Below are 52,859 nucleotides of genomic sequence, written 5' to 3' on the forward strand. Positions count from 1 at the left end.
AAAGAAGAATTAGAAAATAAAGTTGGTAGTAGAATTAAATTGGTGGCACAAACTGGGCGTAAGAAACAGACTGAACGTCATGGTGTGTTAGCAGAGTTATACCCATCAGTGTTTATTGTACAGCTTGATCAAGATGAAAATGCTTTTGAGCGCGTATCATATAGTTATACAGATATTTTAACGCATTCAGTAGAAGTATTGTTTCATGATAATGAAGAAGAATTAATAGGATAGTAAAGATATAGAGCCTAGTAGTCCTAAGGCTTTTTATTTTTTTTATAGGGAGGGCCAAGTATGAAAAAAATATTATTTGTTTGTTTAGGCAACATTTGTCGTTCCCCTATGGCAGAAGTTGTTTTTAAGGAAAAAGTAAACCAGCAAGGATTATCTGATAAAATCAGCGTTTCATCTCGTGCAACAGGTAGCTGGAATGAGGGAGATGTCCCTCATAAAGGAACGCAAGATAAATTAAAAGAAGTTGGTCTAACTTGTGATGGGTTATATGCAGAAAAAATATCTTCAGAAGATTTTTATGACTATGATTATATTATTGGGATGGATGAAAATAATATCCGTGATTTAGAAGGTCTATCTCCAGATATTAATTCCCTTCATAAAATTCATTTGTTATTATCAGAGGAAGTTGGAATGAAAAAAGAAAATATTCCTGACCCGTATTACACAGGTGATTTTGATTTAACGTATGACTTGGTTAATAAAGGAACCACGAAATGGCTAGATAAAATTAAAGAAGAATTAAAATAACACTAACCCCGTATCGATTTTAGTCAATACGGGGTTAGTATTTTTAGTCTAATTCACTTGATGAAGAAATAATATTGCTAACAATACCATATTCTTTTGCTTCGTCGACTGACATCCAAAAGTTTCTATCAGTATCTTCAGCAACTTTTTCATAAGTTTGTCCAGTAGCCTCAGCGATTAAACGGTTAATTCTTTCACGCATTTTTACAATTTCACGTGCTTCGATTTGAATTTCTGTACTCTGACCTTGAACGCCACCGGCTGGTTGATGAATCATAAAGCGAGTGTTGGGTAGAGAGTAACGATTTTCTTTTTTTGCAGCTAAGAAAATCGTAATTCCAGCACTAGCAACCCATCCAGTTCCTACAATTTTGACATCAGGTTTTACAAATTTAATCATATCGTGAATGGTATCTCCAGCTTCAACATGTCCTCCTTGACTATTGATATATATAGTAATAGGATCATCGTTTAAAGCTGAAAGTAGTAATAATTGGCTACTCACTTCTTTAGCAAGTTCTTGATTAATTCCCCCATAAATTAAAATGGTACGAGTGTCAATCATTTTTTGAGTAAGCATGGTATTTGTATCCATCAGTGTTTTATCTGTCATTTGATTAATCTCCTTTCAAGTCGCTCATTAGTTATAGTGTAGCACAATTCCTTCATTTATCACAAAATTAGCGTCTTGTTTTACGCCCTAGACCAACTGCATTCTGCATTTTTCTAAGTGTTTTATTTGCCACTTTTGAAGCAGATTCTGCGCCTTCATCTAGTATGACTTGGAGTTCTTCTGATTTTAATAACTCTTTGTAACGTGTTTGAATTGGTTCTAAGGTATCTACCACAACTTCTGCTAAGTCATTTTTGAAGTCAGCATAGCCAGAATCGGCGTATTTTTCAACTAGTTCTTCAATTGTGAAATCTGATAGTGATGAATAGATGACTAATAAATTAGACACACCAGGTTTATTTTCAACATCATATTCAATTTTTCCACTAGAATCAGTCACGGCAGAACGAATTTTTTTACGAATCACATTAGGTTCGTCAAGCATTGAAACAAATCCTTTACTGTTATTATCAGATTTACTCATTTTTTTAGAAGGATCTTGTAAACTCATAACACGACCACCAGCATTTTTATCTGGAATTTTCACTTCTGGTAAGACAAGTAGTGGCTGATTTTGGTTTTGGGCATAACGAGAGTTAAATCGCTCAACAAAATCTCTTGTTAGTTCTAAATGTTGTTTTTGATCTTCTCCTACGGGTACCAAATCGGCATTATACAAAATAATGTCTGCAACCATCAATGGAGGATAAGTTAGTAAACCAGCACTCACAGAAGTAGAACCAACTTTTTGTGATTTGTCTTTAAATTGTGTCATACGTTCTAATTCTCCAAGAGATGTGTTACATTGCACAATCCAAGCAGCTTCGGCATGTGCAGGAACTTCAGATTGAATAAAAACAGTTGATTTCTTTGGATCAATACCCACTGCAAGGTATAAAGAGGCTAGTTGTAATATTTGTTGTCTGAGCTTTAAGCGATCTTGTGGAACAGTAATGGCATGTTCATCAACGATGCAAAAGAAACAATGGTAATTGTCTTGTAATTGAACAAACTGTTTCATTGCACCAATATAGTTTCCAATAGTAGGAATACCACTTGGTTGAATGCCTGAAAAAATAGTTTTCATAAAATAGTCATGCCTCCATAATAATTTTTTGTCATAATAGTATTATACTAGAAAGTGATTATAAATAGGAATAAAAATGTATTTTTTATTTTTTAGAGAGATGTGTTATAAAAAGTTAGAAATGTATGTGAAAGTTAACGTAAAAAGACAAAAAAACATGTTTTTTTATACATCGGATATTATAAAAAAGTATTAAGAATGACTACATAATGCCAAAAAAACCTAGTAATCATAGGTTTTTTGTAGTACAATTTACACATACTATATTTTAGTTAATAAAATTATTCTACTTATACTTGTGAAAGGAAGTGACATATATGCTAAAATTATACACTTCACCCAGCTGTACATCTTGTCGAAAAGCACGTGCTTGGTTGCAAGAAAATCAAATTGAATTCGTTGAACGCAATATTTTTTCAGAACCATTGACACAAGATGAACTAAAGGAGATCCTACGAATGACAGAAGATGGTACAGAAGAAATCATCTCTACTCGTTCAAAAGTATTTCAAAAGTTAGATGTTGATTTAGACGAGCTATCACTTCCAGAGTTATTAGAGTTAGTGCAACAAAATCCTGGATTATTACGCCGACCAATCATGATTGATGAAAAAAGACTTCAAGTCGGTTTTAACGAAGATGAAATTCGTCGTTTTTTACCTAGAGAGGTTAGAGCTATTGAGCTAAAACAAGCGCAATTAATGGCAGGAATTTAACTTATAATATATACTACAATCAAATAGAGTCACTTGTTATAAGAAGATGGATTTGAATCAGTGTTCAAATGTATCTTTTTTTTCTTAAAATCTATTAATTTTCGTGGGAAAAACGGACGAAATAAAGGTGATTTTCTTTACTTTTTGATAATATGATATACAATGGAACTATATAAATACTTAGGAAAAGGGGTGTAGCCATATGGAAATGGAACGAATTAATGAAAATACTATTCGAGTATCAATTGGAAATGACGATCTTGCCGAAAGAGGTATTACTTTTTTGGATTTACTAGGTAATCAAAAACAAATTGAATCTTTTTTTTATAGTATATTAGAAGAAGTGGATGTTGATGATCAATTCCAAGGGACAGAGGCCGTAACGTTCCAAGTGCTACCCAACCATGATGGACTTGAATTATTCATTAGCAAAAATGCATCGATTGATGAGTCTGCTGAATTTAGTGGCTTTGATAATACAGAGGCAGAAGGTTTTGTAGATTATTTGAGAAATCAAATGACGTCATCAGATGTTAATCAAGAAATAGATGAATCATCAGACATAGGTGAGTTTAATTATTTAGATGATAGTATCTTTGGAGCAACGTATGATACAGTATTTAAAGCAGATGATTTTGAAAGTATCGTTGAGTTGGCAAATAATGTCCAACTGTTAAATACATTATCTTCACTGTATTTCTTTAATAATCAATATTATTTACAGCTTACATTTTTATTAGAAGATAGTTCTAAAGGTCAAGCCCAAAATGATGTGTCTAAAATCTATGAGTATATGGGATTAACTAATATTACAAAAGATGTATTAGATGAATATGGCGAATTAATTATCGATCGAAATGCTTTAAGCATTTTGAAACATTATTTTAAGTAAGAGAATGTTTTCGAACATTCTTTTTTTATGAAATAAACTTAAATTAGGAGGTGTAAGAATGATTAAACGTCGTGAATTACTTTTGTATAGTGTGTTTGGTACAACGGCTACCTTTATTTATTTTTTTATACGTTTTATGTCTAAAGAGTGGACAGATAATGTTTTGATGACGGTTATATTGGCACAAAGTGTTGCGATTGTTTTTTCATTCTTTGCCAATAAATTTTTTGTATTTAAGAATACAGGATTAGGTTTTTTTCAGTCATTAAAACAGTTTATTGAATTTATTGCGGGGCGTTTATTTGTGATTGTTTTAGATTTAGGGATAGCTTATTTTTTTGTAGAAAAGTATAGTAAAGTGATGATTTCACTGTTTCATCTACAGAAAATTAATTATCAAAATCTCATACTAACACATCCACTAATAGGACCTTATATGGGAAACGCATACCTGCTAAATGAATTTATTTTTACCGTACTATCACAGGTTCTAGCAACTATTATAAATTATGTTGTTTCTAAGAGAATTGTATTTAATGCAAAAAAGAGTTATGAAGGAGAGTTGGTCTCTTCTTCATAACTCTTTTTTTAGTAAGTCGAATTTTTATTTACGACGATAGTCTCTTCGGGTACAGATTTTATAATCCATGTTCCACTACCAATAATTGTGTTTTTACCAATCGTTGTATTTCCTCCAAGAACTGTTGCACCCGCGTAAATAGTCACGCCATCAGAAATATTTGGGTGACGTTTTCCGTGTTTTAATAATGTGCCATCTTCAGCCAATTCAAAATTTTTCACTCCTAATGTGACATTTTGATATAGTTTGACATGTTTGCCAATAATAGTTGTCTCACCAATCACAATACCTGTTCCATGATCGATAAAAAAGTAGGGGCCGATTTTAGCACCAGGATGAATATCAATTCCTGTTAGACTATGCATCTCTTCTGTTAACATTCGTGGGATAATGGGTACCGTTAAGTTATAAAACTCATGAGCTAGTCTATAGATACTTATGGCTTTAAATCCCGGATAAGTTAAGATGATTTCATCTTTACTTTTTGCAGCAGGATCATAATCAAACGCAGCCTGAATATCAGTATCGATTATTTTAGCAATATCCTCTATTTTATCCATCAATTGATGTGACAAGTTATTGATTGTCGATGTATCTGCAATCGTAAACGTTAAACATGAATGAATGGACTCTTGAAATAGTTGTTTGGTCATCTCGCGATTGGGATCACCAAAAAATGTTGGGAAGAGTAGTGAGAAAAAGTCGGTTGACATTTTCTCGACTGCCTGTTTCATCCCAATGTAATTTTTGCTCATTGAAATCTTCCTATTCTGTAAACATTGGTGTAGATAAATAGCGTTCACCAGTGTCTGGTAACAATACTACAATACGTTTATATTTATTTTCAGGTCGTTTAGCTAGTTCTATTGCGGCAAACGTTGTAGCCCCGGATGAGATACCTGCTAGTATGCCTTCTTTTTTAGCTAAAAGTCGACCAGTTTCAAACGCATCTTCATTGGATACGGTGATAATCTCATCATAAACAGATGTATCTAAAATTGAAGGGACAAAACCTGCTCCAATTCCTTGGATTTTATGACTACCTGGAGTGCCTTTTGATAAAACTGGTGAATCAGTTGGTTCTACAGCAATGATTTTCACGTTTGGATTTTTTTCTTTAAGAAATGTTCCCACACCTGTAATAGTTCCTCCAGTTCCTACTCCGGCCACAAATATATCAACATTTCCGTCTGTGTCATTCCAAATTTCTGGACCTGTTGTTTGATAGTGGATTTCTGGATTCGCCGGATTTGAAAACTGAGATGGAATAAAGCTATTACCTATTTCAGAAGCTAATTCTTCAGCTTTTGCAATAGCACCTTTCATTCCTTTTGCTCCTTCAGTTAAAACGAGTTCAGCACCATAAGCTTTCATGAGTTGACGACGCTCAATAGACATCGTTTCAGGCATAACAATGATGAGTTTGTATCCTCTTGCTGCGGCCATCATTGATAGACCGATGCCAGTATTTCCAGAAGTTGGTTCAATAATGGTAGTGTCTTTTGTCAGTGAGCCATTTTTTTCAGCAGTATCAAGCATTGCTTTAGCGATTCTATCTTTGACTGAGCCAGCTGGATTAAATGATTCTACTTTAGCTAAAATTGTTGCGTTCATGTTTAATTTGTTCTCAATTGAAGATAGTTCTACTAGTGGTGTATGTCCGATAAGTTGATCAATCGATTGATAAATAGTTGTCATAGATGTTTGCTCCTTTTTAAAAACGTATTTTCAAATCTTTTATTTACATAAAGTATAACGTGTTTAACAAAGTAATCAAAATATAAAGATTTAGATTCAATGTAAATAATTTTTTCTGATATCTATCGGATAGCTGATTTTTGTTCATATTCGTTCATAAAATGTTAGAATAATTTATTTGTTATTAAGTTGTAGTTTATTTTATTTAATTAATATAAGAGATAACAAGATAAAGAAAAGAGTGGATCGTAATGAACAAAATACAGTCTAAATACTGGATGTTAGCTTTAAGTAGTGTGTTCTTAGTTGGGTGTACAGGAGAAAAAAATGATAAAACAACTCAAACAACAGCTGAGGAAAAACAAGTTATTGTGACAAATAGTGAAAATAAAAAAACAAGTGCATCAGATGATGACTCGATTGAATTTGACAACCATGAGTATACATATGATGTGGTAACAGGAGCGACTCAAACAACATTTGGCTCTAGTCCTAAAGCTATTTATACTAAAGAAGAAAAAATGCAAAAAATGTTTTGGTCCAATCAACCTCCTCTAGGGTTATTGGAAGGGTATTATTATAAAAACGAAGGACTTTTTACAGGGAATAATTATGGGGTAGTTGAAGTGGTGACTCATCCAGAAACTACTGATATTTTGAATGTTGAATTTACTGAATTTGCGAGTGAAAGTTATTATGAGCCAAAATATGCTGGAGCCAATAAAAAGTTATCTGATTATGCTTTCTTTCAAGCAGATAATACTAGAACAGATGAAACCTTAGTAACAGTTGTTAACGGTATTACGTATGTTGAAAAGCAAATGCGAGATGAAAACCGGGTAACAGGTGATTTTTTAACTGTAAAGGGATCGTCAACATCAGCAAGGCAAGGATTTATGCCACTAGCTGAGCAGATGAAGGATTGGATTCGTGAACCATATGAAAATAAATATTTTGGCTATGCTAAAGAGTTACCAAATGGATTAATTGCAAGATTACAAGTCGTTACAACAAAAGATAAAATTTCTGATGTGAGGTATGATGAATATTTTGCCGATCAGCCTGAAAAAATGACAGATGATGCATTGAAAAAATATTATCGCCAATCCAAGTATTATTCACTGGATTATAATAATGAAACAAATAATGAGTTTGTTAAATTTTCTGATAAATTAGCTAAAGAAATAGAAGAGATGCAAACATTAGATATTGACACTAAAGAGTTACAAAAATACCCATCATTTTCTACCTATGAAGAGTTAAAATCTAATCTAAATTTATCAAAAAAATGGTAAAATAAACTAAAAAAGGATGATTTAATGATTTTGCTCGCAACAATTCACGATCCTTATGGTAAATTAGTTCAATCTTTAAAGGCTAATAAACAGATGTTGAATAATATTTTTTCTGATATCTATCTATGTGTTAGTCATGAAACAGATATTAGTTTGATAGAAGAGATACAACAGAGTTTTCTACATGTTTCTATTATCCCCAAAAATGGTGCGGCAGATGCAAGACGAAAGGTTATATTTTATGGGTTAACAACAAAAGAAGTAAACACTAGTTTTTTATACTGTGATTTTGATCGTGTGTTGACATGGTTAGCCACTAATCCAAGCGAATTAAGGGAGTTGGTAGATGATCGTAGTTCCTATGATTACACTATTCTTGGTAGAACAGATGAAGCTTTTACGTCTCATCCTATTAGTTGGCAAGAAACAGAAAAAATAACAAATGATGTAGCTTCTAAATTTTTTTGTTTGGAAAATCTTGATGTTACCGCAGGAGCAGCCATCATGTCAAAAAATGCAGCGACTTTAATAGCAATGAATTCCAATCATTCTCACACGGATTGTGAATGGCCTAAAATTATTACAGACAAAGGTGGGAGTTTATCTCATAAAAAAGTTAACGGTTTATGTTTTAAAAGAGTCAATGAGGTTAATGAAAGTCATGGGGATGATTATATGAACAGGTTGAAATTAGCTTTGAATATTTTAGCTGTATTTAATTAATCATATATGAATAATTAAAAAATACCCTTTCGACTTTTATGTCATCGAAAGGGTATTTTTTATTTAAAATGTGAAATCAGGTGTGTGATTACCTGTATAAGGTTCATGTTCGACAAATACCGTGACGTCATTACCATCTTTATCTTTTCCTGTGCGTTTATAGGTAAATTTTTCGTCGTTTAATTCAGTAATTTCTAGAGCAGCGCCATATTTATTTTCGCCAATAGACACGTGAGCACGTAATTTATTATTATCGATGACTTTAAAGTACCCAAAGTCACCTCTTGATTCTCCAGAGTCAATATCGAAGAATTCATACTTGTTGTTCTTATCATCAAATTTAGCTAAACTAATGAACATTTTGTTTTCTTCTGTTAAATCATTTCCATCCTCATCAGAAACTTTTGTTCCATTCCATAAGGTGTTGCTTAAAATAGTATCCCCAGGCGTTTTTGTTTCAATGGTTCCTGTTTCAGTTGTTAGTTCTTCACGTCCTTTGGTAAATGATAATTCTTTATCATAAGGGATGTGTTGCACAAAGACTTCAATTTCATTTCCTTCCTTGTCTTTTCCCATACGCTTGTAGGTAAATAGCTCATCACTTACCTCAGTTAATTCAACAACAGCTTGATAGTTTTTTGTTGAAGAAATTAAAATACGCTTGCCACCATCGTTAGTCACAAAGAATGTTCCTTCATCACCGCGAGTTTCACCGGTTTCTTTATCAAAGAACTCATAATATCCTGTTTTATCATCATACTTCGCTAACCCAATGAATTCTGCATTTTCTTCTGTCAAATCATTGCCTTTAGCATCTTTTACAACAGTTCCTTGCCAATTAGTAGAAGATAAAATGGACATGTATTCTGCACCGACTGAATCATCTTGTACGACCTCAGATGTTGATGACTCTATTGTACTAGATTTAGCAGTAGAATCCCCACTAGAATTAGACGTTTGATTTGCTGTGGAGCATCCTGTTAGGATAGCACCAGTTAATGCTGTGGTAAATAATAAAGTGTATACTTTTCTTTTCATGTTTGTTTCCTCCTTGTTTTATCTGATAACTTTAGTATACAGAGCGAAAATTAACGGCAAATAAACTCATGGTGAACGATTATAAAATAAAAATGAACAACTATGAACGACTAAGAGAAATAGTTTATAAAAATGTGCGAGTACGCTAAACTGTAGAAAAGGAGGGTGGCAAAAGTGACGATAAAGAAACGATTTATTTATTCTTATGTGAGTGCTATTACAATTACTATTGCTTCTGTTTTTGTGATTGTGTCTTTGACATTTTATGTGGCATTGGGCAAAGTTCCAAGTGTTACTGAAATCTATAAAATGATTACAACACAACGTTCATTAACGGTAGACGAAAAAAACAGTTATTTAGGTTTGTATAATATTGTTCAAGAAAATCCCGATCAACTAAAGTTACCATTAAGTGATGATGTAACAAAACTACTTAAAACAATAGAAGAAAAAAATCTCTATGTTGTGATTAGAAAAGAACAAGATTTTCCGTATTATTCTAACGGGTTAGTTGAAAAATCTTTAAAAGTGCATGCACCAAGTTATGAACTCAACAATTTTGAACCCATCGGCACGTTGGATAATGCAGGTAATATGTATCATTATATAAAGTCTGATTTTTTATATGATGATGGAAAATTTGGAAGTATTATTGTGTTAAAACGCGAGAGCAATTTATTAGAATTTTTTACCAAATGGGGGATTTGGCTTATATTAATCATTATATTATTAGCTGTTTTACTGGCATCATTGATTGTTCAGCGATTAAAAAAAACCATTATTCAGCCCATTGAACACTTAGAAAAAGCCACTTACTCAGTAAAAGATTATGATAATGTGTTAGAAGAAATCACTCAATTTCCTGAAAGAGATATTGTAAAAGAAGTGGAACGACTACAAATTAGTTTTAAAAATATGTGGTTAGAGCTAGCAGAGGCAGAAAAACTTAGTAAGCAGTATGAGGAAAACAGAAAAGAATTAATCACGAATATTTCACATGATTTAAAAACGCCCATTACGTCTATTATGGGTTACGTAGAGGGAATGATGGATGGGGTAGCAAATACAGACGATAAAAAACGGTTATACCTCGAAACGATTTATAAAAAGTCAAAAAGTTTGAACGAATTAATTGAAGAATTATTTTTATACTCTAAGTTTGATATGGATGCAGTGGCTTTTCATTTTGATAGGACTGACCTCACTGATTTTATGCAAGAGTTGATGAACGAGTATTTAGTTGATGATAGCATTCATTGGCTCATTAATTTACCTAATCATCCTGTCTATGCAGAAGTTGATACCATTCAGTTTCATCGAGCCATTACAAATGTTTTACAAAATAGCTTAAAATTTTTAGATAATCAAAAAGATCGACCAACCATAAAAGTGTCTCTCAAGTCTATAAATGGCTTTCTTGTCATCACTGTTGAGGACAATGGGATTGGCATGACTTCTGAACAGATTAATAAAGCATTTCTTAGATTTTATAGAGGAGATAGGTCACGGACACCTTCTATAAAAGGTTCAGGTCTAGGATTAAGCATTGCGGACTATATCATTAAACAACATCATGGAGATATCTTTGTGACAAGCGAAAAAGGACAATGGACCAAGATAGACATTAGACTACCAAAGACAAAAGGAGTGACAAGTGATGAGTCGAGTTTTGATTATTGAAGATGATGAAAGTATTGCAAATTTACAAAAAGATTATTTAGAAATTAATGATTATGAGGTTCATGTTGAAAATGATGGGAAATCTGGTCTCAAAGAAGCATTGGAGAAAGAGTATGATTTAATTATTTTAGATATTATGTTGCCTACTATGGATGGTTTTGAAATTTGTAAAAAAATTCGTTTAACCAAGCAGATTCCTATTATTATTGTCTCAGCCAAGACGGAAGACATAGATAAAATTCGTGGGTTAGGATTAGGTGCTGATGACTACATGATTAAACCATTTAGTCCTAACGAGTTGGTTGCACGTGTTAAGGCACATTTAGCTAGGTTTACCATGTTAACCCAACACACCACTCCTTCTGAAAAAGAAGTGATTACACTTGATGAAGTAACAGTGGATGCTTCTGCGAGAAAGGTGTTTGTTAATGAAATAGAGGTTACTTTTACAACGAAGGAATTTTCATTGTTATTATTTTTAGTGACTCATCCTAATGTTGTATGGAGTAAAGAAAAATTATTTGAATTAATTTGGGAGCAGGAAGTATTCTATAGTGATGTATCAACTGTAACTGTTCATATTAAACGAATTAGAGAAAAGTTAAAACAAAATGGGGTTGCAGCCTTTCCTATTGAAACAATTTGGGGGAGTGGGTATCGATTTAACGTGTAGAATCATTTTTTTAGATATAAAAAGGTCAAAAAAGTCACCTTGTTTATCCAAAATAAGACCTATTTTGTTAGTAATTAACGGGATAATATCAGTATTAAGATAACCGCTATAGGGGATGAATATCATGGATATTAAAGGATTAATTACTTACTATACAAAAGAAGTGGATAAAATGCTCCATGAAAAAAAAGAAGGTTACATTGATGATTTTGAAACAGACTGGACAAGGTCTTTGTATCTCGACTTTATTCAAAAGTTAAAGGAATTGGATGAATATAATCAAAAAAAATAGACTACTTAAAGCAACTTGCTTTAGGTAGTCTATTTTTAGTTATTTTTCATGTATATTTTTTAGTGACGTAGTTCCTTTAATCTCTAAATTTGTTGGATTTGTTCCAGGAGAGCCTGCCATTGCACTTGAATTTAATCCATTATTGATTAGTTTTTTACCCCATTTTTTCTCTAAGTTGACGCCTTGGGCACGTAGATGATCATTTCTCATTCGGATTTTCTCTGATTTCAAAAGCTTTTTATCTGACATAAAAACCCCTCCTTTTTATTAGGATTATTATACCATGGCCTTAACTAACAGTCATCTTATAAAAGTGGTTGTGATAAATGATTGCATGAAAACGATATTTATGAGATCCTGAAAACATATAGATTATGGAAAAAGGACTGTTAAAATGAAAAAAAATATTCATGTTGTCGGGGCGATTATAGCTAAAGAAGGAAAAGTATTCTGTTGCCAAAGAAGTTTGGAAAAAAGTTTACCTGGAAAATGGGAATTCCCAGGTGGAAAAATAGAATCAGGAGAAACAAAGCAACAAGCTTTAGTTCGTGAGCTAAAAGAAGAGTTAGAAATTGATATAGCTGTTTCACAGACAGACTATCTTTCAGTAACTTATGACTATGATTTTGCAGTTGTCAATTTAAGCACATTTATATGCGAAATAGTTTCAGGTCAACCTAAATTAATAGAACATATACAAGCCAAATGGGTAACATTTGAGTCATTGTCTGAATTGGACTGGGCACCGGCAGATTTACCTATTGTAGAGAAATTGATGGAGGTCGGTATTGATGGCTGAACTATTAGAAAAAGCAATAAAAAAAGCATTTATTGATAAAACGGTTGAAAGCCACGTTTTAAATCCAAAATTTATTATTAACGATATGGAAAATAAAGAGTTCTTACTTTCAACATTGCAACAAGAACTACTTACTTGTCAATCGTTCATCCTCTCAGTAGCGTTTATTACACAAGATGGTTTAAATACTATTAAAGCGCAGTTAGCTGATTTAGTTGAGAAAGGTATTAGTGGTAAGATATTAACATCTACTTATTTAGGGTTTAATCATCCAGATGTTTTCCAGTCGTTACTAGGTATTCCAAATGTGGAAGTTAGAATATCTCCTAAAGCAGGTTTTCATTCTAAAGGGTATTTATTTACACATGAACTGCATGAAACGTTTATTATTGGTAGTTCAAATTTAACGATGTCGGCATTAAAGTTAAATTATGAATGGAATGTTAAGTTAACATCCCAAGACAATGGCGAGATGATTTCATCGATTAAGGAGCATTTAAAAAATGAGTGGAAAAACTCTAAGGTACTAACTAAAGGATGGATAGAGGAGTTTTCTAAGACATATCAGCCATTACCAAAACATATACTACGTAATAATCTAGTGAGCGAACAAATCAGTGATTATATTATTCCAAATGCAATGCAAAAGGAAGCACTCCATAGTTTAAAAAAGTTGAGGCAATCAGGAGAAGGAAAAGGATTAATAGTTTCTGCAACTGGAACAGGCAAAACGTATCTAGCTGCTTTTGATGTTGCTGATTATCAACCGAGACGATTTTTATTTATTGTTCATAGGGAACAAATATTACATAAAGCGATGGAATCCTTTAAAAAAGTAATTGGTGGAAATGAGTCTGATTATGGTGTTTTATCTGGTCATAAAAAAGATTTACAGGCTAAATACTTATTTTCCACTATTCAAACAATTTCAAAAGATGAGTATCAAAAAATGTTAGGGCCAGCTGCATTTGATTATATTTTAATTGATGAGGTACATAAGGCAGGGGCTTCGTCATATACAAAAACACTCGATTATTTTAAACCAGATTTTCTTTTAGGTATGACAGCTACGCCAGAACGAACTGATGGATTTAATATCTATGAGTTATTTGATTATAATGTGGCTTATGAAATTCGCTTGCAAGATGCACTAAAAGAAGATTTGTTGTGCCCATTTCACTATTTTGGAGTGACCGATTTTGAAAAAGATGGCCATGTTATTAATGAAACAAGTGATTTATCATATTTAACTTTTGAAGAACGAGTTAATTTTTTAATAGAAAAAATTAATTATTATGGTTGTTCGGGAAACATACCTAAAGGACTGGTTTTCTGTAGTCGTAAAGAAGAGGCGGAAAAGTTATCACAATTATTTACTCAACGAGGTATAACTAGTAGTTATTTATCAGGTGATCATTCTATTGAGCACAGAGAAAGAGTGATTGAAAAATTAGAAAAAGGCGATATTTTATACATCTTTACAGTAGATATTTTTAACGAAGGAATTGACATCCCAGCAATTAATCAAGTGATTATGCTTAGAAATACTCAATCAAATATTATTTTTGTTCAACAGTTGGGTAGGGGGTTAAGAAAAGATGACTCCAAAGAGTTTGTGACTGTGATAGACTTTATTGGAAATTATCAAAATAATTATATGATTCCTATGGCTTTATCTGGCGATTCTTCTAGAAACAAAAACAACTTAAGAAGAGATACTATTGATGTCAATTATATCGCAGGACTCTCAGCAATCAATTTTGAACGTATTGCAAGAGAACGGATTTTCCAGTCGATAGATGTCGCTAAACTAAATACGTTAACTGAGTTAAGAAAAAGCTATCAGCGATTAAAAAATAGGCTAGATAGAATACCAATGTTATATGATTTTGAAGAGATGGGAGAATTAGATCCTTTAGTCATTATTCAAAAAGAGAAAACTTATGATCAATTTTTATTAAAAATGAAAGAAGATATCTCATGTTTGGATAAAGAAAAACAGTTGGCATTAAAATTTTTATCTATTGAATTATTATTTGGCGGTAGACCACATGAATTATTAATTATCCAAGAATTTATAAATAAGAAAAGGCGAACATTATCTAAAGATGCTATTTATCAGCTGTGGGAAGAAAAAAATATTTTTTATGATAAAGATGTGTTAAATTCTGCTTTGTCTGTGCTTAATTTATCATTTTATGAAACAGGGTTGCAAAAAAGTTATCTGCCAGCACAGATGTTTAGTCAGTCTGTTGAGGGGGTGATGACCACTGATTTTTTTGATATGGCTCTGTGTGACAGTACCTTTACTAAATTTATTCAAGATGTTGTTGATACGGGCTTGAAAAAACTGGAAAAACAAGGCATGCCCCATTCTTTAGTATTATATTCAAAATATCGGCGAAAAGATGTTTTAAGGTTACTAAATATGGATTTTAATCAAAATGAACAGGGAATAGGTGGTTATACATACAGTCACAATCAATTTGCAATATTTGTGACATTAGATAAAGGAAAAGATTTTAAGGCGTCACTGATGGCTTACGAGGATGAATTTATTGACGAGCAAACGTTTCGATGGTTTACGAAATCGCCTCGTACAATTGAATCTCCCGAAGTGAAAATATTAAAACATTCTGAAGAGTGGCATATTCATCTATTTGTTAAACGTAAGTATAATAAAAATGATAAAGAAACAGATTTTTATTATTTAGGTGAAATGACCCCAATCATTGAAACAATTGAACAGAAGAAGAAACCAACATCAGATAATCAATTAAAAAATGTCGTTGAAATGGACTTTGAATTAAAACAACGAGTAGAACCAGACATGTATGAATTTTTAACAGGCACATTAGAATAGAGAATAAAGCCACTCCTGACTTAAGGGTGGCTTTTAGAGTATAGTGTCTTATTTCTTTTTCTTCATATAATTCTCACGTAATTTGGTTAGTTGCTCTTTTTTGTCGATTTTATTAGGGATATTTTTTTCATGGTATTTTGAGACAGCTTTTTTCCCTTTATTATCTAATTGATATTTACCCAAAGTATTCACCTCTTTTATTGATTTGTATTTGCTTATATAATATACCTTAATACTTACTGTAAAACCAATAAAAAATGAGGTGTTATCAAATGAGCCAAACAAATAAGAAATTATTAACGGAATTTCAGCAATCCTGGGCACAACATAAGTATTGGGTGATGTCTAGGTCCCAACGAGCATACAATGACATCCGACTAATGGCAAAAGGCAATGAGTGGACTAGTGAAAAAATGTTTAACTACCAAACCGTATTATCTGAATTAGAAACAAAACAGCCAACCGATAAAACTTTAAGAGTTGCTTACCAACATATATGGGGTTATTTTAAAAAAGTCGCGACGATAGAAGAAAAAAATACCTATAAGGAGCTTATTGAAGGCTCTCCCCTAAAAGCTCATGATCTTGAACAATTTTTAAAGGGACTAAGTTATAAATACAATCAACGCTATCTCATCAATATGAAATGGAACTTATCAGATAGAAATTAAATATTCTACTGAAGTGAACACGTAATAATGGACATTTTTTTTAAATGAGTGCTATCATTAAGGTAGTATAAATGTAAGGAGTGATACAATGGCAGATTATAACGTACCAAATGTATGGGAATGGGAAGATGAAAACAATAATAAAGGTGGCAATCGTCCAACAGCCGGTAGTCGTTTCGATAAAACATTACCCGTAGGAGACGCCCCATTTCAAGTTTACTCATTAGGAACCCCAAATGGTGTAAAAGTGACCATAATGTTAGAAGAATTAAAAGAATTAGGTATCACAGGGACTGAATATGATCTATATAAGATTAATATCGGTGAAGGTGATCAATTTGGTTCTGATTTTGTATCAATTAATCCGAACTCTAAAATTCCAGCAATGGTAGATAAAAGTCAACACCCACAAGTTAATGTATTTGAGTCAGGTTCTATTTTAGTTTATCTTGCCGAAAAATTTGATGCTTTATTACCTAAAGAAATTCATAAAAAAACAGAAGTGTTAAATTGGTTATTTTGGCAAGTTGGGTCTGGTCCTTTTGTTGGTGGTGGATTTGGACATTTCTTCCACTATGCCCCAGAAAAATTAAAATATCCAATTGATCGATACACTATGGAGGCAAAAAGACAGCTAGATTTGTTGGATAAAATGTTAGCTGAGAGAGCTTATATTGCAGGAGACGAGTATACTATTGCAGATATCGCTATTTGGTCTTGGTATGGCCAGTTAGCCCTAGGTGACTTATACGAAGGGTCAGCTGAATTTTTAGATATTAAGAGTTATAAAAACTTACTTGAATGGACACATCGAATTGCTAAACGTCCAGGTGTTAAACGTGGCTTAGCAGCAGATTATCAATCAATAGAATAGGGACCAACATATGAGACGAACAAGAAGAAGTAAAAAACGTAAAATCAACTATGGTGTGATTGATGTATTGTTAGACCTGTTATCAAGTATCATCGTTTTTTGGCCTTAAAATAAAAACTATAAAAGCAGAACTATCACTCTGTCTTTTATAGTTTTTTTGTTGGTTAATTAAGAAAATAACGACAATATAATATCTGCTATAAAAGTTTCCAAAAATGCAGCTAAAACAATTAATGGTATGACTAATGTCATATAATACTTAACGCAGTTTTTTAATTCAAAAAGAAAAGAGGTTGTGTTTTTGCGTTTAAACAGTTTATTTCTAATCCATAAATTTAGGCTATATATGCTTGCACCCCAAATCGAAAAGGCACTTAACTCAATAAACATGTGAGGAAAACTTGATAGAATTAAAGTTAGTCCTTTAGTTAATGAAACAGAGAGGACAGAGCCAAAAACAATGCCACTTAAAACAGCAGATAAAATAATGTTTAGTAAATAGACATAAGGAATGGGGATTAAAGCTAATAAAAACATGTTTATAGGGACCTTCATACCATTATTTACGATATATTGTAAAAATTTATTAGATTTGTTAGTTGGATTTCCTAATGAAGGAGTACTATTTAAAATAGACTTTATGTCAGGATGAACAATATAAGTTAGTAATGCTGTGATACTGATAATTAGAAAAATAAATACTAATAATTTTTTTACTCTAGTAAAATTTAGCGAACAGATACTATCACCACTTTCTCATTTTTTAAAAGACTTATTAAAAAATTATATCACATCATCGTTTATTAAAAACAATAATAACTATATATAAAACTAGTTATAGGCTGTTGTTTGACATTGTAAAAAAGGTGCGTTAATATGATTAGAATTAAATGAGAAAAAGATGTTTATTATTTGTAAAGGAGTGAGGGAATATGGAATTTGATTCATTAGTAGTACAAGGTCTACCAGCAGTTGAAAATGAAAAAGGGGCTGTGATTCCTCCGATTCATTTAGCGACAACGTATGTCCAAGAATCGTTATCAAGTTTTCAAGAGTTTGGTTATGGCAGAGGGGAAAATCCTACACGATTTAATCTAGAGGTATTAATTGCTCACCTTGAGGGAGTAAGTCACGGATTTGCTTTTTCTTCAGGTATGGCAGCGACAACCACTGTTTTTAATCTATTTAAAAAAGGGGACAAAGTACTGCTTAATTGTGACTTGTATGGTGGAACGTATCGTTATGCTGACAAATTATTTACACAACAAGGAATTGATTTTGAGTTAGTGGATGATATTAACGAGTTGACAGATGCAGATTTAACACCAAATGTGAAAGGAATTTTTATCGAGACACCGTCTAATCCTTTACTTCGTGTGATTGATATACAAAAATTAAGTGAGTTGGCACATAAACATGAGTGTTTAGTGATTGTGGATAATACTTTTATGACACCATATCTTCAACGGTCTTTTGATTTAGGTGCAGACATTGTGGTGTATTCTGCCACAAAATATTTGAGTGGGCACTCTGACATTATTGCAGGTTTAGTTACAGTAGATGATGAAACATTAGCATCAGAAATTAAGCTGCTTCAAAGTACTTTGGGGAATATCTTGAGTCCATTTGATTCGTTTAATCTTATTCAAGGAATCAAAACGTTAACAGTTCGCATGGATAAGCAAGAAGAGAACACCAAGAAAATCATTAAGTTTCTTGAAAATCATGAGAGAGTTGCTCAGGTGTACTATCCTGGCTCATCTTCAAAGAAAGAAGAAGAGATACAACAGAGACAAGCTAGTGGGATGGGTGCGGTATTCTCAATCGAGTTAGTACCAGAAGCTAGTGCCGAAAAATTTGTAAATGCCTTACATATTATAAATTTAGCTGTTAGTTTAGGTGGTGTGGAGAGTTTAGTATGTCACCCAGCGAGTATGACACATGATTACTATAATCCAGCATTACGACAAAAGATAGGCATCACTGAAGAACTATTACGATTTGCAATAGGAATTGAAAACCCAAATGACTTAATTCAAGATTTAGAGCAAGCACTTAGTAAAGCAATTTAACGGATGATTGATAATAAGTTAAAGGAGTGATTTATATGAAATATTATAATAAAAAAGGCTTGAAAAGCATTTTAGTCGTGATGAATTTGAGGTCTATAACAAAATAAACGACTAAATTTTGATATTTAGGGAATTTAAAATGATGGATATAAAATTAAGAACAATAAAAGAAGAAGATTTATTTTACCTTTGGGAGATAAGCTATGGTTCGAAAGCTGATTTGGAATGGATGAAATTTAACGGACCCTATTTCAATGATCCTATACTTAATTGGGAAGAATTTTTTGCAGGGTACGGGAAAGATATCATTGATGACGCGATGGTTAAGGTGATTACTGTGAATAATAAAATAGTTGGTATAGTTACAGCTTATTGGGAAGACGGAAGCTTAAGGCAATGGTTAGAAATGGGGATTTTACTCTATGATTCAAGTATATGGGGACGTGGAATAGGGAGTACTGCTCTTTCTATGTGGATGGTTGAGTTGTTTGATAAATTTGAGTATTTGCCACATGTAGGTTTTACTACTTGGTCTGGAAATATTAGTATGCAGAAAATTGGTGACAAATGTGGTATGACAAAAGAGGGAGTTATTAGAAAAGTGAGATATTTAAATGGAGTTTATTATGACTCTGTTAAATATGGCATTTTGCGAGAAGAGATGCTAATCAAATAAACTATACCCTCAGATATGGAAGACTAGCTTCTTATCTGAGGGTATTTTGTGATTTATTTGATAAGAGTAAAGTAGTCTAGTTGCCAACTTTGGGTTTTTGTGGCTGCCGAGTTAAGAGTTGTTTCCCATACTGGATATACTCTTATTCCCATTTTTCCTTTTGTTGTGTGACTTTTTAAAATTCCTTTTTTAAGAAGGATATCTTTAGGAAAGTTGAAAAAACCTTTTTTATGTTCATCTAAAATCCAAATAAGTGTGTTATCAGGGGCTTCTTCAAAAGAATATGGCTGATTTTTGTTATAAATATCTTTCTTCCAAAATGAGACAAAATACCCATTTTTCCTTAGTGTCTTTTTCGCCAAACGACTTCTATAAGAGTGTGATTGATGATAGAAAAAGATGCCTTCATAATTGCTATTTTGGCTTTCGTAACTAACATTAGGAAACGAAAAATAATGATTAATTAAATATAGAGATTTCATCAAGATTCCTTTCTGTTCAGGACAATATGTATGATTATCATTTTTTAAACTTAATCTGATTATCCCATATTAATCCAATGAAGGAAATCGCAAAAAAGAGTAGTGGAATGATAATTAAAGGCGTTTTGAGTAAAAGAGTTTTATCGATAATCCCATTAATGACACCTTGATCAATTAAAAGCCAGTTGATGTAGCTAAGTAGCTGTAAGATAAAGATTAAAATAAGACCAATAAATAAGCTAGTGATATAATATTTTTTCATTTCTATCCCCCTTTTAAAATCAGGATACACTAGTCAACGTTAGAATAAAAGAAAAAACAGACCAAATTATTGATCTGTTTTTTTGTTATAGAGTTAAATTCCAGGTGACTGATTGAGTGTTGCTTGGAGCATCCAAACTTTTTTCTCTAAGTCTGTTTTAAAAGAAATGAAAATATCCTGTGTTCCTAAATCTCCCTCTTTTTCGCTCACTTCAATGCCTTTTTCATATAATTTAATCAAGTAAGTGTAACCGGATACTAACGTTTTTAGTCGCTCAGGAATAGGAATGGTGTAACTTCCTCTTTCATCTTTTATTCCTGTATTATCAATAAACTCTTGCAATGTAGAATATGGAGAACCACCTAATGTAATGAGACGTTCAGAAATGACGTCAAGTTGGTCATTTATTTCGTCCATGAACTCATCCATTAAAGGGTGCAAGGATAAAAATTCTGGGCCTCTCATATACCAATGTGTCTGATGAATAACCACTGAAAACTGACTTAAATCTGCAACTAATTGGTTCAATGTTCTTTTAGTTTCTTCTAATGTCATATATATCATCCTCCTATTTATATCTTACACTTGAATTCATATAATTACCAAAAATAAGTGTGAAACATCACAAAAAAGATTAAAATTTTGTTTTATAAATTATTTATTGCACATGTGGTATAATTAAGTAAAAAAGGAGAAGTTAAATGAACATTTTGTTTGTATTTATTTTTTTAGGGGTGTTTATTAGTTTTATTATATGTTTGATTAGACCAAAGTATAGAAGTAAAAAATATTTATTAGGTTCATTGATAACATTGATAGTGTCTTTTATTCTTTTTGGAATAACTACACCAGAAACAGTTATGACAAGTAAAGAGACAAAGGAAAAACAAGAAAAACTAGAGAAAAAATCTGATGAGCGTAAAGTAAAAGAACAAGAAGCACGTGAGAAAAAAGTAGCAGAAGAAAAAGCAAAACAAGAGAAAGAAGCACGTGAGAAGAGGGAGATTGAAGAACAACAAGCAAGAGAACGTTCAGCAAGAGAGGAACAAGCTAGGCAGACAGAACAAAATAGACAACAAGCCACTCAAGTAGAAAATAGAGAAAATACAACAAATGGTATAACAGGTTACTGTAAGGATGGAACACCAGCATCTGGAAATCCAAGTGCTAGAGGAAAAGCCAATAGTTGTTATGGACATGGTGGCTGGGTTAGATAAGATGAAGAAGATGAATTTGCTATTTATATTCGCCCTTATCGTTGGGCTGATAGGGCTATTTTGGTTAGCAATACCTCGTGACACAAAAACAAGTTTCAGGAGTCAATCATCAGACCAAACGATCAAAGGACTAATCCGTAAAGAAAAAGGTGTTTATGTGTTTGGATTTGATAGTTGTCCGTGGTGCAAAGAGTTGTACCCGATTTTAGATGATGTCTTATTGGATAATAAAGAACAGGCGTGGGTAGTTGATACACATGACAAAGATTTTTCTAAAAATAATAGAGATGATTTAAGACAGTTTATTATAGATAACACCACATTTGATGGTGTTGTCGTGCCTTTAATTGTGTTTATTAGTGATGATGGATTTTTACAATATCACGTAGGAACTGTAGCAGATCATGATGCCACGAAAAACGCTTTAACGCACAATCAATCGGAGTACTTACAAGAGATGCTTAATGATATGATTTCAGTATATAAAAAGTATAATCATTATTGACATTTATGCTACCTTATATGATAATTTAATTAACTTAAATTTTGGGAATGAATGTCTCCCACAGTGTTAACACTGAAACCGCAACAAATGCTAATGACTTCTACATACCTTTATTTAGGTGTGTAGGAGTCATTTTTTATTAGGAGGAAAAATATGAAAAAAAAGTTAAAAAATCAGATAGTCTTAATTACCAGTAGCATCATTATTGGAGTTATTGTCGGTGGATTAGACACATTTTTCGGTAAAGTTCTTATTTGGTTATCAACTATCAGAATAGAGTATTTCTTTACACTTGTCCCATTTTTATCTATAGCTGGAATGATGTTTACTTACTTTTTTATAAGATACGGGAAAGACTGTCCTAAAGGTATGTCTTTAGTTTTTGAAACAGGGCATGAGAAAAGAGAGGATATTCCTTTAAGATTGATTCCTTTTGTGATGGTGGGAACATGGATAACCCATCTTTTTGGAGGAAGTGCTGGTAGAGAAGGGGTTGCGGTACAGCTCGGAGCGACTGTATCAAATTGGTTTGGTCGATTAATCAAACAAGACACATTAAGAAGTCAGTTTATTATTATAGGTATTGCTGCAGGGTTTGCCGGATTATTTGAAACACCTATTGCTGCTAGTTTTTTTGCGCTAGAAGTGTTAGTAGTTGGTAAATTACGCTATGATGTCTTGTTCCCAACATTTATTGGTGCGTTTGTAGCAAGCACGACATCTCAAAATTTAGGACTTGAGAAGTTTCAATTTTTATTATCTGAACCTATTCAATTAACAGAAGCATTATTTATCAAATTAGTTATAATTGGTTTATTATTTGGGCTAACTGGGCGATTATTTGTCGAATTATTAGAACAAGCGAAGTATTATGTTTCTAAGATACTAATTCACCCTATTGCCAGAATAGGAATTTGTGGAGTCCTCATAAGTGTGTTAGTCATTGTATTAGGGCAAGGTCGTTATTCAGGGCTTGGGACAAATTTGATTGACATGTCATTTACAGGGGAAACAGTTTATGTTTATGATTGGTTATTAAAAGTGGTTCTTACCGTGTTAACATTGTCAGTTGGCTTTTTGGGTGGAGAAGTTACCCCTCTTTTTTCTATCGGTGCAACTTTAGGTGTCGTGTTGGGCAGTGTGTTCGGGTTACCAATCGAGTTTACAGCAGCATTAGGTTATGCAAGTGTATTTGGGAGTGCAACCAATACATTATTAGCGCCAATATTCATAGGTGGGGAAGTGTTTGGGTTTAGTTATCTTCCTTATTTTGTCATTGTATGTGTGACGTCGTTTGTTTGTAGTAAGGGAAAAAGTATTTATCCATTACAAAAATATATTTAAGTCCCCATTTTTTTAATGTATACTATTATTATAGTTGTTGATTAATTTGTTATGGAGGAATATTTTATGAATAAAAAAATAAAGAAAATGTTATTGATGAGTTCTCTATTAGTTGTAGTTACTGCTTGTGGGAATAGTGGGAATTTTGACCAATCAATGCAAAAAACGAAAGAAGCTATCATAGAAAAAAAGTTTGAACAAGCAGAAGGGTTTGTTGAAATGGCTTTAGAAAGTAAACCGAAAGATGAAGAAGCTAAAAACTACCAAACACAGTTGAAATACTACATTAATGCTTTGGATTATATTGATACGAAAGAATATGATAAAGCAAAATCCAGTCTAGATGCTGTTATAAAAGTAAAAAATGGTTCAGATAAATTAGTAGATTACGCGAAAAAAGAAAAGAAGGAATTAGACAACAAACGATCAGAAAATAAAACAACAGAGTCAAAAGAAACGAAAGAAGAGAATGCCAAAAAAGATGAAGATAAGTCTAGCGCTTTATGGACAGAAGATAAAAAGAATAGCTTACGAGATTTTATGTCACAATTTAGTAATAAGATGGGACAAAATTATAAAGAATATGGGCCTTCCAATAGCGTTGATTTATATGGGGTAAAGGTTCCTGGAGACATATTTAATGGGCAATGGACAATGGCTATTAATAACCAACCTGTTCAAGTTGAATGGTCTGAAACAGGCGAAGGAAGTGCTCCGTATCAGTTAGTGGCTGTTTATTCAGATGCAGACACACAGCCTTATTTACAAAAACATGTTTACTTTTTTGTGATAGAGGGTGGTCAACCAAAAGTATATGTCACACAGCAAAATCAAGGAAATAATGAAAATTATTTACACTTTAGTGAGACGCAAAATCCAGATATTAAAGCAGGATTTAGCCAGATTGTTGGTGGATCTGTGAGTAAGTCTAGTGAACAAACTAGTGATTCAACTAATTATGAAAACAATAAACTATTAGCAGCAAAAGTATTAATTAAAGTAGGTGGTTTGTCATCTTCTAATATAGATAATTTATTAAAACAAGGGACAACATATAATTTGTATTCAGATGAATCTATGGAAATTTGGAGTACAGGTGTTTATTTACCGGAAAATGTAACTATTATTTCTGGAAATCCTTTAGCCGCTGGAATGTTTACTTATCATAATAATGGAGATGGGACGGTAACCATTTATCCCGTACCAAGTCACTACCAGGATAAAGCTTGGGATGATCCTGTAAAAGGAAAAGAACTAGCAAACAAAGTTGTTTCTGACTCTTCAGTAGTCAACATTAAAGATGTATCTGATGATTTAGCGAAAAAAGTAATGACAATTATTGAAAATGATATTTAGAATTAACTATAAACGTATATTTTGTAAAATGACTAATGTATGGTATAATACTTTTAATATGAAAAATATTTATTAAGCGAAATTTGGAATATTTTAATGAAATTTATTCAAACTGGCGTAGCTATAGGGCTACAAGGATGCAATAGAGGTACGGGATTGTGTCGTTTAAATGAGAAGTAAACCTAAATGTAGTAAATAGTCACTCACAACTTTAAAACTTAAATATTGATTAGTTAGATAGCCTGTTTTCCTTAAAGGAAAACAGGCTATCGTTCATTCAAGGAGAGATGCAGAGGTGTGATGAAAATAAGAAAACAGATTAGATGAAAAAACATATTAGAACGTGGATCTAGAAGAATATTTTCAAAAGAGTTTAAGCAACAAATAATGAATTTATACCAATTATGAAAATAAAGAACAGATATTATTCGTGAATACGAAGCAAACCCTTCTAGTTTCAATAAGTGGGTTGAACAAGCAAAGACAATAGGAACATTCGCAGAAAAAGATAATTTCACGTCAGAGCAAAAAATAGTTGATAAAACTAAGAGATAACATAGAAAACCTTGATCTTTTAAAGTAAGCAACGCTGATATTCGGACGAAAAGGTAAGTAATTCACACTAATAAATATAAATATTCCATATCAGTGATGTGTCGAATGTTAAATATTTCAAGACAAATTTATTATTACAAGGAAAAAATCTTTTGTTTGAGAGTGAAATAGAAGAAAGAATAGAAACCCTTTTTAATCAGAATAAAAAAGTCTACGGAGCACGAAAAAGTAAAAAGAACCTTGTATTTAGAAGGAGTGATTATTAGTCGTAAAAAAATACGGCGAATCATAAAGCATCGTCGTCTAGTTTTTGTCTAGACAAAATCGACGTTTAACATTGTACCAACTAATACAAATGAATCAAAGATCATGAATCAATTAAATAGAGACTTTATGTCTCATGTTCTATTAGAAAAAATTTGACGTATCTAACCCATGTAAGAGGTTATCATCAGTGGCATTATGTCTGCTTGATTTTAAATTTGTTTAATCGAGAAGTTATTGATTTTAGTTGCGGTATTTTTAAAAATATCGATTTAGTCAAACGAGTTTTTTTATACGATAGCATATACCTTAACAGTTATTCAAATTCTTACAAATAGAGGAAAAGAATTTGATAATAATTTGATCGGCACAATGTTAGAGACTTTTGATATCAAGCGTTTTCTTAGTAGAAAGGGCTCCCTTGGGATAATGTGGTAGCTGAATCAACGTATAAATCATTTAAAGCAGAATTTATTTATCCTAACTACTTTGAGATACTAAAAGAGTAATTAATTTTTTTAACAGAGACTGCCATTGGTGGAATTATATTCGTTTATGTGGTCCATTAGATTACATGATGCCATTGAAATTCAAATCAGGGAGAGTTAATTTTTTTAAATCAATTACTCGTGAAAGACTTATAGCTAGGAAGACTAATGGTCAAGGGTAATCGAATAATACTTAAAAAATTATGCTCCTTATAAAAACTGTTAAAAAATTGTTACCAATTCAAAGTAATTAGTAAGTATTATGTTAATATAATTGACTGTTCGATTAACGTGCTATATTATTGAGGATGGTGGATTTATTTTAATAAAAAGTATATGGAATAATCATTTGGGTAAAATTAACAAAAAAAAGAAAAGGAGAATAATTATTTTGAAAATCTTTAAAAATATAGCTGTATATAGTTTTTTATTTACTAACATACTACCATTATCCCCAATACTAGTCTCTGCTGAGGACCTAACAGGTAATGAAAGTATTAAAATAAAGACAACAGAGTCACAAGTTGATATATCTGAAAAGAAAATAAAAAGTTATGATAATCAAAAATCTATAGAAATTGATCCACGTTATGTTGCAAATAATTTTGATATTAATATTGACGGAGTTGAAGTAATACCAGGTGCTTGGTTTGATTTCCCTTCATTGGTACAAGGAAAATATTTAGCTGATAACATAAGTTATTTCGTTGATTCTTATACTTTAGATTTAGTTAATGATAAGACCCAGGAAACAAGATCTTTTGATTATATAGGATCTGAATTTTCTTTTGACGTTTCTGACCTAGAGGATGGAATCTATTCTAGCACAATAACCGCAGATGGATATTTTTCAGCAAGTACTGTTCAAATTCCACAACGATGGCAAAGCTCATTTATTATGGAAATAAAATCTACTGATGCTACTGTGCATGTAGATAAACTTTATAATCCTAGTTCCATTGATCTAACGTTTAAAGGTGATTCTAACATTTGGAGTTTAAAAGATGAAACAGGCCATGTTATTGCTAGCGGAAGTGACAATTTTGATTCTTCCATATTGCAAACATTAGAAGAAGGCACGTATACTATTGAAAATACTGCTAATGCAACTACTAGTAATGGTACTGTTGTTCCGCCTACAACAGTAAAAGATGTATTTTATATAAGACATCCTCAAAGCACAACGACTATCGACAGACCGATTAATCCGGGCAGCATTAGTGGCGGACAAAAAATACCGGAGTCAGATTTAACATGGGTTATTAAAGATGATAAAGGAGAAGTCATAAAAGAAGGAGATGGAGCTAACGTTCCAAAAGAGGTTATTGATGAGTTACCAGAAGGGAAATACTCTGCAGAATTTACAGAAACTAGTCCCGAAGGTGAAACGTCAATATCGCAAGATGATTTTTCTATAAGACACCCTCAAAGCACAACGACTATCGACAGACCGATTAATCCGGGCAGCATTAGTGGCGGACAAAAAATACCGGAGTCAGATTTAACATGGGTTATTAAAGATGATAAAGGAGAAGTCATAAAAGAAGGAGATGGAGCTAACGTTCCAAAAGAGGTTATTGATGAGTTACCAGAAGGAAAATACTCTGCAGAATTTACAGAAACTAGTCCCGAAGGTGAAACGTCAATATCGCAAGATGATTTTTCTATAAGACACCCTCAAAGCACAACGACTATCGACAGACCGATTAATCCGGGCAGCATTAGTGGCGGACAAAAAATACCTGAGTCAGATTTAACATGGGTTATTAAAGATGATAAAGGAGAAGTCATAAAAGAAGGAGATGGAGCTAACGTTCCAAAAGAGGTTATTGATGAGTTGCCAGAAGGGAAATACTCTGCAGAATTTACAGAAACTAGTCCCGAAGGTGAAACGTCAATATCGCAAGATGATTTTTCTATAAGACACCCTCAAAGCACAACGACTATCGACAGACCAATTAATCCGGGCAGCATTAGTGGCGGACAAAAAATACCTGAGTCAGATTTAACATGGGTTATTAAAGATGATAAAGGAAACGTCATAAAAGAAGGAAACGGAGCTAACGTTCCAAAAGAAGTTATTGATGAGTTGCCAGAAGGGAAATACTCTGCAGAATTTACAGAGACTAGTCCCGAAGGTGAAACGTCAATATCGCAAGATGATTTTTATATTACGGACCCAACGGACCCAACGGACCCAACGGACCCAACGGACCCAACGGACCCAACGGACCCAACGGACCCAACGGACCCAACGGACCCAACGGATCCAACGGACCCAACGGACCCAACGGACCCAACAGAGCCAACAAATCCAAAAGATACTGATGCCAATCTAATTCAACCAACTGTGCCAAACGTTTCTAAGTTTACACAGAGACAAGTTGGTAAAAATAGTTTAAAATTACCTGAAACTGGAGAAACTGAATCATTTAGTTTAGTTTTATTAGGTGCTATGTTAATAACATTATCAGGGACATATATTTTTAATAGGAAAAGATATAGTGGTGATTTAGATCTATAATATTTAATGAGGCTAACCCAAAAGTCTCTTTACAGAAAACAAGCATTCCAAAATGAAACCTCTCATTTCAGAATGCTTGTTTTTTCGTGATCTCTTACTAATATCCTTCCTATTTTTTCTCAGTTTTCTTAAATTTAGTGCCATTAACGCAAATCCCAGCTCCTGTGAAATCTTATCTTTTCCTCTTACAGAGAATCGATTGAATGCCAAATTAGCCTTCAGATTTCCAAAGGCTGGTTCAACATCTATTTTTCTTTGACGGTATATTTCTCCTGTGACATCCTCTTTCAAAAGCTCTCTTACATGAGCCTTAAAATATTCCCAATTCCCATTTTTTTGAATCACTCGATTTTTACTACTCTTCGCACGAGTACATAATGCTCTAACTGGGCAATTTAAACAAGACTCACATTCATACATTTTAAGTTGTCTTTTGAATCCAGATTTATCCACTCGAGTAGAGTAATTTCTAAATTTGACTTCTCGATTATTCGGGCAAATATAAGCGCCGATTGTAAAATTAAGCTAGACAAATAAAAAATCATTTGTGATACACTCAAATTGTAATTCCGACAAAAGAAAACAAGGAGAGTGCTCACAAATGATCTATACACATCTTACTACAGATGAACTCGTTTTAATAGAATCTTATTATCATATACATAAAAAAGGAATAATTGTTGCTAAGTTATTAAAACGATCAAAACAGACTATTTATAATGTTTACAAAGCTTTTGATGACGGGTTATCTGCACTAGATTACTATAAAAGATATAAAAACAATAAAAAGAAGTGTGGTAGACGTCCTATTTCTTTACCTGATGATGAAACAGAATATATTCAAAAGAAAGTGGTTCAAGGGTGGACTCCAGATGTCATTATTGGTCGTGCGGAGTTTCCTATTTCATGCTCTGTTAGAACTCTTTATAGATTATTTAAACAGGGAACATTTGACGTGTCATCGTTACCTATGAAGGGAAAAAGAAAATCAAATGGTCATAAAGAAAAAAGAGGAAAACAAGCCTTTAAACGAACTATCCATCAACGTAATGAGGACTATCAACACTTTAATCATGAGTTTGGTCACCTCGAAGGTGACACTATTGTTGGAAAAGATCATCAAAGTGCTATCATCACACTCGTTGAAAGACTCTCAAAAGTAATTATTACACTAAAACCAACGGGTAGAAAGGCAGTAAACATTGAAAATAGTCTAAATAATTGGTTTGATAACGTGCCCCATCATCTTTTTAAATCCATCACATTTGATTGTGGAAAAGAGTTTTCTGACTGGAAATCAGTTAGTAACTTGAATGATATTGATATCTATTTTGCTGATCCAGGAACACCGTCACAACGAGGTTTAAACGAAAATTCTAATGGATTATTACGTAAAGATGGATTACTGAAACATATGGATTTCAACAGCGTTGATGAATTTTTTATTCAATCAATTGCATCAAAAAGAAATAAGATTCCGAGAAAATCACTAAATTACCTAACACCATTAGAAGTATTTTTGAGTTATGTCGATCATGATAATTTGTCCAACTTAATTTGACAATTAAAAAAATATAAAACATGTCGTCTATCTAGTAAAATTTAAGTACCATCAAAAATCTAAGATAGAAAGGACGACATGTCATGAATAATCATATCAAAAAAATGTTACGAATGACAGATGAACATTTAGATTTAACAAATACGGAGGAATATAAAATTAAAGGGAAAAACACTTTAGTTATCTTTGGAGTCTATTCTCCCATGCCTTCGGCTTGTAGGAACTGTGGTTCAACTATTGTTGATAATGAAGGGAAAAGTGTCGTTGTTAGAAATGGAAAAAAGGAAGTAACTATTCAGTTAGATTCTTATCAAAATATGCCCACTATTTTAAAACGGTTAATTGTAGAATCAAGTTAGCCACCCTAAAATAATAAAAAAACACCATAAAAATTCATGTATCATTGAAGTATCTACCCAACAACGAAAGGAATTTTTATCATGGCGCAAATTCAGAATACCACACAAAAATTGACTTATAAACATCTTTCCTTTGAAGAAAGACGACTTATTGAAGTTTGGCATAATAGAGGTGATTCTAATAGAGCAATCGGTAAACGATTAGGTCGACACCATCAAACAATAAACAATGAGCTAAAACGTGGTACAACAACGCAAATCAAAGAAAATAAAAAGCCTAGACAACTCTATTTTGCTGAGACAGGACAAGCTAAATATATAGAAAATAGAAAGCGTTGTGGTGCTAATTCTAAGCTAGCCAGTGCTGTTGACTTTATTAATTATGCCTGTAAACAGATTATTGATTTTAATTGGTCACCAGATGCAATTGTTGGTTTTATCAAGTCCATGAGGACTTGGAATACACCTACTGTCTCTACTAAGACACTTTATAATTATATTGATAGTGGCTTTTTACCTATTAGAAACCATCATCTCAAGATGAAGATCAGACTCTCACCTAAAAAGAAAAGAAGTCGTAAGCATAAAAAAGAACTAGGAAAATCGATTGATGAACGACCAAGTACAGTTGATGATAGAAAAAACTTTGGTCATTGGGAAATAGATAGCGTTATTGGTTCAAAATCTAAAGATGATAATGCTATACTTACTCTTGTTGAAAGAAAAACGCGTTACATGATCACTGTTGTTTTAGATGATCATACAGAAGAGTCTGTTTGTTATACTGTTAATCGATTAAAATCTGAGTTCGGACAAGTTAATTTTAGCAAGATGTTTCAATCAATTACTGCTGATAATGGTAGTGAATTTAGCTCGCTTCATGATACTCTCCAACAAATAACGGATGTCTATTTTGCTCATCCTTATTCTTCTTGGGAACGAGGTACAAATGAAAGACATAATGGTTTATTAAGACAATTTATTCTGAAAGGAACTCCAATCTGCGACTACTCAAAACAATTCATTCAACTGGCTACTGAAAAAATTAATCTTTTACCACGTAAAATCTTAAATTATAGACAACCAGCTACATTATTTTTAGAAGAAATTCAAAAGCTTAAAATCAAAACATGTTGGTAAGGATGGATTTTAATAGAATAACACAAAAAATTAGATGTTTTTACCTAGGTGGCTAACTTAATATTGCAATTTAGAAAATTTATTACTTTGAAGATTTTAGAATTATTAACTGAGAAAGTCTCTATGACATTTATAGCTAAACAATGCCACGTTTCTTTAACGACAGTTTTAAGAGTTCTTCAGTCAGTTGAATCACAACTCCCACAACAATTTAAACCACGGTCCTTTCCAGAAGTTTTAATGGTAGATGAATTTAGATATCACGCTAGTTATGAAGATAAAATGAGCTTCATATGTGCTGATGGAAAAACAGGTGAGTTAGTGGACATTTTACCTAGTAGGAAATTAGATAAAATTATCCCTTACTTCAATCGCTCTCCGTTGGAGGAACGGGAAAAAGTTAAATTTTTAGTAACAGATATGAATGCAGCTTATTTTCAATTAATTAAAAAAGTCTTTCCTACTGCTAAGTTAATCATTGATAGATTCCATATTGTAAAGCATTTGAACACCGCTTTTAATGATTTTAGAATCCGAGAAATGAAGAGATTAGTTACCAACAAGAAAAAGTCAAAAGCAAATAAATTAAAATCAAACTGGAAATTACTTCTAAAAAATCAAACAAATATTTCCATTTCAAACTTCAAGACCTGGAGAAGTTTTCCTTCTCCAAAGTATCCCCTTTTAACGGAATCTATGGAGATTGATCGACTACTCATTCTCTTCTGATCTAAAAGAAGCTTATGACATCTTCCATTTACTAATGTATCACTTTAGAAACAAAGATGGGCATTCCTTTTTCGAACTATTGAAAAATCTACCTGATAGCTTGGATACACAATTTAGAGATAAAATAGAAAATCTGATTTCCTATGAAGTAGGTATTAGAAACGCCCTAAAATACAGTTTTTCCAATGGAAAACTTGAGGCTAAGAATACTCATATAAAAACTCTTAAGAGAGTTTCCTATGGATTCAACTCATTTACAAATATGCGCATAAGAATTTTCTTGATCAACGACCTTATTAAAATTAAATAACTAAAAAAGATGATAAATCTGAGAATAATCTCAAATCTATCATCTTATAAATTCAACTCATCAGTCCGATTTGACAAAGAGCCATTTCTTCATCCACATCAAAAATTATACAGCCACTTTTCTTGAAGCTATTGCCGAATTACTTGGGTTAAATTTAGACGGAGGGTCAAAGAACAATCAGTTTATTACTAGAGAAACACAATCTGATTTGGCCAAAAGGAGCCGATTGATACGCTATGCTACTTACCCTAAGGATTATTATTTTTATAGGGCAGAATCTTTTTATAATTTAACCACTGATTTAGATGATTTAGGTGTATCAAGTGATTTGTTTGACCGGACACTGCACTCTTTTTCTCGAGGCCAATCAATTAAGGCACTTATTCAAGAACGTTTTTTTGGTCATGGTATTTATTTGTTTGATGAGCCTGAGACAGGACTGTCATTACAATCACAATTAGAGTTAATGGTGATGATAAACGATTTAGTGAAAACAGACTCTCAATTTATCATATGTACACACTCCCCAATATTGTTGATGTTTCCAGAAGCAAATATTATAGAAATGACAGAAGAAGGTTCCAAAAACATTTTACTAGAAGAATCGCAAATAATCGAACAATGGGACATGGTTTTTAGCCGAAAAAATCATTTCTTTAAACAATTATTTGATGATTAACTAATCTTTTTCACCATCAGCGTACATCTTCCTACGCTGATTTTTTGTTGTGTTTGATTAGTTATTTCTGCTTGCCAAACGTGTAACGATTTTCCAATATGGTCAGGCGTTGCTATTACGGTTAAAGCATCTCCTTTAATCGCAGATTTCAAATGATTTACTTGAATATCAACTCCAACGGCTACTTGTTGTGTGGTATCTAGGTATTCATTTGCCCCGATACTAGTTGCTGTTTCGATTAGTAAAGCATTTATTCCCCCATGCATAAGTTTAAATGGTTGTAGATGTTGTTCATTAACTACCATTTTCAGTACCACTTTTTCCCTCGAAGCTTGTATTAATTGAATATCTAGATAATCAAGAGCCGTCATGTTTAATCAGTCCTTTAATTTTTAGTAGATTGATTATAACATTGTAGAGTATTTTATAAAAGTTTATAAGGTTTAAGCACTAAATCTACAATTTTAGGGAGGATTGTGTATAATTGATTGGTAGAAAATTAAGGGGGAACTTTATAAAATGTATGATTGGAAGACAATTAAAGAATACGATGAGATTTTATTCACACAGCACGGGAAGATAGCTAAAATTAGTATTAACCGTCCGCACGTACATAATGCTTTTACACCTAAAACAGTATTTGAATTAATAGATGCGTTTACAATTAGCCGTGATATGACAGATATTGGGGTGATTATTTTAACGGGGGAAGGTGAGTTAGCCTTTTGTTCTGGTGGTGATCAAAAAGTTCGTGGACATGGTGGTTATGTTGGTGAAGACCAAATTCCTCGCTTAAATGTATTAGATTTACAACGTTTAATCCGTGTGATTCCTAAACCTGTTATCGCGATGGTTAAAGGGTGGTCTATCGGTGGCGGAAACGTCTTACAATTAGTGTGTGATTTAACGATTGCAGCAGACAATGCGATGTTTGGTCAAACAGGACCTAATGTTGGTAGCTTTGATGGTGGTTATGGTTCAGGATATTTGGCACGTGTGATTGGTCATAAAAAAGCCAAAGAGGTTTGGTTTATGACAAAACAATACACAGCTGAGGAAGCCTTAGACATGGGCTGGATTAATACCATTGCACCATTAGATAAAGTAGAAGAAGTAACGATGGAGTGGGCCGAAGAATTATTAACAAAAAGTCCCATTGCGTTACGCATGATTAAAGCTGCGATGAACGCTGACACAGATGGTTTAGCTGGTATTCAACAATTAGCAGGAGACGCGACTTTGTTGTATTATACGATGGATGAAGCTAAAGAAGGACGCGATTCTTTTAAAGAAAAACGTACACCTGACTTTGATCAATTTCCAAAATTCCCTTAATTGGGGGTGATAAGTATGTTACCTTGGTTAGACAAACAACTAGAGATAGAGCCTCAAAAAATAGGGCTATATACTCAAAGTAACTCATGGACAGTACAGGATATAGCAGACGAAGTGGCTGATTGCTCACAAAGAGTTGCTACTTTATTGCCACAAACTGAAAAGCGTGTGGCAATATTAAGTCAAAATTCAAGTGACTTATATTTTTTGATTTTGGCACTTTGGTCTCTTGGAAAAGAAATTGTTTTTCTAAACACACATTTAGTCGAAAAAGAATTAGTCTTTCAGTTAGAAGATGCTAATGTCCAGACAGTATTTATATCAGACAATTTGATAAATAACTCTCTTGTTGGCTATGAAAAGCATTCTTTTTCTGAGATAAAAAAACAACCGTTAAATCAGACTACTATATTTTCAGATTTTTCGTTAGATAATGTTGCTTCAATTATGTATACATCAGGCACGACAGGTAAACCTAAAGGAGTTATCCAAACGTTTAGAAATCACTATGCAAGCAGTTTGAGTACGCAGATAAATATGAAGATTACATCAAGTGATATCTGGGCTTGCGCTGTTCCAATGTTTCATATTAGTGGCTTATCTATTTTGGTACGCCAACTAGTATTGGGATGTAGTATGTATATCTTTGAAAAATTTGATTCAAAACAATTGTCTCACTTATTTGAAGTAGGAGGAGCTACTGTAGCTTCAGTCGTTAATGTGATGTTGAAGCAGCTGTTGATTGATTATCCTAAAAAGGGGTATTCGAGTAAATTTAAGTGTCTACTTCTAGGTGGAGGGCCAGTTTCAAAAGAAAATCTTCAAGAGTGCTTTAATAAAAATATACCAGTTATTCAATCCTTTGGTATGACAGAAACATGCTCACAAGTCGTTGCTTTAGGATATGATGATGCATTGAAAAAAATCGGGTCATCAGGTATGCCATTAGATGGTATTAAGCTAGTCATCAGGAAAGATGGACACGATTGTCAGACTGGTGAAGTGGGCGAAATTTTATTATCTGGTGAAAACATTAGTCCTGGCTATATCAATAGTGAGCAAAATAGAACAGAAGATGGCTATTTTAAAACGGGTGATTTAGGTTACCTTGATAGTGATGGCTATTTATATGTGGTCAGTCGGTTAAGTGAATTGATTATTTCAGGAGGAGAAAATATTTATCCTGCAGAAGTAGAGCATTGCATTGAGCTGATTCCAGAAATCATTGAAGTAGCTGTTGTGGGTGAGCCAGATGCTAAATGGGGAGAAATACCTGTAGCTTATATTGTGACAAATCGAACGATTGATTTAAATAAAATTTCCGATATTTGTCACCACTCACTAGCAAAATATAAATGTCCTAAAAAATATTATGTGATTGACAGTTTGCCACGAACAGCTAGTGGTAAAATTGCAAAAAAATTGTTATTACAAAAATAAAAGAAGCACCATACGTTTGTGGAGTATGGGTGGCTTCTTTTCATTGTATTAAAGGAGTTCAAGTTATGTTTAAATTACCAAATGAGTTACAGCAACTAGAAGTGACTAACTCAAAACTTATTAGTTGGGTGATTGAATTAGATGACAGTCAGTTTCAAATGGTAGAGTATTTTTACAAAGCTAAAAATTTTAGTGATACACGTTATTTTTGGCAAACACCCGATCAGTCATTTTCTCTTGTAGGTATAGGGGAAGTTTGTTCATTTGTGTCACAAAACTATCAACAAATGCATCAACAACAATTGCATTTGGCAAATAACACAATATCAAACAGTCATCATTTTGGAACAGGGGCAACTTTATTAGGAGGGTTTCCTTTTGATGAAACGGTTGACAGTAGTGCAACGTGGGGACAACTTGGCAATGGCTATATGTTCTTACCTGATATTCTGGTGACAGAAAACAATGGGAAACACTGGTTGACGTTTAATATTTTAGCAGAGTCTCGTGACAATCTTTTAGCCCAATGGAAACAACTAAATGACACATGGAAAAACATTAGTCAAACGGCTGTTAAAAAAATTAAGCAGAGTCAGCTTATTCATGCTACAGAGAAACACGTTCCTGAGTGGCTAGAAACAGTTGAGATGGCTATTGAAGAAATTCAATCAGATAGTGACATCAAAAAAATTGTGCTAGCTAGAGAATTAGCAGTTGAGTCAGATGAAGTGTTCTTAGTTGATAGTTTAGTTGAACAACTACTGTTAGAACAAAAAAACACCTATTGCTTTGCTTTGAAGGGACAAGATGTAGCCTTTGTTGGAGCCACTCCAGAGAGATTATTGTTTTTACAAGATAATGTCGTGTCGACAGCTTGTGTGGCTGGATCCATTCCAAGAGGGAAAACGACTAAGGAAGATGAGTTATTAGGACAAACGTTGCTAGATGATATGAAAAATCAGTCTGAGCATTACATTGTTGTTGAAACGATAGAAAATGAGATGAAAAAACTGACAGACACTCTTTCAGAACAAGGTAAACCAACTCTTTTAAAAAATCGAGATATCCAACACTTATTTTTTCCATTTAGTGGTGTAAAACGTTTAAATATCTCTTTTCTTGATGCTATAAACCAGCTTCACCCTACTCCAGCTTTAGGGGGAAAACCAAAAGGTAAAACAAAGCAGTGGATTAGAAAAAATGAGCCCATTAGTCGAGGATTGTATGGTTCACCAATTGGTTGGTGTTCGGTCATTAGGGAAGAAGGCGAGTTTGCTGTGGGAATAAGATCAGCAGTGATATCAGAGAAAAAAGCTACCTTATATGCTGGTTGTGGCATTGTTGCTGACTCAAATCCACTGGAAGAATTAGAGGAAACTAGAGTGAAATTTCAGCCTATGTTACGGGCAATTGGAGGGGATAAGTATGTCGCATCAAAATAGTATGACAAATTATATTAATGCGTTTATTCAAGGACTTATTGATGGAGGAGTGAGTCAAGCTGTTATTAGTCCAGGTTCTCGTTCAACGCCGGTATCAATTTTGTTACATCAATGTTCTGAGATAACTACTTTTATAGATGTGGATGAACGATCAGCGGGATTTTTTGCGTTAGGATTGAGCAAGTCATCAGGTAAACCTGTTGTTTTAGTTTGTACATCAGGGACCGCTGCGGCAAACTATTTGCCAGCAATAGCAGAAGCCAAACAGTCGAATGTTCCATTAGTAGTTGTGACAACTGATCGCCCACACGAATTACGTGATACTGGGGCCCCACAGACGATGAATCAAATCAATTTGTACGGTCCTCATGTGAAACAGTTTGTTGATATGGCTTTATCAGAACAATCAGAAGAGATGGTTCAATATGCGTACACACAAGGAGCAAAATTTGTAACCATAGCTCATTCTGCACCAAACGGCCCTGTACATATCAATGTGCCACTAAGAGAGCCTCTACTTCCTAATTCAGAACTAGAGATGCCTGAAGTTACACGTATTTCAACAATGATAGGTAGCAATCGATTACCTAAGGATTATCTAGAAATATTAGGAAAGCAATGGTCTAATAAAAAGGGAGTTATCATTGTTGGTCCATCATTTGATAGAGAAGCAACTCACTTACTCATTGAATTTTCAGAAAAGTTAGGGTGGGTGATTTTAGCTGATCCGCTTTCTAATATTCGGACAGCCGGTATCTATAGTGAGACGGTGTCGCCTTATTATGATACTTACTTACGTTATATGGCGAATGAAGTCGTACCTGATATTGTTGTTCGATTTGGTAAATCACCTGTGTCTAAGCCGCTAAATCAATGGTTATCTCAGTTATCTGTGCCTAATTATTTAGTAGAGTCCACTACTGAATGGTTAGACTTTCCAAAGTCGATGACTACTCTTATTGTTTCTGATGAAGCATCTTTGTTAAAAGACTTGCTAGGGTTACCGATTGAAAAAGTATGTAATGAGTGGATACAGTTATTTAAACGTTTAGATAGTAGTGTGTCTTCAGTGATAAATCAGTTGTCACCATCTATGTTAAGTGAAGGAATGGTTGCAAAAGTTGTTTATGAAACCATGAGAGAAAATGATCAATTATTTGTTTCAAATAGCATGCCAATTAGAGATTTAGATACGTATCTTCCATTAACTGAACAACCATTTTCTGTTTTTGGTAACCGTGGAGTGAATGGAATTGATGGCATTACTTCAACGGCTGCTGGTGTGTCAGCTAGTAATTTGAGCCATCAAACGCGATTACTGATTGGTGATTTAGCTTTTTTCCATGACACCACTGGATTAGAGATGGTGAAAAAATATCATTTACCTTTGACTGTCATTTTAGTAAATAATAGTGGTGGTGGGATTTTTTCTATGTTATCTCAAAAAGAATTACCTCAGTCTATTTTTGACGAATTATTTGCGACAACATTGGATGTTCAGTTTGATTCAATGGCAAAAATGTTTGGCATAGAGTATGTTCTTGTTAAAACAGTCGATGAATTGAAAAAAGTGTTGAGTATTGAATCAGACGGACCAAGATTGATTGAAGCTCAAACTAATAGGGAAGAAAATGCTGAATTAAGACGCACTTTACAAGATGATATACGACAAAAAATGGCGCGTGATTTTTCATGTTAATGGATATTAAGGGCGTGGACTATAACGTCGACTTTTTAACTAACTTTGATGAGAACAAACCAATGTTAGTATGTCTACATGGTTTTACAGGAACTGCAAACACGTTTTCATTTTTACAACAATCTGTTTTTAATCACAATGTTCTAACGATTGATTTGATTGGTCATGGTCAGACGAGTAGTTATGTTCATCCCTATCGTTATACCAATGACTCTCAAATCTCTGATTTAGACACTATTTTTTCTAAGTTAAAATTAGAGAAGATTGATTTGTTAGGATACTCAATGGGAGGGAGATTGGCTTTAGCCTATGCTTTATCATACCCACATAAAATAAATAAATTAATCCTAGAAAGTGCATCTCCAGGCTTATCTAATAAAGAAGATAGGGAAAAAAGACGCCAATCTGACAATCAATTAGTCTCTTTGCTGTTAAACCAAGGTATTGAGAGATTTGTAAATTACTGGGAGAGTATTCCATTATTTTTTACTCAAAAACAGTTGCCAATAGCTATTCAAAAAAAAGTACGACAAGAGAGATTATCACAAGAGGCATTTGGTTTAGCAATGAGTTTGCGTTACTTTGGTACGGGAATTCAGCCTTCTTTATGGGATAAATTAGATAAATCCTATCCGTTTGATACATATCTAATGGTAGGTGAAGACGACAAGAAATTCGTCACGTTAGCTGACAAGATGAATAATAGCATGAAACAATCTACCGTAATCACATTAGAGGGAAGTGGACATTGTGTTCATTTAGAAAAGCCAACTGAATTTGTTGAAGTATTAACTAAATTATTAATATGAGGGTAGAAAATGGAAATAAAAAAAATTGAGAGTTATCAAGTAAAGTTACCTTTAGTATCCCCTTTTAAAACGAGCTATGGTTATCTGTCACATAAGGCAATGGACATTTTGGTTATGACAGATGAACTAGGTAACCAAGGGTATGGTGAGTTGGTCGCTTTTGAACAACCTGATTACACTGAAGAAACAATAGAAACAGCTCGTTTAATCATGACACATCATCTTATTCCAATATTGGTTTGCCAAAAGATAGGACATCCAAACGAAGTGACCGAACTTTTTTCTAGTATTCGTGGAAATTGGATGGCAAAATCCGCTTTAGAAACAGCAATTTGGGATTTATACGCCAAACGTCATCAAGTAAGCCTTGCTCAAATGTTTAATAGTGAAACATCTAGATTAAAAGTTGGCGTAAGTATAGGGATTCAAAAAAGCATTCCAGATTTATTAGAAACTGTTTCTTCCTATATTGATGAAGGGTATGAAAGAATTAAATTAAAGATTGCTCCAGGAAATGACATTGAAATGGTTAAAGCAGTTCGAGAGGCTTACCCTTCAATTCCTTTAATGGTTGATGCTAATTCTGCGTATTCACTAGCTGACATATCGACGTTTCAGTTGCTAGATGATTATCATTTAGCAATGATTGAACAACCATTTGGCTACTCTGATTTTATTGAGCATGCTGCACTGCAACGACACTTAAAAACACCGATTTGTTTAGACGAAAACATTCGTCAAGTAGAAGATGTTATGCTAGCTGAAAAACTAGGAAGTGCTAGAGCAATTAATTTAAAAATCTCTCGAGTAGGTGGGATTACTGAAGCACAAAAAATCGTTGATTATGGTGCAACTCATGGCTTTACTATATGGTGTGGTGGTATGTTTGAATCAGGAGTGGGACGAGCGTTGAACTTGGCCTTTGCGTCTCAACAAGGCTTTAATTTCCCTGGAGATATTTCTGCGACGACTAGATATTTTAAAGAGGATGTCATTAATGAAACCTTTTGTTTAACCGGTGGAAAGATAGCTGTTCCTAAGAAGATAGGGCTAGGTATATCACTAAATAAAAAAGTGTTAGATACATATGGTAGTTATCATAGGCTATATAATCACGATAAAAAATAGTGTTTTTATTGTTCATATCAAAAATAGTCCGTTATACTAACGGTAACAATAAAAATTATCGAAGTGGAGGAAAAGAGATGCTATCAGTATTTGCCAGTCCAGCTAAATATGTTCTATGTTATTGAAGGATTTTATATAAAGACGTATTTTAAAAAGCGAATTATATTAAATGCTAACTTTTGTATAAAAAGTTGGTATTTTTATTTTCGTTAAAAATAAAAACGTTCATTAGTGAATATTTTTTAGTCAGTCTTAAGTATTAGATAAAATCACGCTGTGGTTCGATAGTATATGAAAGTTTTTTGGTTTAATCTATTGATAGCAATTATAAGGAACATGTAATAACTGTAAATTATAGGAGGATTTTATATGACATCAGTGGTAAGTGTTAAAGACTTAAAAAAAGTATATGGAAAAAGCAATGAGAAACAAACAACAGCTTTAAACGGTGTGACGTTTGACGTGCAAGAGGGCGAATTTATTGGAATCATGGGGGCATCTGGCTCTGGAAAGTCTACGTTACTTAATATTCTATCTACTTTGGATAAGCCAACTAGCGGGAACGTTAAAATAGCGGGTGAAAATATTGAAAGTTTAAAAGGGAACCAATTAGCAGATTTTCGAGCAAAAAAAATAGGATTTATTTTCCAGGATTTTAATTTATTAGAGACAATGACTGCCTCCGAAAACATTGCGATTCCATTATCTTTACAAAGTGTTAAACCTAAAACAATTAAAAAGAAAACGAAACATGTGGCACATCGTTTAGGGATTGAAGAAATACTACAGAAATACCCAACAGCGCTATCTGGTGGACAAAAGCAACGTGTGGCTGCAGCAAGAGCGCTTGTTACAGAACCTAGTATATTATTAGCTGACGAGCCAACAGGAGCACTAGATTCAAAAAGCGCCAAGGATTTATTGGACATGATGGATGAATTAAATTATGAGGACAATGTGTCAGTACTAATGGTAACGCATGACCCGTTTTCAGCTAGTTATTGTCAACGTATTTTATTTATCAAAGATGGCGTTATCCATCAAGAAATAAAGCGTGTAGGTAAATCAAGAGATGAATTTTACCGAGAAATATTAGTATCTTTAGGTAACTTAGAACAATAGAAAGGAGGGTCTAACGAATGATTTGGAAATTATCAATGACAGGTATCAAAAGTCGATTACGTGATTATATGATTCTCTTTTCTGGTTTAGCTATAGCTTCAGCAATTTTTTATATGTTTCAAAGTATAGCAACAAATAAAGCCTTTTTAGAAAGTAGTAACACGGTAAAAATGGCAGCAGTTATCTTTCAATTTGGGACTGTATTGCTAGGAATTATCACCGTTGTTTATATCTTATATGCAAATTCATTTTTAATGATGTTACGTCAAAAAACCTATGCGATGCTCATGATGTTGGGAGCAAAAACTAGAAAAATCGCTCAAATTATCTTTTTAGAAACGTTTATGATTGGGTTTGCTGCAACGATTATCGGTAGCTTGGTAGGAATTGGTTTAACATCAGTTGTAAATTATTTACTAGTCAATCAATTAGATATCACCGTTAAACATTTCTCTCCATTTAATCTGTCAGCTATGATTTGGACATTTGCCTTTTTTGGTATATTGTTTGTCGTAACAGCCTTTATCAATGCTGGATCTATCGTCAAAAAACCGATTTTACAGTTATTAAAAGAACAAGCAATGCCAAAAACGTTAGTTATCCGCCCGATACTTTTAGTGTTAGAAACGCTTGTCGGAATTGCTAGTTTAGGTATTGGCTATTATATGCTAGCACATATCAATAAATATCAACTGTTTGGTATTGCGATAGCATTAGTAACAATTGTGTTAGGTAGTTATTTATTATTTCATGCTATTGCGATTTTTGTATTAAATGTTTTAAAAAGTGTAGATGGATTCTCGATGAAAAAATTGAATAATTTTACGTTATCCCAATTAACGTTTCGTATTAGAGAATACACACAAATTTTGACAATGGTCGCTATCTTGTTTGCAATGGCAATGGGTGCTATTACTGTTGGACTTGGATTTAGAACACAAACCCTAGATTCAACTAATAAATCGTCTAGCTATGATTTAGTTTTAAATAATTCTCAAATGGTGGATAAAGCAAAAATAAATGAATTAAAACCAACGTTTGATGCGATTTATAGTCAAAAAGAAGATGCTAACACACTTTATTATGATGTTAGCCAGTTTAATAATGAACCGTTTCAAAATAGGGATTTTGTGAGTCAAAAAATAAAAAAATACACTGGCCAAGATTTACTCGAAAATCCTAGCGCACTTGATAGTTTGAGATGGTATGGAACACCAGAACAACAAGCAAAAGAAATAAAAATGGTGTCTTCTGAAGAATTTAAACAACTGAATTTACCTCAAACACAGTTAGAATTACTGAGTGTATCAAGCTTTAAAGATAGCTTACCTCAAATTAAAAAGCTAGTAGCTGAAAATACCAAAAATAATCCTAGTCTAGGTAAAGGTGATGGATTTGATCAAACAGCACAAAAATATGTGATGTATCAGCTATCCAATTCACTTTATTCTGGCTTTCAGTTTATGGGATTTTTCTTAGGATTAGCCTTTTTAACGATGTTAGCAAGTTGTTTAATGTTTAAAATATTATCCTCTGCTAACACAGACAAAGTAAGATATCAAATGTTGCGAAAAATTGGAACTAGACCCTCACTTCTTAAAGGAGCCATCAGAAAAGAAATTGGTGTGTTATTCTTATTACCTGGTGTTTTAGGGGGAATTCATGTATTATTTGGTTTACAAATGTTTAAAGAATTAATGGCTGATCCTTATCATGGTATCTGGGTGCCTTTTACATTGTTTATCTTTTTATATGTGATTTATTATGTATTAACTGTGATAATATACAGCAGTATTGTTTTACCGAAAGAAAAAGAATAAAATCAAACAAGGCATCAGCTTGAAACATAAGCTATTGCCTTGTTTTTATGTTGAGATAATGTACGAAGAAAAAAAATACAGATTAAAAATGAACTATAATTGTAAAAAGTTCAAAATTTGTTCGCTTTTACATTGAAAAAATGGGCAAGACTTGTTATGATATCCAAGTAATAAAAAACCATATAATTCTAGTAATACGGTCTAGAAGTTTCTACAAGCTACCCGTAAAGTAGCTTACTTTGGCAAATGAATCTTATTATTCTGCCAGTATGAGTTTTTTAACTAAATAGGAGGAATAGTAAATGAAGGAAAAGATTGATCAGTACTTTGGTATCACAGCATCAGGCTCAACATTTAAGAGAGAATTTACTGGAGGACTAACTGCGTTTTTTGCCATGTCATATGTTATTTTTGTTAATCCAATTATTTTAGGACAGGCTGGGATGCCACAGGATGCTGTCTTTATGTCAACCATCTTATCCTCTGCGATCGCCATGTTAATTATGGGGTTGTGGGCAAAATTTCCATTAGGATTAGCACCTTGTATGTCAATGAATGCTTTTTTTGCCTACTCAGTTGTATTACAAATGGGGAAATCATGGCAAGAAGCATTGGCGTCTGTCTTGGTTGCGTCTGTCTTATTTTTGATGTTAGCTTTTTCAGGTGCTAGATCTAAAATTATTAAAGCTATGCCAACCAATGTTAAACAAGCAGGGACAGTTGGTTTAGGTATTTTTATTGCGTTTGTAAGCTTTAAAAACTCAGGAATTATTGTTCCAGATGATGGCATGTTTATTAAGTTTGGTGGATTTTCAAACCCTAATGTGATTATTGCCTTTTTTGGTATCATAACAGCTGCTTTTTTCTTAGTTAGAAAAAATCAGTATGCTGTCTTTTTAGGAATGATTGGCGCTGCTGTATGTGGTATATCTATCCGTTTTGGGACTACGATGAATTTGTTTAATTTGAGTGCTGATGTGGTTGCAACATTGCCACAATTACCAAAAGGATCACCTGTTGTGATTCCGACTGAGCCGATGAATGCCATGATGAATGATACGTTTATGGTTGCAATAAAAAACTTAGATAAAATGTTATCACTTGATTCAATTGTTATTATATTGACTTTTTTATTTTTAGATTTCTTTGGAACAGCGACAACATTATCTGCAGCAGCAACGCAAGTATCTGACATTAAACAAGAGAGTTTTGAAGATAATAAGCGAATTTATAGCGCAGATGCATTAGGAACATTTTTTGGTTCAATTTTAGGAACATCAAGTTTATCAACTTACATTGAATCGGTTTCTGGTATTATCGCCGGAGCAAGAACTGGATTAATGAGTGTCATTGTGGCAGGGTTATTTTTATTATCAGCCTTCTTCTATCCAGTGTTATCTCTAGTGACACCAGCCGTGACGACACCGGCAATGGTTGTAATTGGTATTTTTATGATGCAAAACATTAAAGGAATTGATTGGGATGGAGGATTTGAGGAAGTTATTCCAGCGTTCTTAACCATCGTGATGATGCCGTTGACCGGCTCTATTGCTTTAGGTTTAGTGTTAGGCTTTTTATCCTATGAATTATGTATGATCTTTGCAGGTCGCATCAAAGAAATTCCAACAGTGATGCATTTCATTACAGTCATTTCGATTTTATATTTGTTTACTATATAAATAAAAAGTTCCCCTATCTAAACCATTGAGATAGGAGGAACTTTTTTATTTTGTGTAAACAGAAATACGTGCTTTATCGACTGTTGGATGAAGAATTTCTTCAAGTAAAGCAGAGGCATAATCTTTGTAACTTATAAAACTTTCTCCCCGACTATTAGTTGCTAAAATTTCTCCAGCAAATGCATAGTTTCCAGTTTCTTTTCCGTTTGCTTGAAAATCAGCAGCAGGACTTAGATAGATCCAGTGAACATGATCAGCTTTTCTTAAAACATCAAGACCATCGCTCATACTATTAACAAGTAGTTTAAATGCTTCTGGGAATTCTGGTGTGTCTTTAAGTTGAAGTGTTTTAGACTCATCGACATATAAGCTTCCAGCACCACCAACAACATAAAGACGAGTATTTAGTCCATTCATTATAGATATTAAATACTCAATTGACGTTTTATGCTCACTCATTTTCTCAGGATCCCAAACACCAAAAGCATCGACAATCACATCAAAATCTTTGACATCGTCTTTAGTTAAATTAAATAAATCTTTCTTGATATGATGAGGGGCATGGGATTTATTCTCATTTTTTGTAATGGCTGTGACATCTATCTCATTTTCAAGTGCCTTGTCAACAATCAATCGACCAGCTTTTCCGTTTGCTCCGATGACAGCTAATTTCATAATAAGTTCCTCCTATATTATTGAATAATTTATCTTACATGATTATAATAAACCTATTAATTACAAAATGTAAGTAAGCACTATTTAGTAACCTAGTTACCAAATAGAAACGATTTTGAAGAAAGAAGGATTCTTATGACAAACATTTTACCAGATTGTCCAGTTGAAACAACGCTATTACTTCTTAACAACCGATGGAAAGTATTAATACTCAGAGATTTAATGGATGGAAAAAAGAGGTTTGGAGAATTAAAACGAACTGTTGGAAATATCTCGCAAAAAGTCTTAACAGAAAATCTTAGAGATATGGAAAAATTTGGTTTATTAACAAGAACTGTATTTGCCGAAGTTCCACCACGTGTCGAGTATGAACTAACGGAAACAGGATACAGTTTATCAACAGTGCTAGATAGTTTATCCGAGTGGGGAAGTACCTATCAAGCCAAACGGTCTTAGATTGTCTGTTTTCTAAAACTTTGAACAATAAAAGACACCAAACTAACTACAATAAGAACAAGTGATAAAAGGTAAAAATAATCGATATAGGGAGAATCACTACCTGCAATATCTAGGATACCCTTTAGGATAAATGCATTAACTAATACTGCTAGACTTATATTATAAAAATTAAAAGCTAGCCTATTTGATAAGAGATGCAACACCAAGTCTAATAATATAATAATCAAGCCAAAAATTAATGGCAGTATCCAAACATATTTTAAACCAAAAGAGACAACACCATGGCTAAACTTATGGTACACAAATTGGAAGATATACAGTAAAAGACTACTTAAGGTATAGGCTAACATTGTTTTTTTTCTACTCATAATTATCACCTTTCTATCTGATATAAATAATATCGCTTACTGATCGTTCATTGCTACCTTTAGCTCCACCAACTGTTTGGTTTATTACTTTACCATTAAAATAGAGAGTAGAGGACCCTCCACCGTCCAAATTGTAAGCAGTAGTTGCACCAACTGATTTGAATTGTTCAGCTAGTTGATAGAGAGATAGTCCTTTACTATCATCAGTTCGGCCTTCTGAAACAATAATAACATAATGGTTGGTATCAATCTGTCCAATAGCGGTTCTAGGATTACTTGACATAGATTGACCAACCTCAGTGTTTTCAGAAACTGCTAATTCGCCGTTGACGACAAGAGATGGGCCAAAAGATAATACTTGTTGAGCACCGTTGTCTAATAATTCTTGGGCAGTGGTATCCGACTCGTTAATGATTGAAAAATTACCCTCATTATCAATCACTAAATCCTCCTGAGGTGAATCACTTGTTGTATCACGGTACAAAGTGCCATTTCGTATGACGTATCCTGTGCTACGAAAGCCGTAAAAGTCACCATTAATAGCTAGAATTGCTTGGTTATTTTTTGCCATTTGAGAAGTAGTTTCGGTAATGTTGCGACCGTATGAATCATTAGCTAACGCTGTTTTTAAAAAGCTAGGATCACTTACTTGTATATCAACGACATACACATTAGTATTGTCGGTATAATTTTTATCAATGGTGATTTGAAGATTATCGTCAGTATAACTTGTATCAGTGATAGTCGGTTCACTTGTGGTGTTAACGTTTTGTGTCGTTTGGTTGCTAGATTCAGTTTGTTTCACCGTTGCTTTAACTTCAGGTAAATAAAAAGCTTTTAACAATACAAAAGTATCAGCACAAGTCAAACATATAAAAGTTATGATGACCCATTTGTATTTTTTTTGTTTGTGTTTTTTCATGGTTTACCTCCTTTTTTATTCATTCAAAGACAAATCTTTTTTGTATACTAAAACTAATGAAAAATAGTGTACTATCGACTAGTACTTTACAGATCAATATTGATTGAAATAAGGAGCTTAAAACCATGACTCCTAACCAACTAAAAAATAATTGAGCACTAAAAAGCACGCCGTATTTCCAAAAAGATTGATGCATTTTTTGTTTGTCCTTAAATACCAATTTTCGATTTAGCTGAAAATTAAATAATCCAGATAAGAATCTGGAGCCTATTGTTGCCAAGAGTAACATGGTTGGTTGATTGCCAAATAAAGCAGCCAGTAATAGAAAAGAAAGGACATCAACTAGTGCTGAAGATAGAGAAGAAACTAAAAATAGTAGGAGAGGTCGATAGATTAAGTATGAATCTTGTATTGCTTTAAAATGAGAGTGCTCATTGTTATTCTCATAAATTGTTTCTATCTCTAGCATTTCAATAGTATAACCATCTTGAACTAAGTCAATTAATTGATTCATTTCGTATTCAAAACGATTCCCTGGTATGGAAAGTAACTCAGGTATCATTTGATAATGAAATCCTCGTAATCCTGTTTGCGTGTCTTCTAATTTAATACCAGAAGATAAGTAATAAATTAAAGAGGTCATTCGATTACCATAGTAACTTTTTGTAGGGGTTGATTTTTTGTCAAAATGACGGACACCTAATAAAATAATATCGGTTGGTAAATGGTTTAGTCGTTGAACCATTCGTTTGATGTCTTTCACAGCATGTTGACCATCACCATCAGCTGTGACAACATGATAGGTTGGAAATGTATTTTGGATGTATTTAATGCCATATTTTAAGGCATATCCTTTCCCTTGATTGATGGGATAACTCAGTACGGTAATACCCATTAAAGTAAGTTGCTGAAATTTTTCTTGATATAAAGAACCTGATCCATCATCGACAACTAAAACAATTAAGGGCTCTTGACTCAATTCTTTCATAAAAGAAATGGTCTTATCTGTTGGTTCAAAAATGGGAATGAGTACAATGCTATTCATATAATCGCCTCCTATAGTTTTCTTATACTTAAGTATAATTATTAAACTTAAAGGGGACTTAAAGTGATTATTGGAGTCTTTTAATTTTTCTGCTACACTAGTATTATTAAGTATAATAGGCGGGGGAATTATGAACGATACAGTGAATGTTTTGGTAACGATTGATGAAAACTATATAGAGCCTTTAGAAGTGATGCTTTATTCTTTATTTAAAAACAACTCGAAAATGACTGGTAAAGTTTGGCTAGTACACCAAGCTATTCCAGATGCGGAAATTAGCAAACTAACCCTGTGGATTCATACATTTCATTGGGAGATAGAGTCAATAAAAATAGACGATACGTTTTTCAGTCAAGCTAAAACTGCGGATAGGTATCCTAAAGAGATGTATTATCGTCTTTTGTGTGGAGAAATCCTACCTAAAACGATTAATCGAGTTCTTTATTTAGACCCTGATATTTTAGTGATAAATTCCATAGAAGCATTATGGAGAGTCAATTTACAAGGTAGTTTGTTGGCCGCTGCAACGCATAAAGGCGTAACCAATATCAGCTCAGGGATTAATAATATTCGTCTAAATACAGACCATGATTATTATAATTCAGGAGTGATGTTGATCGATGTAGAAAAAGCTAGAGAAATTATTAGTATTGATAGTATTAATGAAGCAATAGAAAAGTTCGGTAATCTGCTCTTATTGCCCGATCAAGATGTTTTAAATTACTTGTATGGAAAATATATTAAAGAGATTCCAGAAGAACATTGGAACTATGACGCTAGAAAATACATGAGTTATCTAGCTAGAAGTCGGGGGAATCATGACGTATTTTGGGTTATGACAAATACAGCAATTTTGCATTTTTGCGGCGAACCAAAACCTTGGCAGAAAAAGCATGACACTCGTTTTACCACGTTGTATTTAGATTATCTGAAAAGATGTCGATTGTCTGTAGCAAAAGTTACCAAAAAATAACTTTTTAAATGACAATCACTAAACTAACAAAATAGAAATCCCATGAAGCCAGTTTTCTAATAAACTGATTTCATGGGATTTTTCTATTTTAGAGATCTTTGGGTCAGCCTCTTTTTTAGTTAATGTTTTATTTGTTGTCCTTTGTAGTAAGTTGACGTAATACTCGATTTTCTGGCGACAAATTCTGCTGAGGAGTTAGCAGGAGTTAATAAAAATGTTGCCTCATTGCCTACTTTAGGCCAGTTATAAGAGCCATTTTTATCAAGCGTTGTGATACCATCTGTCATAAGTCCTAATAATTGAGTCAGATCATCTTGATTTTTGACTTGAAACATTTCTCCTAAGCGGGCAAGTTTTTCTTGAAGTGATCCATCACCATAAGGGGACCAGCAATCATAAATGTTATCGCACCCCAGATGGACAGTTACACCATAAGATAATAATTCCATAATTGGTGGGATGGTATTATTGGTGATAGGAACACTAGTCACAATATGAATTCCTTGGTTAGCCAAGTCGGTGAATACTTTTTTGCGTTCTTCACCCACAAAATCGTTTAATCCAAAAGCATGGCTAATAAATACTTTATGTTGCATCGTGTGTTCTTTTGTTAAGCGAATAATTTCTTTAATGGTTGTTGTTCCAGCTTCACGGCGATCATGCACATGGATATCGATACCAACATGATATTTCGTAGCCAAACGAAATGTTTCAGCAAGAGAAGTTTTATAATCACCGTCTAAAGAATAAGGATCAACGCCACCAACAAAATTAGCACCATGTTGTAAAGCTTGCTCTATTAACTGGCTACTTTTTGAACGAAGTAAGCCATGTTGAGGAAATGCAACCAGTTCAATAGGTGTATCAACTTGTTTTTTTAAGTCTATTATGGCATCTAAGTAGCGAAGTTCTGTCGCAGGCTCGACATCAACATGTGATCTAAAGGAAGTTACACCATTAGATATTTCTAAATCATATAATGCTTTTGCACGAACCTCTATTGATTCGTCTAAGTTGTCTAAAATTGGGATTTCTGTTTCGAATCTTTCAACTAGATTTTTTGCAGGGGTCACAGGTGACCACGGTGATCCCAATTTACTTTTATCTAAATGGCAATGTTTTTCGACAATTCCAGGTAATAATAATTGATTGTTTGCATCAATAATATTTACCTCTGTTATAGTTGGAAAATCATCCATGGGCAATATCTCATCAATTTTTCCATCAACAATATGAAGAGCATATAAATTTGTTCGTGAGCCTTTAACCCAATTATCCTCTTTAATATATTCTGTTTCAAGATTGACGTTTTTAAACCAATAATTCATGGTAACACTCCTTTAAAATAATAATGGAAGTTCTCTTTATTAAAGGTACACTATTTATAAAGAAAAGACTAAATAAACGCTTGTTGGACAAAAAAAGAATCTAACTAGAATGTTAGATTCTCATAGTATAACTAATCTGTTTCGTACTCATTCCAAACTTTAATTGCATAAATACTATTAAATAAAAGGGCAGCTTGTAGTGCGATTTGTGAAAGATAAATACCAGGTGATCCTATATCTGATTTTCCTGTCCATGAGTTAAAGGCAAGTAATGTCCAATAGAATAGATTGGCAATATTAACAAAAATCCATAAAGACCAATTTTCTTTGTATTTAAAAATATAAAGAGTTTGAGCAATCAAAGAGATAACAAGATTGGCACTATCAATATAAGGAAGTTGTCCGCCAAAATTATCGATAACAATCCACCCAATCATCCATGCAATCACACTTCCTAAGAATAAAGATTGTTTTGTTTTTGGTTTAAACTCATGAACGGCTTCGTCATTTCCCCACAAAAACCAGCCGATTGGTTGCGAAATAACATAAATAATATTCATAACAAACGAGCCATAAGCATGACTTTGCCAAGCAATGTAAGTCATAGCTAGACATTGGATAATACCAAAAAAGAACGTAACTTTTCTACCTTTCATACCATAGACTAAACAAATCACACCAGCAACACCACTAATCATACCAATAAAGGAATCTGGAGAAATCATGAAAACGATTATTTGTAACGCTAATAAAACAGAGACATATTTTACTTCAAACGGTTTCCAACCAACAAATAATTGGTCGAATAACCAGGAATGTTTTGTATTTGACAT

54 protein-coding genes, 3 pseudogenes and 2 riboswitches (1 of these 59 running past the window's edge) are annotated in these 52,859 nt (G+C 33.2%); of the genes and pseudogenes, 38 read left to right on the top strand and 19 right to left on the bottom strand.

Going from position 1 to position 52,859, the window contains the following annotated elements; all coding sequences use genetic code 11:
• Positions 1-234, top strand: the 3' portion of a protein-coding gene (locus JNUCC83_RS11930) for a Veg family protein (protein WP_454460172.1). Its footprint begins 24 nt before the window's first position; the window shows 234 of its 258 coding nt (coding positions 25-258); its start codon lies off the left edge, out of view; it ends in the stop codon at positions 232-234.
• A gap of 60 nt (positions 235-294) precedes the next feature.
• Positions 295-765 (top strand): low molecular weight protein-tyrosine-phosphatase, encoded by a 471-nt coding sequence (locus tag JNUCC83_RS11935; RefSeq protein ID WP_454460173.1) that lies wholly within the window; start codon positions 295-297, stop codon positions 763-765.
• Between the two features lie 43 nt (positions 766-808).
• On the opposite strand, the gene JNUCC83_RS11940 is transcribed toward JNUCC83_RS11935, so the two are convergent.
• Positions 809-1,378, bottom strand: coding sequence for an ATP-dependent Clp protease proteolytic subunit (locus JNUCC83_RS11940; protein WP_454460174.1), 570 nt, complete (start codon positions 1,376-1,378; stop codon positions 809-811).
• 67 nt (positions 1,379-1,445) lie between these two features.
• Complete coding sequence (gene trpS, locus JNUCC83_RS11945) at positions 1,446-2,465, bottom strand: tryptophan--tRNA ligase (RefSeq protein ID WP_454460175.1); 1,020 nt, start codon at positions 2,463-2,465, stop codon at positions 1,446-1,448.
• Positions 2,466-2,782: 317 nt separating this feature from the next.
• Between trpS and spxA the strand changes: the two genes are divergently transcribed.
• The 3 genes from spxA (at position 2,783) to JNUCC83_RS11960 (ending at position 4,653) form a co-directional block, all read left to right on the top strand.
• Positions 2,783-3,181 carry a transcriptional regulator SpxA gene (gene spxA, locus JNUCC83_RS11950; protein ID WP_071457601.1) on the top strand — a complete coding sequence of 133 codons (399 nt, stop codon included), beginning with the start codon at positions 2,783-2,785 and terminating at the stop codon, positions 3,179-3,181.
• A 202-nt stretch (positions 3,182-3,383) separates the two neighbouring features.
• Entirely contained in the window at positions 3,384-4,073 is a 690-nt protein-coding gene (locus tag JNUCC83_RS11955) for an adaptor protein MecA (RefSeq protein ID WP_454460176.1), read from the top strand.
• Between the two features lie 58 nt (positions 4,074-4,131).
• On the top strand, positions 4,132-4,653 hold the full coding sequence (locus JNUCC83_RS11960; protein ID WP_454460177.1) for a GtrA family protein: 522 nt from the start codon (positions 4,132-4,134) through the stop codon (positions 4,651-4,653).
• An 8-nt stretch (positions 4,654-4,661) separates the two neighbouring features.
• Here the strand turns inward: JNUCC83_RS11960 and epsC are convergent, their stop codons facing one another.
• Complete coding sequence (gene epsC, locus JNUCC83_RS11965; protein ID WP_454460178.1) at positions 4,662-5,408, bottom strand: serine O-acetyltransferase EpsC; 747 nt, start codon at positions 5,406-5,408, stop codon at positions 4,662-4,664.
• 10 nt (positions 5,409-5,418) lie between these two features.
• Positions 5,419-6,351, bottom strand: coding sequence for a cysteine synthase A (cysK, locus tag JNUCC83_RS11970; protein ID WP_454460179.1), 933 nt, complete (start codon positions 6,349-6,351; stop codon positions 5,419-5,421).
• Positions 6,352-6,602: 251 nt separating this feature from the next.
• On the opposite strand from cysK, the gene JNUCC83_RS11975 reads away from it, so the two are divergent.
• Both JNUCC83_RS11975 and JNUCC83_RS11980 read left to right on the top strand, forming a co-directional pair.
• Positions 6,603-7,646: a hypothetical protein gene (locus JNUCC83_RS11975; protein ID WP_454460180.1), complete on the top strand. Its 1,044-nt coding sequence runs from the start codon at positions 6,603-6,605 to the stop codon at positions 7,644-7,646.
• Between the two features lie 24 nt (positions 7,647-7,670).
• Entirely contained in the window at positions 7,671-8,369 is a 699-nt protein-coding gene (locus JNUCC83_RS11980) for a hypothetical protein (protein ID WP_454460181.1), read from the top strand.
• Between the two features lie 63 nt (positions 8,370-8,432).
• Here the strand turns inward: JNUCC83_RS11980 and JNUCC83_RS11985 are convergent, their stop codons facing one another.
• The gene (locus JNUCC83_RS11985) at positions 8,433-9,407 is read right to left on the bottom strand and encodes a DUF4822 domain-containing protein (RefSeq protein ID WP_454460182.1); all 975 of its coding nucleotides are present in this window, start codon (positions 9,405-9,407) and stop codon (positions 8,433-8,435) included.
• 174 nt (positions 9,408-9,581) lie between these two features.
• Here JNUCC83_RS11985 and JNUCC83_RS11990 point away from each other — a divergent pair, with 174 nt between their 5' ends.
• From JNUCC83_RS11990 to JNUCC83_RS12000, 3 genes are all read left to right on the top strand, one after another.
• Positions 9,582-11,087 carry a sensor histidine kinase gene (locus tag JNUCC83_RS11990; RefSeq protein WP_454460183.1) on the top strand — a complete coding sequence of 502 codons (1,506 nt, stop codon included), beginning with the start codon at positions 9,582-9,584 and terminating at the stop codon, positions 11,085-11,087.
• Positions 11,065-11,760 (top strand): response regulator transcription factor, encoded by a 696-nt coding sequence (locus tag JNUCC83_RS11995; RefSeq protein WP_454460184.1) that lies wholly within the window; start codon positions 11,065-11,067, stop codon positions 11,758-11,760. The genes JNUCC83_RS11990 and JNUCC83_RS11995 overlap by 23 nt, the downstream gene beginning before the upstream one ends.
• Before the next feature lie 124 nt (positions 11,761-11,884).
• Positions 11,885-12,052, top strand: a complete 168-nt coding sequence (locus tag JNUCC83_RS12000; protein WP_454460185.1) for a hypothetical protein — start codon at positions 11,885-11,887, stop codon at positions 12,050-12,052.
• A 39-nt stretch (positions 12,053-12,091) separates the two neighbouring features.
• On the opposite strand, the gene JNUCC83_RS12005 is transcribed toward JNUCC83_RS12000, so the two are convergent.
• Positions 12,092-12,301 (bottom strand): hypothetical protein, encoded by a 210-nt coding sequence (locus JNUCC83_RS12005; protein WP_454460186.1) that lies wholly within the window; start codon positions 12,299-12,301, stop codon positions 12,092-12,094.
• 145 nt (positions 12,302-12,446) lie between these two features.
• On the opposite strand from JNUCC83_RS12005, the gene JNUCC83_RS12010 reads away from it, so the two are divergent.
• Both JNUCC83_RS12010 and JNUCC83_RS12015 read left to right on the top strand, forming a co-directional pair.
• Complete coding sequence (locus JNUCC83_RS12010) at positions 12,447-12,851, top strand: (deoxy)nucleoside triphosphate pyrophosphohydrolase (RefSeq protein WP_454460187.1); 405 nt, start codon at positions 12,447-12,449, stop codon at positions 12,849-12,851.
• Entirely contained in the window at positions 12,844-15,714 is a 2,871-nt protein-coding gene (locus JNUCC83_RS12015; RefSeq protein ID WP_454460188.1) for a DEAD/DEAH box helicase, read from the top strand. The genes JNUCC83_RS12010 and JNUCC83_RS12015 overlap by 8 nt, the downstream gene beginning before the upstream one ends.
• 48 nt (positions 15,715-15,762) lie before the next feature.
• Here JNUCC83_RS12015 and JNUCC83_RS12020 read toward each other — a convergent pair whose 3' ends face one another.
• Complete coding sequence (locus tag JNUCC83_RS12020) at positions 15,763-15,897, bottom strand: hypothetical protein (RefSeq protein WP_454460189.1); 135 nt, start codon at positions 15,895-15,897, stop codon at positions 15,763-15,765.
• 89 nt (positions 15,898-15,986) lie between these two features.
• Here JNUCC83_RS12020 and JNUCC83_RS12025 point away from each other — a divergent pair, with 89 nt between their 5' ends.
• Both JNUCC83_RS12025 and yghU read left to right on the top strand, forming a co-directional pair.
• A complete protein-coding gene (locus tag JNUCC83_RS12025; protein WP_454460190.1) occupies positions 15,987-16,385 on the top strand; it encodes a DUF1722 domain-containing protein in 399 nt (132 codons plus the stop codon).
• Between the two features lie 88 nt (positions 16,386-16,473).
• Positions 16,474-17,259, top strand: coding sequence for a glutathione-dependent disulfide-bond oxidoreductase (gene yghU, locus JNUCC83_RS12030; protein WP_454460191.1), 786 nt, complete (start codon positions 16,474-16,476; stop codon positions 17,257-17,259).
• 168 nt (positions 17,260-17,427) lie between these two features.
• Here yghU and JNUCC83_RS12035 read toward each other — a convergent pair whose 3' ends face one another.
• Positions 17,428-18,000 carry a stage II sporulation protein M gene (locus tag JNUCC83_RS12035; protein WP_454461370.1) on the bottom strand — a complete coding sequence of 191 codons (573 nt, stop codon included), beginning with the start codon at positions 17,998-18,000 and terminating at the stop codon, positions 17,428-17,430.
• A 191-nt stretch (positions 18,001-18,191) separates the two neighbouring features.
• On the opposite strand from JNUCC83_RS12035, the gene JNUCC83_RS12040 reads away from it, so the two are divergent.
• Positions 18,192-19,331: a trans-sulfuration enzyme family protein gene (locus tag JNUCC83_RS12040; protein ID WP_454460192.1), complete on the top strand. Its 1,140-nt coding sequence runs from the start codon at positions 18,192-18,194 to the stop codon at positions 19,329-19,331.
• 139 nt (positions 19,332-19,470) lie between these two features.
• The gene (locus tag JNUCC83_RS12045) at positions 19,471-20,007 is read left to right on the top strand and encodes a GNAT family N-acetyltransferase (RefSeq protein ID WP_454460193.1); all 537 of its coding nucleotides are present in this window, start codon (positions 19,471-19,473) and stop codon (positions 20,005-20,007) included.
• Positions 20,008-20,060: 53 nt separating this feature from the next.
• Here JNUCC83_RS12045 and JNUCC83_RS12050 read toward each other — a convergent pair whose 3' ends face one another.
• The 3 genes from JNUCC83_RS12050 to JNUCC83_RS12060 form a co-directional block, all read right to left on the bottom strand.
• On the bottom strand, positions 20,061-20,489 hold the full coding sequence (locus JNUCC83_RS12050; protein ID WP_454460194.1) for a MepB family protein: 429 nt from the start codon (positions 20,487-20,489) through the stop codon (positions 20,061-20,063).
• Positions 20,490-20,526: 37 nt separating this feature from the next.
• Positions 20,527-20,751, bottom strand: a complete 225-nt coding sequence (locus JNUCC83_RS12055) for a hypothetical protein (protein WP_454460195.1) — start codon at positions 20,749-20,751, stop codon at positions 20,527-20,529.
• A 93-nt stretch (positions 20,752-20,844) separates the two neighbouring features.
• Positions 20,845-21,306 carry a Dps family protein gene (locus JNUCC83_RS12060; RefSeq protein WP_454460196.1) on the bottom strand — a complete coding sequence of 154 codons (462 nt, stop codon included), beginning with the start codon at positions 21,304-21,306 and terminating at the stop codon, positions 20,845-20,847.
• 146 nt (positions 21,307-21,452) lie between these two features.
• Between JNUCC83_RS12060 and JNUCC83_RS12065 the strand changes: the two genes are divergently transcribed.
• The 6 genes and pseudogenes from JNUCC83_RS12065 to JNUCC83_RS12090 all read left to right on the top strand — a co-directional run bounded on the left by JNUCC83_RS12065 (position 21,453) and on the right by JNUCC83_RS12090 (position 29,004).
• Entirely contained in the window at positions 21,453-21,968 is a 516-nt protein-coding gene (locus tag JNUCC83_RS12065; RefSeq protein ID WP_454460197.1) for a hypothetical protein, read from the top strand.
• Positions 21,916-22,473 (top strand): hypothetical protein, encoded by a 558-nt coding sequence (locus JNUCC83_RS12070; protein WP_454460198.1) that lies wholly within the window; start codon positions 21,916-21,918, stop codon positions 22,471-22,473. Before JNUCC83_RS12065 ends, JNUCC83_RS12070 begins: the two co-directional genes overlap by 53 nt.
• Before the next feature lie 34 nt (positions 22,474-22,507).
• Positions 22,508-22,583: riboswitch (Fluoride riboswitch) on the top strand.
• Between the two features lie 43 nt (positions 22,584-22,626).
• The gene (locus tag JNUCC83_RS12075; protein WP_454460199.1) at positions 22,627-23,817 is read left to right on the top strand and encodes a chloride channel protein; all 1,191 of its coding nucleotides are present in this window, start codon (positions 22,627-22,629) and stop codon (positions 23,815-23,817) included.
• 66 nt (positions 23,818-23,883) lie between these two features.
• Positions 23,884-25,173, top strand: coding sequence for a DUF4767 domain-containing protein (locus JNUCC83_RS12080; protein ID WP_454460200.1), 1,290 nt, complete (start codon positions 23,884-23,886; stop codon positions 25,171-25,173).
• Between the two features lie 387 nt (positions 25,174-25,560).
• Positions 25,561-26,662, top strand: a pseudogene (locus tag JNUCC83_RS12085) (IS3 family transposase).
• Between the two features lie 209 nt (positions 26,663-26,871).
• A complete protein-coding gene (locus tag JNUCC83_RS12090) occupies positions 26,872-29,004 on the top strand; it encodes an LPXTG cell wall anchor domain-containing protein (protein WP_454460201.1) in 2,133 nt (710 codons plus the stop codon).
• A gap of 113 nt (positions 29,005-29,117) precedes the next feature.
• Here the strand turns inward: JNUCC83_RS12090 and JNUCC83_RS12095 are convergent.
• Positions 29,118-29,508, bottom strand: a pseudogene (locus tag JNUCC83_RS12095) (transposase); the annotation flags it as partial.
• A gap of 97 nt (positions 29,509-29,605) precedes the next feature.
• Here JNUCC83_RS12095 and JNUCC83_RS12100 point away from each other — a divergent pair.
• The 5 genes and pseudogenes from JNUCC83_RS12100 (at position 29,606) to JNUCC83_RS12120 (ending at position 33,782) form a co-directional block, all read left to right on the top strand.
• Entirely contained in the window at positions 29,606-30,565 is a 960-nt protein-coding gene (locus tag JNUCC83_RS12100) for an IS30 family transposase (protein ID WP_454460202.1), read from the top strand.
• Positions 30,566-30,648: 83 nt separating this feature from the next.
• Positions 30,649-30,924 (top strand): hypothetical protein, encoded by a 276-nt coding sequence (locus tag JNUCC83_RS12105; RefSeq protein ID WP_454460203.1) that lies wholly within the window; start codon positions 30,649-30,651, stop codon positions 30,922-30,924.
• 81 nt (positions 30,925-31,005) lie between these two features.
• Positions 31,006-32,064 carry an IS30 family transposase gene (locus tag JNUCC83_RS12110; RefSeq protein WP_454460204.1) on the top strand — a complete coding sequence of 353 codons (1,059 nt, stop codon included), beginning with the start codon at positions 31,006-31,008 and terminating at the stop codon, positions 32,062-32,064.
• A gap of 81 nt (positions 32,065-32,145) precedes the next feature.
• Positions 32,146-33,103, top strand: a pseudogene (locus JNUCC83_RS12115) (ISL3 family transposase); the annotation flags it as partial.
• Between the two features lie 70 nt (positions 33,104-33,173).
• Positions 33,174-33,782, top strand: coding sequence for an AAA family ATPase (locus tag JNUCC83_RS12120; RefSeq protein WP_454460205.1), 609 nt, complete (start codon positions 33,174-33,176; stop codon positions 33,780-33,782).
• Here JNUCC83_RS12120 and JNUCC83_RS12125 read toward each other — a convergent pair.
• A complete protein-coding gene (locus tag JNUCC83_RS12125) occupies positions 33,779-34,153 on the bottom strand; it encodes a PaaI family thioesterase (RefSeq protein WP_454460206.1) in 375 nt (124 codons plus the stop codon). The genes JNUCC83_RS12120 and JNUCC83_RS12125 overlap by 4 nt on opposite strands.
• Before the next feature lie 148 nt (positions 34,154-34,301).
• Here JNUCC83_RS12125 and menB point away from each other — a divergent pair, with 148 nt between their 5' ends.
• The 9 genes from menB (at position 34,302) to JNUCC83_RS12170 (ending at position 46,256) form a co-directional block, all read left to right on the top strand.
• On the top strand, positions 34,302-35,117 hold the full coding sequence (menB, locus tag JNUCC83_RS12130; RefSeq protein WP_454460207.1) for a 1,4-dihydroxy-2-naphthoyl-CoA synthase: 816 nt from the start codon (positions 34,302-34,304) through the stop codon (positions 35,115-35,117).
• A 15-nt stretch (positions 35,118-35,132) separates the two neighbouring features.
• Positions 35,133-36,557: an o-succinylbenzoate--CoA ligase gene (locus JNUCC83_RS12135; protein ID WP_454460208.1), complete on the top strand. Its 1,425-nt coding sequence runs from the start codon at positions 35,133-35,135 to the stop codon at positions 36,555-36,557.
• 65 nt (positions 36,558-36,622) lie between these two features.
• The gene (locus tag JNUCC83_RS12140; protein WP_454460209.1) at positions 36,623-37,999 is read left to right on the top strand and encodes an isochorismate synthase; all 1,377 of its coding nucleotides are present in this window, start codon (positions 36,623-36,625) and stop codon (positions 37,997-37,999) included.
• Positions 37,983-39,698: a 2-succinyl-5-enolpyruvyl-6-hydroxy-3-cyclohexene-1-carboxylic-acid synthase gene (gene menD, locus JNUCC83_RS12145; protein WP_454460210.1), complete on the top strand. Its 1,716-nt coding sequence runs from the start codon at positions 37,983-37,985 to the stop codon at positions 39,696-39,698. The genes JNUCC83_RS12140 and menD overlap by 17 nt, the downstream gene beginning before the upstream one ends.
• A gap of 14 nt (positions 39,699-39,712) precedes the next feature.
• Complete coding sequence (gene menH, locus JNUCC83_RS12150; protein ID WP_454460211.1) at positions 39,713-40,507, top strand: 2-succinyl-6-hydroxy-2,4-cyclohexadiene-1-carboxylate synthase; 795 nt, start codon at positions 39,713-39,715, stop codon at positions 40,505-40,507.
• 9 nt (positions 40,508-40,516) lie between these two features.
• Positions 40,517-41,635, top strand: coding sequence for an o-succinylbenzoate synthase (gene menC, locus JNUCC83_RS12155; protein WP_454460212.1), 1,119 nt, complete (start codon positions 40,517-40,519; stop codon positions 41,633-41,635).
• Between the two features lie 369 nt (positions 41,636-42,004).
• Positions 42,005-42,757: an ABC transporter ATP-binding protein gene (locus tag JNUCC83_RS12160; protein ID WP_454460213.1), complete on the top strand. Its 753-nt coding sequence runs from the start codon at positions 42,005-42,007 to the stop codon at positions 42,755-42,757.
• Between the two features lie 17 nt (positions 42,758-42,774).
• Complete coding sequence (locus JNUCC83_RS12165; protein WP_454460214.1) at positions 42,775-44,577, top strand: FtsX-like permease family protein; 1,803 nt, start codon at positions 42,775-42,777, stop codon at positions 44,575-44,577.
• A 158-nt stretch (positions 44,578-44,735) separates the two neighbouring features.
• A riboswitch (purine riboswitch) is annotated at positions 44,736-44,837 on the top strand.
• Between the two features lie 42 nt (positions 44,838-44,879).
• On the top strand, positions 44,880-46,256 hold the full coding sequence (locus tag JNUCC83_RS12170) for an NCS2 family permease (RefSeq protein ID WP_454460215.1): 1,377 nt from the start codon (positions 44,880-44,882) through the stop codon (positions 46,254-46,256).
• A 45-nt stretch (positions 46,257-46,301) separates the two neighbouring features.
• Here the strand turns inward: JNUCC83_RS12170 and JNUCC83_RS12175 are convergent, their stop codons facing one another.
• A complete protein-coding gene (locus tag JNUCC83_RS12175) occupies positions 46,302-46,931 on the bottom strand; it encodes an NAD(P)H-binding protein (RefSeq protein ID WP_454460216.1) in 630 nt (209 codons plus the stop codon).
• A 135-nt stretch (positions 46,932-47,066) separates the two neighbouring features.
• Here JNUCC83_RS12175 and JNUCC83_RS12180 point away from each other — a divergent pair, with 135 nt between their 5' ends.
• Positions 47,067-47,387, top strand: a complete 321-nt coding sequence (locus JNUCC83_RS12180) for a winged helix-turn-helix transcriptional regulator (RefSeq protein WP_454460217.1) — start codon at positions 47,067-47,069, stop codon at positions 47,385-47,387.
• Here the strand turns inward: JNUCC83_RS12180 and JNUCC83_RS12185 are convergent.
• The 3 genes from JNUCC83_RS12185 to JNUCC83_RS12195 are packed head-to-tail and all read right to left on the bottom strand — an operon-like array spanning position 47,384 to position 49,725.
• Entirely contained in the window at positions 47,384-47,758 is a 375-nt protein-coding gene (locus tag JNUCC83_RS12185; protein ID WP_454460218.1) for a hypothetical protein, read from the bottom strand. The two genes, JNUCC83_RS12180 and JNUCC83_RS12185, sit on opposite strands and share 4 nt — an antisense overlap.
• A gap of 13 nt (positions 47,759-47,771) precedes the next feature.
• Entirely contained in the window at positions 47,772-48,680 is a 909-nt protein-coding gene (locus JNUCC83_RS12190; protein ID WP_454460219.1) for a phosphodiester glycosidase family protein, read from the bottom strand.
• 19 nt (positions 48,681-48,699) lie between these two features.
• A complete protein-coding gene (locus tag JNUCC83_RS12195) occupies positions 48,700-49,725 on the bottom strand; it encodes a glycosyltransferase (RefSeq protein WP_454460220.1) in 1,026 nt (341 codons plus the stop codon).
• Positions 49,726-49,855: 130 nt separating this feature from the next.
• On the opposite strand from JNUCC83_RS12195, the gene JNUCC83_RS12200 reads away from it, so the two are divergent.
• On the top strand, positions 49,856-50,698 hold the full coding sequence (locus JNUCC83_RS12200) for a glycosyltransferase family 8 protein (RefSeq protein WP_454460221.1): 843 nt from the start codon (positions 49,856-49,858) through the stop codon (positions 50,696-50,698).
• 119 nt (positions 50,699-50,817) lie between these two features.
• Here the strand turns inward: JNUCC83_RS12200 and JNUCC83_RS12205 are convergent, their stop codons facing one another.
• Positions 50,818-52,026, bottom strand: coding sequence for an amidohydrolase family protein (locus JNUCC83_RS12205; protein ID WP_454460222.1), 1,209 nt, complete (start codon positions 52,024-52,026; stop codon positions 50,818-50,820).
• A gap of 131 nt (positions 52,027-52,157) precedes the next feature.
• Positions 52,158-52,859 (bottom strand): nicotinamide riboside transporter PnuC, encoded by a 702-nt coding sequence (pnuC, locus tag JNUCC83_RS12210; protein WP_454460223.1) that lies wholly within the window; start codon positions 52,857-52,859, stop codon positions 52,158-52,160.

It is taken from the genome of Vagococcus sp. JNUCC 83, assembly GCF_053667615.1.

Excerpts from the sequence above, each read along its gene's own strand:
- JNUCC83_RS12040 (WP_454460192.1), top strand. The coding sequence starts at position 18,192 with ATGGAATTTGATTCATTAGTAGTACAAGGTCTACCAGCAGTTGAAAAT.
- yghU (WP_454460191.1), top strand. The coding sequence starts at position 16,474 with ATGGCAGATTATAACGTACCAAATGTATGGGAATGGGAAGATGAAAAC.
- JNUCC83_RS11955 (WP_454460176.1), top strand. The coding sequence starts at position 3,384 with ATGGAAATGGAACGAATTAATGAAAATACTATTCGAGTATCAATTGGA.
- JNUCC83_RS11935 (WP_454460173.1), top strand. The coding sequence starts at position 295 with ATGAAAAAAATATTATTTGTTTGTTTAGGCAACATTTGTCGTTCCCCT.
- JNUCC83_RS12110 (WP_454460204.1), top strand. The coding sequence starts at position 31,006 with ATGGCGCAAATTCAGAATACCACACAAAAATTGACTTATAAACATCTT.
- JNUCC83_RS12000 (WP_454460185.1), top strand. The coding sequence starts at position 11,885 with ATGGATATTAAAGGATTAATTACTTACTATACAAAAGAAGTGGATAAA.
- JNUCC83_RS12140 (WP_454460209.1), top strand. The coding sequence starts at position 36,623 with ATGTTTAAATTACCAAATGAGTTACAGCAACTAGAAGTGACTAACTCA.
- JNUCC83_RS12160 (WP_454460213.1), top strand. The coding sequence starts at position 42,005 with ATGACATCAGTGGTAAGTGTTAAAGACTTAAAAAAAGTATATGGAAAA.
- JNUCC83_RS12125 (WP_454460206.1), bottom strand. The coding sequence starts at position 34,153 with ATGACGGCTCTTGATTATCTAGATATTCAATTAATACAAGCTTCGAGG.
- trpS (WP_454460175.1), bottom strand. The coding sequence starts at position 2,465 with ATGAAAACTATTTTTTCAGGCATTCAACCAAGTGGTATTCCTACTATT.
- JNUCC83_RS12135 (WP_454460208.1), top strand. The coding sequence starts at position 35,133 with ATGTTACCTTGGTTAGACAAACAACTAGAGATAGAGCCTCAAAAAATA.
- menC (WP_454460212.1), top strand. The coding sequence starts at position 40,517 with ATGGAAATAAAAAAAATTGAGAGTTATCAAGTAAAGTTACCTTTAGTA.
- JNUCC83_RS11980 (WP_454460181.1), top strand. The coding sequence starts at position 7,671 with ATGATTTTGCTCGCAACAATTCACGATCCTTATGGTAAATTAGTTCAA.
- JNUCC83_RS12005 (WP_454460186.1), bottom strand. The coding sequence starts at position 12,301 with ATGTCAGATAAAAAGCTTTTGAAATCAGAGAAAATCCGAATGAGAAAT.
- JNUCC83_RS12185 (WP_454460218.1), bottom strand. The coding sequence starts at position 47,758 with ATGAGTAGAAAAAAAACAATGTTAGCCTATACCTTAAGTAGTCTTTTA.
- JNUCC83_RS12190 (WP_454460219.1), bottom strand. The coding sequence starts at position 48,680 with ATGAAAAAACACAAACAAAAAAAATACAAATGGGTCATCATAACTTTT.
- cysK (WP_454460179.1), bottom strand. The coding sequence starts at position 6,351 with ATGACAACTATTTATCAATCGATTGATCAACTTATCGGACATACACCA.
- JNUCC83_RS11960 (WP_454460177.1), top strand. The coding sequence starts at position 4,132 with ATGATTAAACGTCGTGAATTACTTTTGTATAGTGTGTTTGGTACAACG.
- JNUCC83_RS12050 (WP_454460194.1), bottom strand. The coding sequence starts at position 20,489 with ATGAAATCTCTATATTTAATTAATCATTATTTTTCGTTTCCTAATGTT.
- JNUCC83_RS12200 (WP_454460221.1), top strand. The coding sequence starts at position 49,856 with ATGAACGATACAGTGAATGTTTTGGTAACGATTGATGAAAACTATATA.
- JNUCC83_RS11975 (WP_454460180.1), top strand. The coding sequence starts at position 6,603 with ATGAACAAAATACAGTCTAAATACTGGATGTTAGCTTTAAGTAGTGTG.
- pnuC (WP_454460223.1), bottom strand. The coding sequence starts at position 52,859 with ATGTCAAATACAAAACATTCCTGGTTATTCGACCAATTATTTGTTGGT.
- JNUCC83_RS12100 (WP_454460202.1), top strand. The coding sequence starts at position 29,606 with ATGATCTATACACATCTTACTACAGATGAACTCGTTTTAATAGAATCT.
- JNUCC83_RS12080 (WP_454460200.1), top strand. The coding sequence starts at position 23,884 with ATGAATAAAAAAATAAAGAAAATGTTATTGATGAGTTCTCTATTAGTT.
- JNUCC83_RS12075 (WP_454460199.1), top strand. The coding sequence starts at position 22,627 with ATGAAAAAAAAGTTAAAAAATCAGATAGTCTTAATTACCAGTAGCATC.
- menB (WP_454460207.1), top strand. The coding sequence starts at position 34,302 with ATGTATGATTGGAAGACAATTAAAGAATACGATGAGATTTTATTCACA.
- JNUCC83_RS12015 (WP_454460188.1), top strand. The coding sequence starts at position 12,844 with ATGGCTGAACTATTAGAAAAAGCAATAAAAAAAGCATTTATTGATAAA.
- JNUCC83_RS12065 (WP_454460197.1), top strand. The coding sequence starts at position 21,453 with ATGAACATTTTGTTTGTATTTATTTTTTTAGGGGTGTTTATTAGTTTT.
- JNUCC83_RS12055 (WP_454460195.1), bottom strand. The coding sequence starts at position 20,751 with ATGAAAAAATATTATATCACTAGCTTATTTATTGGTCTTATTTTAATC.
- JNUCC83_RS11995 (WP_454460184.1), top strand. The coding sequence starts at position 11,065 with ATGAGTCGAGTTTTGATTATTGAAGATGATGAAAGTATTGCAAATTTA.
- JNUCC83_RS12195 (WP_454460220.1), bottom strand. The coding sequence starts at position 49,725 with ATGAATAGCATTGTACTCATTCCCATTTTTGAACCAACAGATAAGACC.
- JNUCC83_RS12180 (WP_454460217.1), top strand. The coding sequence starts at position 47,067 with ATGACAAACATTTTACCAGATTGTCCAGTTGAAACAACGCTATTACTT.
- JNUCC83_RS12105 (WP_454460203.1), top strand. The coding sequence starts at position 30,649 with ATGAATAATCATATCAAAAAAATGTTACGAATGACAGATGAACATTTA.
- JNUCC83_RS12010 (WP_454460187.1), top strand. The coding sequence starts at position 12,447 with ATGAAAAAAAATATTCATGTTGTCGGGGCGATTATAGCTAAAGAAGGA.
- JNUCC83_RS12175 (WP_454460216.1), bottom strand. The coding sequence starts at position 46,931 with ATGAAATTAGCTGTCATCGGAGCAAACGGAAAAGCTGGTCGATTGATT.
- spxA (WP_071457601.1), top strand. The coding sequence starts at position 2,783 with ATGCTAAAATTATACACTTCACCCAGCTGTACATCTTGTCGAAAAGCA.
- JNUCC83_RS11940 (WP_454460174.1), bottom strand. The coding sequence starts at position 1,378 with ATGACAGATAAAACACTGATGGATACAAATACCATGCTTACTCAAAAA.
- JNUCC83_RS11985 (WP_454460182.1), bottom strand. The coding sequence starts at position 9,407 with ATGAAAAGAAAAGTATACACTTTATTATTTACCACAGCATTAACTGGT.
- menD (WP_454460210.1), top strand. The coding sequence starts at position 37,983 with ATGTCGCATCAAAATAGTATGACAAATTATATTAATGCGTTTATTCAA.
- JNUCC83_RS12170 (WP_454460215.1), top strand. The coding sequence starts at position 44,880 with ATGAAGGAAAAGATTGATCAGTACTTTGGTATCACAGCATCAGGCTCA.
- epsC (WP_454460178.1), bottom strand. The coding sequence starts at position 5,408 with ATGAGCAAAAATTACATTGGGATGAAACAGGCAGTCGAGAAAATGTCA.
- JNUCC83_RS12025 (WP_454460190.1), top strand. The coding sequence starts at position 15,987 with ATGAGCCAAACAAATAAGAAATTATTAACGGAATTTCAGCAATCCTGG.
- JNUCC83_RS12060 (WP_454460196.1), bottom strand. The coding sequence starts at position 21,306 with ATGACATTAGAAGAAACTAAAAGAACATTGAACCAATTAGTTGCAGAT.
- JNUCC83_RS12045 (WP_454460193.1), top strand. The coding sequence starts at position 19,471 with ATGATGGATATAAAATTAAGAACAATAAAAGAAGAAGATTTATTTTAC.
- JNUCC83_RS12205 (WP_454460222.1), bottom strand. The coding sequence starts at position 52,026 with ATGAATTATTGGTTTAAAAACGTCAATCTTGAAACAGAATATATTAAA.
- JNUCC83_RS12165 (WP_454460214.1), top strand. The coding sequence starts at position 42,775 with ATGATTTGGAAATTATCAATGACAGGTATCAAAAGTCGATTACGTGAT.